This window comes from Gilliamella sp. ESL0254 (assembly GCF_013344985.1).
Taxonomy (GTDB): Bacteria; Pseudomonadota; Gammaproteobacteria; order Enterobacterales; family Orbaceae; genus Gilliamella; species Gilliamella bombicola.
On sequence record NZ_JAAEDU010000001.1, the window covers coordinates 403,701 to 461,371 of the forward strand.

At 35.6% G+C, this 57,671-nt stretch carries 50 protein-coding genes, 1 tRNA gene, 1 CRISPR repeat array and 1 riboswitch (2 of these 53 cut by a window edge); of the genes, 29 read left to right on the forward strand and 22 right to left on the reverse strand.

From position 1 onward, the window contains the following. Together GYX25_RS01770 and GYX25_RS01775 are read left to right on the forward strand one after the other, a co-directional pair. Positions 1–209, forward strand: the end of a protein-coding gene (locus GYX25_RS01770; protein ID WP_174786546.1) for a hypothetical protein. Its footprint begins 1,489 nt before the window's first position; the window shows 209 of its 1,698 coding nt (coding positions 1,490–1,698); the start codon falls outside the window, past its left edge; it ends in the stop codon at positions 207–209. 1,343 nt (positions 210–1,552) lie between these two features. Beyond that, positions 1,553–1,820: a CRISPR direct-repeat array (repeat unit 28 nt; unit sequence CCTTAACGCCGTGTAGGCGGTTTAGAAA). A 709-nt stretch (positions 1,821–2,529) separates the two neighbouring features. After that, positions 2,530–4,242 carry a hypothetical protein gene (locus tag GYX25_RS01775; protein WP_174786547.1) on the forward strand — a complete coding sequence of 571 codons (1,713 nt, stop codon included), beginning with the start codon at positions 2,530–2,532 and terminating at the stop codon, positions 4,240–4,242. A gap of 286 nt (positions 4,243–4,528) precedes the next feature. Here the strand turns inward: GYX25_RS01775 and pssA are convergent, their stop codons facing one another. Both pssA and ydiK read right to left on the reverse strand, forming a co-directional pair. Continuing rightward, entirely contained in the window at positions 4,529–5,884 is a 1,356-nt protein-coding gene (gene pssA / locus GYX25_RS01780; protein WP_091349561.1) for a CDP-diacylglycerol--serine O-phosphatidyltransferase, read from the reverse strand. Positions 5,885–6,068: 184 nt separating this feature from the next. Beyond that, on the reverse strand, positions 6,069–7,121 hold the full coding sequence (gene ydiK / locus GYX25_RS01785; RefSeq protein WP_091349564.1) for an AI-2E family transporter YdiK: 1,053 nt from the start codon (positions 7,119–7,121) through the stop codon (positions 6,069–6,071). 103 nt (positions 7,122–7,224) lie between these two features. Between ydiK and eco the strand changes: the two genes are divergently transcribed. From eco to GYX25_RS01825, 8 genes are all read left to right on the forward strand, one after another. Continuing rightward, entirely contained in the window at positions 7,225–7,719 is a 495-nt protein-coding gene (eco, locus tag GYX25_RS01790) for a serine protease inhibitor ecotin (protein ID WP_174786548.1), read from the forward strand. 340 nt (positions 7,720–8,059) lie between these two features. Beyond that, positions 8,060–9,169 (forward strand): extracellular solute-binding protein, encoded by a 1,110-nt coding sequence (locus tag GYX25_RS01795; protein WP_091349568.1) that lies wholly within the window; start codon positions 8,060–8,062, stop codon positions 9,167–9,169. 105 nt (positions 9,170–9,274) lie between these two features. Next, complete coding sequence (gene potG, locus GYX25_RS01800) at positions 9,275–10,411, forward strand: putrescine ABC transporter ATP-binding subunit PotG (RefSeq protein WP_245176386.1); 1,137 nt, start codon at positions 9,275–9,277, stop codon at positions 10,409–10,411. Between the two features lie 279 nt (positions 10,412–10,690). Further along, positions 10,691–11,602 carry an ABC transporter permease subunit gene (locus tag GYX25_RS01805; protein WP_091349757.1) on the forward strand — a complete coding sequence of 304 codons (912 nt, stop codon included), beginning with the start codon at positions 10,691–10,693 and terminating at the stop codon, positions 11,600–11,602. After that, positions 11,603–12,604, forward strand: coding sequence for an ABC transporter permease subunit (locus GYX25_RS01810; protein WP_202983798.1), 1,002 nt, complete (start codon positions 11,603–11,605; stop codon positions 12,602–12,604). A 110-nt stretch (positions 12,605–12,714) separates the two neighbouring features. After that, positions 12,715–12,891: riboswitch (FMN riboswitch) on the forward strand. A gap of 187 nt (positions 12,892–13,078) precedes the next feature. Beyond that, positions 13,079–13,717 carry a 3,4-dihydroxy-2-butanone-4-phosphate synthase gene (gene ribB, locus GYX25_RS01815; RefSeq protein WP_174786549.1) on the forward strand — a complete coding sequence of 213 codons (639 nt, stop codon included), beginning with the start codon at positions 13,079–13,081 and terminating at the stop codon, positions 13,715–13,717. A 213-nt stretch (positions 13,718–13,930) separates the two neighbouring features. Further along, positions 13,931–14,860, forward strand: a complete 930-nt coding sequence (locus GYX25_RS01820; protein ID WP_160402435.1) for an alpha/beta hydrolase — start codon at positions 13,931–13,933, stop codon at positions 14,858–14,860. An 82-nt stretch (positions 14,861–14,942) separates the two neighbouring features. Continuing rightward, entirely contained in the window at positions 14,943–17,186 is a 2,244-nt protein-coding gene (locus tag GYX25_RS01825) for a TonB-dependent siderophore receptor (protein WP_174786550.1), read from the forward strand. Between the two features lie 187 nt (positions 17,187–17,373). Here the strand turns inward: GYX25_RS01825 and GYX25_RS01830 are convergent, their stop codons facing one another. From GYX25_RS01830 to GYX25_RS01840, 3 genes are read right to left on the reverse strand one after another with little or no spacing between them, the layout of a single operon-like run. Further along, entirely contained in the window at positions 17,374–18,477 is a 1,104-nt protein-coding gene (locus tag GYX25_RS01830) for a M20 peptidase aminoacylase family protein (protein ID WP_174786551.1), read from the reverse strand. Between the two features lie 14 nt (positions 18,478–18,491). Beyond that, a complete protein-coding gene (locus GYX25_RS01835) occupies positions 18,492–18,959 on the reverse strand; it encodes a YjiG family protein (RefSeq protein WP_091349585.1) in 468 nt (155 codons plus the stop codon). Beyond that, positions 18,952–19,608, reverse strand: a complete 657-nt coding sequence (locus tag GYX25_RS01840) for a nucleoside recognition domain-containing protein (RefSeq protein WP_065639206.1) — start codon at positions 19,606–19,608, stop codon at positions 18,952–18,954. The genes GYX25_RS01835 and GYX25_RS01840 overlap by 8 nt, the downstream gene beginning before the upstream one ends. A gap of 574 nt (positions 19,609–20,182) precedes the next feature. On the opposite strand from GYX25_RS01840, the gene GYX25_RS01845 reads away from it, so the two are divergent. Together GYX25_RS01845 and GYX25_RS01850 are read left to right on the forward strand one after the other, a co-directional pair. Further along, positions 20,183–20,497 (forward strand): SMR family transporter, encoded by a 315-nt coding sequence (locus GYX25_RS01845; RefSeq protein ID WP_091349762.1) that lies wholly within the window; start codon positions 20,183–20,185, stop codon positions 20,495–20,497. Positions 20,498–20,523: 26 nt separating this feature from the next. Further along, a complete protein-coding gene (locus tag GYX25_RS01850) occupies positions 20,524–20,838 on the forward strand; it encodes a DMT family transporter (protein ID WP_091349588.1) in 315 nt (104 codons plus the stop codon). 94 nt (positions 20,839–20,932) lie between these two features. Here GYX25_RS01850 and GYX25_RS01855 read toward each other — a convergent pair whose 3' ends face one another. Both GYX25_RS01855 and srmB read right to left on the reverse strand, forming a co-directional pair. Next, complete coding sequence (locus tag GYX25_RS01855) at positions 20,933–21,535, reverse strand: peroxiredoxin C (protein WP_091349591.1); 603 nt, start codon at positions 21,533–21,535, stop codon at positions 20,933–20,935. Between the two features lie 124 nt (positions 21,536–21,659). Then, complete coding sequence (gene srmB / locus GYX25_RS01860; protein WP_091349593.1) at positions 21,660–22,964, reverse strand: ATP-dependent RNA helicase SrmB; 1,305 nt, start codon at positions 22,962–22,964, stop codon at positions 21,660–21,662. Positions 22,965–23,330: 366 nt separating this feature from the next. Here srmB and trmA point away from each other — a divergent pair, with 366 nt between their 5' ends. The 3 genes from trmA (at position 23,331) to GYX25_RS01875 (ending at position 26,875) form a co-directional block, all read left to right on the forward strand. Then, positions 23,331–24,428: a tRNA (uridine(54)-C5)-methyltransferase TrmA gene (gene trmA, locus GYX25_RS01865; RefSeq protein ID WP_091349596.1), complete on the forward strand. Its 1,098-nt coding sequence runs from the start codon at positions 23,331–23,333 to the stop codon at positions 24,426–24,428. A gap of 370 nt (positions 24,429–24,798) precedes the next feature. After that, complete coding sequence (locus GYX25_RS01870; protein ID WP_174786552.1) at positions 24,799–25,485, forward strand: heavy metal response regulator transcription factor; 687 nt, start codon at positions 24,799–24,801, stop codon at positions 25,483–25,485. Next, positions 25,463–26,875 (forward strand): heavy metal sensor histidine kinase, encoded by a 1,413-nt coding sequence (locus GYX25_RS01875; RefSeq protein WP_238785940.1) that lies wholly within the window; start codon positions 25,463–25,465, stop codon positions 26,873–26,875. The genes GYX25_RS01870 and GYX25_RS01875 overlap by 23 nt, the downstream gene beginning before the upstream one ends. On the opposite strand, the gene GYX25_RS01880 is transcribed toward GYX25_RS01875, so the two are convergent. From GYX25_RS01880 to GYX25_RS01900, 5 genes are all read right to left on the reverse strand, one after another. Next, positions 26,868–27,068 carry a YaeP family protein gene (locus GYX25_RS01880; protein ID WP_091349603.1) on the reverse strand — a complete coding sequence of 67 codons (201 nt, stop codon included), beginning with the start codon at positions 27,066–27,068 and terminating at the stop codon, positions 26,868–26,870. The two genes, GYX25_RS01875 and GYX25_RS01880, sit on opposite strands and share 8 nt — an antisense overlap. A gap of 23 nt (positions 27,069–27,091) precedes the next feature. Next, a complete protein-coding gene (gene rfaC / locus GYX25_RS01885; protein ID WP_091349607.1) occupies positions 27,092–28,054 on the reverse strand; it encodes a lipopolysaccharide heptosyltransferase RfaC in 963 nt (320 codons plus the stop codon). Then, a complete protein-coding gene (rfaF, locus tag GYX25_RS01890; RefSeq protein WP_174786554.1) occupies positions 28,054–29,103 on the reverse strand; it encodes an ADP-heptose--LPS heptosyltransferase RfaF in 1,050 nt (349 codons plus the stop codon). The genes rfaC and rfaF overlap by 1 nt, the downstream gene beginning before the upstream one ends. A gap of 15 nt (positions 29,104–29,118) precedes the next feature. After that, positions 29,119–30,045 (reverse strand): ADP-glyceromanno-heptose 6-epimerase, encoded by a 927-nt coding sequence (rfaD, locus tag GYX25_RS01895; RefSeq protein ID WP_091349614.1) that lies wholly within the window; start codon positions 30,043–30,045, stop codon positions 29,119–29,121. A gap of 147 nt (positions 30,046–30,192) precedes the next feature. Beyond that, positions 30,193–31,164: a KpsF/GutQ family sugar-phosphate isomerase gene (locus GYX25_RS01900; RefSeq protein WP_091349617.1), complete on the reverse strand. Its 972-nt coding sequence runs from the start codon at positions 31,162–31,164 to the stop codon at positions 30,193–30,195. Between the two features lie 275 nt (positions 31,165–31,439). Between GYX25_RS01900 and GYX25_RS01905 the strand changes: the two genes are divergently transcribed. The 4 genes from GYX25_RS01905 to GYX25_RS01920 all read left to right on the forward strand — a co-directional run bounded on the left by GYX25_RS01905 (position 31,440) and on the right by GYX25_RS01920 (position 36,208). Next, complete coding sequence (locus GYX25_RS01905) at positions 31,440–32,195, forward strand: DeoR/GlpR family DNA-binding transcription regulator (RefSeq protein ID WP_091349620.1); 756 nt, start codon at positions 31,440–31,442, stop codon at positions 32,193–32,195. A 94-nt stretch (positions 32,196–32,289) separates the two neighbouring features. Continuing rightward, positions 32,290–33,594 carry a four-carbon acid sugar kinase family protein gene (locus GYX25_RS01910; protein WP_091349623.1) on the forward strand — a complete coding sequence of 435 codons (1,305 nt, stop codon included), beginning with the start codon at positions 32,290–32,292 and terminating at the stop codon, positions 33,592–33,594. 69 nt (positions 33,595–33,663) lie between these two features. Next, the gene (gene pdxA / locus GYX25_RS01915; protein WP_160402422.1) at positions 33,664–34,665 is read left to right on the forward strand and encodes a 4-hydroxythreonine-4-phosphate dehydrogenase PdxA; all 1,002 of its coding nucleotides are present in this window, start codon (positions 33,664–33,666) and stop codon (positions 34,663–34,665) included. A 202-nt stretch (positions 34,666–34,867) separates the two neighbouring features. Further along, a complete protein-coding gene (locus tag GYX25_RS01920) occupies positions 34,868–36,208 on the forward strand; it encodes a GntP family permease (RefSeq protein ID WP_370516525.1) in 1,341 nt (446 codons plus the stop codon). Between the two features lie 58 nt (positions 36,209–36,266). On the opposite strand, the gene GYX25_RS01925 is transcribed toward GYX25_RS01920, so the two are convergent. Then, the gene (locus tag GYX25_RS01925; protein WP_091349634.1) at positions 36,267–37,034 is read right to left on the reverse strand and encodes a methyltransferase domain-containing protein; all 768 of its coding nucleotides are present in this window, start codon (positions 37,032–37,034) and stop codon (positions 36,267–36,269) included. A gap of 3 nt (positions 37,035–37,037) precedes the next feature. Beyond that, a complete protein-coding gene (locus GYX25_RS01930) occupies positions 37,038–37,769 on the reverse strand; it encodes a 1-acylglycerol-3-phosphate O-acyltransferase (RefSeq protein ID WP_091349637.1) in 732 nt (243 codons plus the stop codon). Between the two features lie 87 nt (positions 37,770–37,856). Here GYX25_RS01930 and mnmD point away from each other — a divergent pair, with 87 nt between their 5' ends. Further along, positions 37,857–38,564, forward strand: a complete 708-nt coding sequence (gene mnmD, locus GYX25_RS01935) for a tRNA (5-methylaminomethyl-2-thiouridine)(34)-methyltransferase MnmD (protein ID WP_174786555.1) — start codon at positions 37,857–37,859, stop codon at positions 38,562–38,564. 186 nt (positions 38,565–38,750) lie between these two features. Next, the gene (locus tag GYX25_RS01940) at positions 38,751–39,680 is read left to right on the forward strand and encodes a hypothetical protein (RefSeq protein WP_091349644.1); all 930 of its coding nucleotides are present in this window, start codon (positions 38,751–38,753) and stop codon (positions 39,678–39,680) included. A gap of 759 nt (positions 39,681–40,439) precedes the next feature. Here GYX25_RS01940 and tamB read toward each other — a convergent pair. The 5 genes from tamB to dapB form a co-directional block, all read right to left on the reverse strand. Further along, positions 40,440–44,243 carry an autotransporter assembly complex protein TamB gene (tamB, locus tag GYX25_RS01945; protein ID WP_174786556.1) on the reverse strand — a complete coding sequence of 1,268 codons (3,804 nt, stop codon included), beginning with the start codon at positions 44,241–44,243 and terminating at the stop codon, positions 40,440–40,442. A gap of 1 nt (position 44,244) precedes the next feature. After that, on the reverse strand, positions 44,245–45,921 hold the full coding sequence (gene tamA / locus GYX25_RS01950) for an autotransporter assembly complex protein TamA (protein WP_091349650.1): 1,677 nt from the start codon (positions 45,919–45,921) through the stop codon (positions 44,245–44,247). A gap of 56 nt (positions 45,922–45,977) precedes the next feature. Continuing rightward, positions 45,978–46,517, reverse strand: a complete 540-nt coding sequence (gene hpt, locus GYX25_RS01955; RefSeq protein ID WP_085247860.1) for a hypoxanthine phosphoribosyltransferase — start codon at positions 46,515–46,517, stop codon at positions 45,978–45,980. Positions 46,518–46,649: 132 nt separating this feature from the next. Then, positions 46,650–47,147, reverse strand: a complete 498-nt coding sequence (tadA, locus tag GYX25_RS01960) for a tRNA adenosine(34) deaminase TadA (RefSeq protein WP_174786557.1) — start codon at positions 47,145–47,147, stop codon at positions 46,650–46,652. Positions 47,148–47,154: 7 nt separating this feature from the next. Then, on the reverse strand, positions 47,155–47,976 hold the full coding sequence (gene dapB / locus GYX25_RS01965) for a 4-hydroxy-tetrahydrodipicolinate reductase (protein WP_174786558.1): 822 nt from the start codon (positions 47,974–47,976) through the stop codon (positions 47,155–47,157). Positions 47,977–48,110: 134 nt separating this feature from the next. Between dapB and GYX25_RS01970 the strand changes: the two genes are divergently transcribed. Then, a complete protein-coding gene (locus tag GYX25_RS01970; protein ID WP_174786559.1) occupies positions 48,111–49,307 on the forward strand; it encodes an MFS transporter in 1,197 nt (398 codons plus the stop codon). 41 nt (positions 49,308–49,348) lie between these two features. On the opposite strand, the gene GYX25_RS01975 is transcribed toward GYX25_RS01970, so the two are convergent. Continuing rightward, positions 49,349–49,960 (reverse strand): FKBP-type peptidyl-prolyl cis-trans isomerase, encoded by a 612-nt coding sequence (locus GYX25_RS01975; protein WP_091349665.1) that lies wholly within the window; start codon positions 49,958–49,960, stop codon positions 49,349–49,351. A gap of 207 nt (positions 49,961–50,167) precedes the next feature. Here GYX25_RS01975 and bamE point away from each other — a divergent pair, with 207 nt between their 5' ends. The 6 genes from bamE to GYX25_RS02005 all read left to right on the forward strand — a co-directional run bounded on the left by bamE (position 50,168) and on the right by GYX25_RS02005 (position 55,950). Beyond that, positions 50,168–50,590, forward strand: a complete 423-nt coding sequence (bamE, locus tag GYX25_RS01980; RefSeq protein WP_091349668.1) for an outer membrane protein assembly factor BamE — start codon at positions 50,168–50,170, stop codon at positions 50,588–50,590. A 337-nt stretch (positions 50,591–50,927) separates the two neighbouring features. Then, positions 50,928–51,854 carry a tRNA dihydrouridine(20/20a) synthase DusA gene (dusA, locus tag GYX25_RS01985; protein ID WP_174787021.1) on the forward strand — a complete coding sequence of 309 codons (927 nt, stop codon included), beginning with the start codon at positions 50,928–50,930 and terminating at the stop codon, positions 51,852–51,854. 104 nt (positions 51,855–51,958) lie between these two features. Further along, entirely contained in the window at positions 51,959–53,974 is a 2,016-nt protein-coding gene (rep, locus tag GYX25_RS01990) for a DNA helicase Rep (protein ID WP_091349671.1), read from the forward strand. A gap of 37 nt (positions 53,975–54,011) precedes the next feature. Next, a complete protein-coding gene (locus GYX25_RS01995; RefSeq protein ID WP_091349675.1) occupies positions 54,012–54,794 on the forward strand; it encodes a hypothetical protein in 783 nt (260 codons plus the stop codon). Between the two features lie 211 nt (positions 54,795–55,005). Beyond that, a tRNA-Arg gene (locus tag GYX25_RS02000) sits at positions 55,006–55,082 on the forward strand. 436 nt (positions 55,083–55,518) lie between these two features. Beyond that, positions 55,519–55,950 carry a hypothetical protein gene (locus tag GYX25_RS02005; protein WP_091349677.1) on the forward strand — a complete coding sequence of 144 codons (432 nt, stop codon included), beginning with the start codon at positions 55,519–55,521 and terminating at the stop codon, positions 55,948–55,950. 258 nt (positions 55,951–56,208) lie between these two features. Here GYX25_RS02005 and GYX25_RS02010 read toward each other — a convergent pair whose 3' ends face one another. After that, complete coding sequence (locus tag GYX25_RS02010) at positions 56,209–56,775, reverse strand: hypothetical protein (protein WP_091349681.1); 567 nt, start codon at positions 56,773–56,775, stop codon at positions 56,209–56,211. A gap of 17 nt (positions 56,776–56,792) precedes the next feature. Next, the gene (locus GYX25_RS02015; RefSeq protein ID WP_238785943.1) at positions 56,793–56,987 is read right to left on the reverse strand and encodes a hypothetical protein; all 195 of its coding nucleotides are present in this window, start codon (positions 56,985–56,987) and stop codon (positions 56,793–56,795) included. A 246-nt stretch (positions 56,988–57,233) separates the two neighbouring features. Between GYX25_RS02015 and GYX25_RS02020 the strand changes: the two genes are divergently transcribed. Then, positions 57,234–57,671 carry the 5' portion of a hypothetical protein gene (locus tag GYX25_RS02020; RefSeq protein WP_091349688.1) on the forward strand. 12 nt of this gene lie beyond the right edge of the window, so 438 of the gene's 450 nt are visible here — the first part of the coding sequence; the start codon lies at positions 57,234–57,236; its stop codon lies beyond the right edge, outside the window.

Sequence of the window (57,671 nt, forward strand, 5' to 3'; positions counted from 1 at the left end):
CGCCTAACTCATCTATTAATAATTACATGCGTTACATAGGTGCAGGTTTTTTCACGGAGTGGGGCTACATGTCCCACTACGCTGATTTGGACTTTGGCAGCACCTACTACTGGACGAGCGACAATGGCTTCGATGTCTCCCCGCACTTTGGCAGAGTCTTCTTGCGCGGTGCCGGCTACGACCGTCGTGGCCTTTGTTCCACACCTTAGTTTTTATTGCTTATTCTTTAATCCTTGGGCTGCGGGGGCGGTTATGGTTCAGATAGAGGACAATCTAACCAAGAATAACGCCCCCGCGTAAGTTGGGGCATTTTCCTTAGGGTTGCGCTGTTGCGGTTTAAATTTGTGGTCTATTTATAGTACGGCAAGGTTTCGGACGTTTTGACCTTGGGTGAACAAAATAGCTACAGTGACCACGTCCGAGCAAAGGGAATTAAAGCGAATTCCCTTTGCAATCCCACGCTTTGGCTACAGAATGTGGCCGGCACTACTCGTATCATCCTGATACTCGCCTCTGCGAGGCCATCTTCGCTTTGCTCAGATGTTCAAATTTGTTCCAGACAAATTTGTCCGCCGCCGCTCGGTCTTAACGCACCGTTTGTGGACGCGCTCCCGGCGCACCACAAACTCGCCAAACATCCCTGTTTGGCGTGCTAACCTCACTCTGTTGTCGGCACATTCTGACGCCGGAATAAGACAGACAACATAGCCATCGTTTTTGGGATGGGTTATTGTGTTTTTATAAGGCAGTTTTTGTTAAAAAACAGCTAGAAAAAAACTTCAATAAAATCAATGCCTTTCCTGACCGATTTTTAGCGGAAAATCAGGCCTTTTTGGGGTGGTGGATAGAATAAATTAAGTGCGCAGGTTTCGGACGTTTTGACCTTGGGTGAACAAAATAGCCACAGTGACCACGTCCGAGCAAAGGGAATTAAAGCGAATTCCCTTTGCAATCCCGCGCTTTGGCTACAGAATGTGGCCTACGGCACTACTCGTATCATCCTGATACTCGCCTCTACGAGGCCACCTTCGCTGTGCTCAGATGTTCAAATTTGTTCCAGACAAATTTGTCCGCCGTCGCTCGGTCTTAACGCACCGTTTGTGATGCGTTCCAGACGCAGCACAAACTCGCCAAACATCCTTGTTTGGCGTGCTAACCTCGCTCTGTTGTCGGCACATTCTGACGCCGGAACAAGACAGACAGCATAATCTTAGGTGTTTTTTTTGTGAGTTGTTTTTGTGTTAAAAATCAATGAAGTTACATCCAAAAAGTGGTCAGGAAAGGTATTGATTTTATTGAAGTTTTTATTTTGCCGTTTTCAAGCTAAATCAAACACTTACACAACCTAAGCAAAGCGCCGACATACAACAAATCAACAAAACCACGAATAGCGCCCTAATAACAGCAAATTAACCGCTCCAAACCCTTTTTTTAACGACAATTTAAAATTAAATAAAATCAATAAATTATAAAACACCTCATAAAAAGGGTTTTCAAAGACGAAATTGTTGTTTATCTTTATACAGCAAGATTTATCAAATCTTGAGCTCTACCTTAACGCCGTGTAGGCGGTTTAGAAATACCTCATCCAAGATAGCAAGGATTGGCGATACCTTAACGCCGTGTAGGCGGTTTAGAAACTTTGGGTGGTATTTTAGAAATGGCGACAACTCCTTAACGCCGTGTAGGCGGTTTAGAAAGATGGCATCAGTTGTTTTTAGTGGTTTTTTCACCTTAACGCCGTGTAGGCGGTTTAGAAATTCACCGATATTGTTATACTCAACGATGATATCCTTAACGCCGTGTAGGCGTTTAATTCAAATAAAATCAAACGTATAATTATAAAACATAATATCTTCCCAAAAAATGGTTATGCTATTTGTCCTATTCCGGCGTCAGAATGTGCCGACAACAGAGCGAGGTTAGCACGCCAAACAGGGATGTTTGGCGAGTTTGTGCTGCGTCTGGAACGCATCACAAACGGTGCGTCAAGACCGAGCGACGGCGGACAAATTTGTCTGGAACAAATTTGAACATCTGAGCACAGCGAAGATGGCCTCGTAGAGGCGAGTATCAGGATGATACTAGTAGTGCCGCAGGCCACATTCTGCAGCCAAAGCGCGGGATTGCTAAGGGAATTCGCTTTAATTCCCTTAGCTCGGACGTGGTCACTGTAGCTATTTTATTCACCTAAGCTCAAAACGTCCGAAACCACCGCACCTAATTCATTCTATCCACCAACCCAAAAAAAGACCTGATTTTCCGCCAAAAATCGGTCAGAAAAGGTATTGATTTTATTAAAGTTTTTATTTAGTGGTTTTTCGCCAAAAACCATTCCCCAAAACAGACCAACGTAAGCTGACTCAAGCCTTAACAAAACTTTATAAAATTTTAACAAAAAAACTAGCGCATTATTATTCAAGCGACTATAATTCAACCGCTTATTAAAGCAAAATAATGCTAGTCAGTTGAGCAGTTAATCATAAAAAATCCAAATAAAACAAAAAATTACTTGACAGGATAATCGAAATGCGCTATCATTCTTGGCATATGGCATATGGCATATGGCATATGGCCTGCCAAACCTATGCCCTAAATTTTTTTCATTTTCACCGTAGCCCAAAACCGGCTCTATTCACTTTTTTATTACCTAGTCTAGCAAAATTGTCCGATTTATCGGCAATATTCTCGTCGAGAACGAGGCACTTATCCAAGTTGCTGTTAGCTTTTGCGCCATTGCTTTTACTGCCGTACTCGGGGAGTTTGCAGGCGTTGTCAGTCCAGTCCCAGCAGGTCATTCAAGGCTCCGCACCATATTTAAGCATTGATGGTGTAACTAAAGTTGCTAGTATGGAGGACTTATTGGGAATAAGACTGCCAAATATCAGCTATATTCCTCAGGGAGCAAATAGTGCACTTTATCCTAATGCAACAATAGATCAATCGAACGTAAATACACCGATCGAGATGTCAAATATAACGGATACATTTGCCGATATACAAACAATAGTGCCATTGGTAAATTACCCTGAAATTCAATTAAATGACTTAGTTGTTTCACCTTATAATTATGGTCATGACGATGATGGCGATGATAATATAAATGCAACAGGACAGTTAACCATAAAATGGCAAGATAAAAATGGTATAGATATTACAGGAGAGGTTAAAGCCAATCCGAATAAACGGTTTAATCTTTGTGATGGGCCTTATAAACTTACCTTAACAGCAACTGCAGGCACTTTATCGACGCAATATGGTGTTCCTAATAGTAGCACTTTTGCGGGTAATGCCCACAGTTACTATATTAGTGGCAATATGAATAGGCCAGTTGCTTGCTATGCGCAACCAAATTTAGCTTACGATGACCATGCTTTTGGTACTACCATTTGGGATATGGATGGTCCAAATTGGGTTTCGTTAAAAGGGTTTGCAGTCACAAATAATAGTAATATAGCAGAGAACTTTCCGACGACGGGATCAGATAGGTTATATTTCTATTTATTATTGGGAGGGATCTCCCCTGAACAAGTTATAGCTGCAAATGGTACAACGGTGAGTGCGGTTAGCGGTAGTGGTGTATCATTATCGTTAAGCAAAGAGAATACACAACACTGGGCTATTGACATGGAGAGGATATGTAGAACTTGTATTAGAGGTGGTAATCTTTATCCTGGTGGCGATGAAGCATTGAAGATTGTATTAAAAGGTCCTTCGATAAATTCAAGTAATAAGGCTTTTTCTCCTTCGTTATTTAAGCTTTATTCTGATGTAAATCATACAAAATTACTGTATAGCTTTAAGATAGAGCGTTGGTATATCTCTCAACCAGGATCGACAGTAAAATATGGGTATGCGGATGCTCAAAACTTTTGCCGTAGTTTAGGAAATGGTTATCGAATTCCCGATATAAATGACTATACCAATGGAAATGGAGCAGGCTGGACTGAAGGTTTACCAGGAAGAAGTATTAATAACTGTCAACGAAAAGTCAGTTATAAAGATATTAGCGGTAAATGGGTTGGGGGATTATTTAACGAGTGGGGGTTTACTGCCAATACTATGAATAATTTTTATGAAGGTAGTGATTGGAATCTTAGTATTGGTAACAATTGGGCTAATGATACAGGATATTGGGCTAATTCATATAATGGCAGTCTATATAGTGTTTATTCAGCCGATGGGGGTATTGAGCTGCAGAGTACTACTTATAGTCGCTTTATGGCTTGTGTTACCCCTTAAGTCTATACGTGCGTTTCTTGTCAAAAGCGATATTGTCTTACAGCGATGATGAGAATGCACCTATTTGTAGGCCTTAATCTTAAACCTAGACCGAATTTGCGCTTTTGTTGTTAAACAGCAGAAGCGCTTTTTTCTCAAAGTAAGTTAAATTTCTAAGCAGAATTTTGGTGAAGAATGATTGTTTTTAGTTCATGGCAAAAAACATCCAGTTCCTTCAGTATTGATTTAAGGTTGTTGTTTTTATTCTGTTTTTTCAATAAATCTTCTCTTTCAAAACATCCTGCCTTTACAACAACCGCTTAATAATTCTATCCACTTTAATGCGGCTTAGCCGCTTTATTAATTTATGGACTTGGGTAGGATAAAATTGGCTCGCTTGGATTTGTTGAAAGTGTGTAACCAACGTTGTTTTTTGACGAATCGTGTTAAGTTCTTGATTGAACTTATCTCTTAATTCTTGTTTTGGATCGTGCACTAGTATACCGTTTTCAAGGTCAAGGCGCCACGCTCGTGGGTTTAGGTTGTTGCCGGTTATGAGTGCCCAATTGTCATCTGCCCAGATGCCTTTTAGGTGATAGGTTTGAGATTCGTCTTTCCATAATCTTATTGTGAGTTGCTCTTTATCAATAAAATTTTGTAGGCGTTCAATAAAGTGTCTTAAGTTGATTTCGTATAAATAAGGCAGTCCGCCCGATATGTTAAAGGGTTGGTCGGGTGGGATATAGAAGTCGTTGGCTTCTTTGTCGCCAATGATTAATTCAACTTGACGTCCTTTGCGTAGTAAGCGAATGATGTCGCGTACTAAAATATTAGGCAAATTAAAGTAAGGCGTGCAAAAAATGATTTTTTGTTCGGTTATATTTATTAGGTGATGGATAATTTTATTGAGTGAGTTGTTACGCCCAAGCCCCATTATTGGCGCAACCGATAATGTTTCGTTGTCGGCATTGCCGTTGTATTGGTAGCTAGCATCCATTAGGTGTTGGCGCAGGGTTTTTATTTCGGATTTGATTTGTTTGCGTGTTTTGTGTACGCCTGTATTGAGTAGTTGTAAAGCCTCATACGGCATAAAGTGGTCGTTGATGAACTGCACCATGCTATCAGCTAATAATGGATTGGTAATTAAGTGGTAGCGGTCATAACGGTATTTTTCAAGTTTATGTAAATAGACGTTGTTGATGCTTGCACCGCTGTATATGACGGTATTATCAATAATAAAACCTTTTAGGTGCAGTACGCCAAGCACTTCTCGGCGGTTTACGGGTACACCATAAATAGGGATGTCGATGTCAGGGTGTTGTTGTTTGAGCTGGTAGTAATAGTTGGCGTTGGTGTGGGCTTTGTCTTCACCAATTCGCCCCCGCTGTGCGCGGTGCCAGTCAACAAATATTTTGATATCTAAATTTGGACGCTGTTGTTTGATTTGATACAGTTCGTTAAGAATTTCTTTGCCAGCTTCATCTTGTTCTAGATAGAGCGCAACAATATAAATGCGATTTTGTGCTTGTTTTATGCTTTCAATTAAAGCAAGTCGATATGCTTTAGGATCATATAAAATTTGGTATTGGTCAGCATTTTGTTGAATTTTGGCTAATTCATCAAGATGCTTGTGATGATTGTATTTTATAAATGGTATTCGCATAATCTATTTATCGTTATAACTGACCAGTTACGTTAGGATTTTATCTAAGGTAATTTAAATAAGGCCAGTAAGAATAACACTCCTTTTTATTTGTGTGCATTTTTGCTAAGTTGCTTTAGGTTAGTTTACTACGTTATACCTTTAGCAACCTGTTTATGCTTTATTGTTGGTGATAATAAATGGTTTAAGATTGTTCATCAACCCATGTTTGAATTATTTTATAAGTTAATGCTAGTACCACTGGACCAATAAATAACCCCATTATACCAAAGCCAAGTAATCCGCCAATGACGCCAAATAATATGAGTAAAAACGGTAAGTCAGCCCCTTTTTTTATTAAGTAGGCTCGCATTACGCTATCTAATGTTGTTAATATGATCGCAACAACAATTAAGACGATACCTGCAATGGTATTGCCAGCCCAAAATTGCCAAAAAATGCACCCTAGCATCACAATCACAGGGCCAATTTGTGCCACACAGCAAATAAATAAGATCAGCGTTAGTACACCAGGCAATGGCATTTCGGTTAATAGAAAACTTAATCCGCCAATTAGGGCTAAGGTGATAGCAGTAACCACAACCCCAAGTGCTACTGCGCGAATAGATTGTCCTGCAAGAGTGACGGTGGTTGTGCCGTATTGTTTTGATAGTCGATTAGCAAGTAAGTAGACGTATTTTGTGATACTTTCGCCTTTTAAAAAAAGAAGTAAGCTAAATATAATCATGACGCCAGCATGAAAGATGAATATGCCAATGTTGGTGACTTGTTCAAGTAGCCAACCTATCATGGTGCCAATATAAGGTTGTATGCTTGAGACTAAGTCAGAACCATCAGTTTGAATCAGGTTTAACCATTTTTGGTGTAGTTCAGGACCAAAAGCGGGAATGTTATTTAGCCAGTCTAACTTTGGCAACTCTTGATGTGAAAGTGATTTTGCCCATTCAATAAGGTGGTGACCATTTTGGGCTACCGAGCTAATAATTAATATAAACGGTATAATGCAAACAAGTGCTAATATGAGTGCCATTATTAGTAACGATAACCAGCGTTTGTTAAATAGCTTTTGTTGAATTTTTATCATTAGTGGCCAAGTGGCAATGACTACCATTACCGCCCAGAAGAATCCAAATAAGAATGCTTCAATAACACGATAGGTAATAATGATTAGCAACCCGATGATTAACAGGTTTAAAATCAACTTGAGTAAATCAGTAGTGTTTTTTTCTGCTGGCATTTTTTTACCATATTTATTAATCTTGATGGCGTCATTATACGCATTATCACTTCAAATTAATACGATGGTGTTTATAATTAATTATTTTAATGGAGATTTTAAAATGAAAAAATTACTGTTATTAACATTATTAGGTGTTGCGTTAACCGCGTGTGCAAATTCCCCAAAAGTGAAGCCTGTTGCGCAAAATGCCAATGATACAGCGCCATTTCCTGCAGCTCAAGTTGGCTTTACGCGTTATGCTATCCATTTGCCTGCTATTGCTAATGAGAACAATACAAAAGTTGAAGTGATCATTGGTAAAGAGATGAATGTTGATTGTAATTTCCATAATTTAGGTGGCGTAGTTAAGCAAGAAGAGCTTAAAGGTTGGGGATACTCTTATTATGTGGTTGAAAAGACCGTTGGTAACCTGTCAACCTTAATGGCTTGCCCAGAAGGTTCTAATAAAAATCAATTTGTGACAATTAACCATAATTTAGGTTTATTGAATTATAACAGTAGTTTACCGTTAGTTTTTTATGTGCCAAACGATTTGCAAGTTAAATACCGCGTTTGGCAACCTAATACCAAAATCATGCAAGCTACTGTCGAATAATAGCGGTTAATTAATTGCTAAATGGTGGTCAATTACCCCTTGAGTGGTTAAAACATAGCCACTCAGTTGCGAAAGTTTTAATATTTGATTTTTTAAGTAGACATCTTGAAAAAAAAAGGTATTTTATCCCTCGTAATGCAAGGTTAGCTCTACTCGTTCATTTATTTTATTAATGACTTGTGATTGCCTGATTACCTCGGTTTCGCTCGGCGATTGTGATATTGGTTATTTATATCATTGTTAACATCGTCGATAGCAAAATTTGGGGGTCCGTTGTGTCTTTGCAATGGGCTTGTGTCTAACATGTAATATCCCTACAACTAGAGGAGAAGTGGTGAGCATGTTTACTCAACGTAAAACAATTCTTTCAATCGTGGCTGGTGTTTCACTAGCGTTATCTCAATCTGCTATTGCTAAAGATCGCGTTGTGCATTTTTACAATTGGGCAGGTCAAATTGGTTCTAATACTATTTCGGATTTTGAAAAGGCGACTGGCATCAAGCTTGTGTATGATGTGTACGATTCAAACGAAATCCTTGAAGGTAAATTGATGGCGGGCCATTCTGGTTTTGATGTGGTTTCTCCTTCTGATAGCTTTTTAGCTAAACAAATTAAATCAGGTGTTTATTTACCGTTAGATAAAAGTAAGTTACCAAATTGGAAAAATCTTGATCCAAATTTAATGAGATTAATGGCAACGCATGATCCCGACAATAAATATGCTATCCCTTATGTTTGGATGACAACAGGTATCGGCTATAACATTGATAAAGTGAAAGAACGCTTGGGCGAAAACGCACCAGTTGATAGCTGGGATTTAGTCTTTAAACCAGAAAATATGGAAAAACTAAAAGATTGCGGTGTGGCATTTTTAGATGCACCAACCGAGATCTTTGCAAGTGCACTTCAATATTTAGGTAAAAATCCTAACAGTACTGACGTTAAAGATTACACTGGTGCGGCTTATGAGTTGTTAGAAAAGGTAAGACCAAATATTCGTTACTTCCATTCTTCACAATATATTACCGATTTAGCAAATGGCGATATTTGTGTGATTTTAGGTTGGTCAGGTGATATTTTACAATCACGTGATAGAGCAAACGAAGCGAAAAATGGTGTGCATATTGGTTATCAAATACCAAAAGAAGGCGCATTAGTCTTTTTTGATACCTTTGCGATTCCAAAAGATTCAGACAACCCTGACGAAGCTCATGAGTTTTTAAATTTTGTTATGAAACCTGAAATTGCCGCACAAGTCACTAATGATGTGAACTTTGCTAGCGCTAATAAAGAAGCAAATGACAAATTTGTAAAACCAGCAGTGAAAAACGATCCAGCGGTTTATCCAAAACCAGAAGTGATGGAAAAACTATTCACTTTGCAAGTTAAAGATCCTAAACTTGAGCGCGTAATTACTCGTACGTGGACTAAACTCAAAACTGGTAAGTAAATAGTTGATATTTTGTATATCGCGTTAAAATGATAATTCTAGACGGATGGGCTATTGAGTCTTTCCGTCTCGTTTTTTTTGGCTTGTTGTTATGAGGAAAATAGAGTGAACAATAAAACAACAAATCAGGTACAGCCTAAAAAAAAGATGATAACTCCACTATTGGAGATCAAAAATTTAACCAAAGTTTTTAATGATGATTATTATGCCGTTGATGATGTTAATTTGACTATCTATACTGGCGAAATTTTTGCTTTATTAGGTGCGTCAGGCAGTGGTAAATCTACGTTATTACGAATGCTTGCCGGTTTTGAACAGCCTACGTCGGGGCAGATTATTCTTGATGGTAAAGATTTATCGCAAGTTCCACCTTATGATCGTCCAATTAATATGATGTTTCAATCGTATGCTCTGTTTCCTCACATGACGGTTGAGCAGAATATTGCCTTTGGTTTAAAACAAGACAAATTAAATAAAGCCGAAATCAAACAACGCGTTGACGAAATGTTAGCCCTTGTGCATATGGAGCAATTTGGTAAGCGTAAACCGCATCAATTATCTGGCGGTCAAAGACAACGTGTGGCTTTAGCCAGAAGTTTAGCCAAACGTCCAAAATTATTGTTGCTTGATGAGCCAATGGGTGCGTTAGATAAACAACTTCGCGATCGTATGCAACTTGAAGTAGTGAGCATTTTAGAACAGGTGGGCGCAACGTGTGTGATGGTAACTCATGACCAAGAAGAGGCCATGACCATGGCAGGGCGCATTGCGATTATGAATAAAGGCCAATTTGTACAAATCGGCGAGCCTGAAGAGATTTATGAACACCCAAATTGCCGTTATAGTGCTGAGTTTATTGGTTCGGTAAATGTTTTTGACGGTATTTTGCAAGAAACACAAGAAGATGGTTTGATCATTAGCTGCCCTATGATTAAGCATCCATTAAAAGTCGATTATGATTCGCCTGCAGTTGAAGGTGTGCCAACACAAGTCGCACTACGTCCAGAAAAAATTAAACTATGCGACGAAATCCCAGAAGATGGCTACAATGTGGCAACTGGTGAAGTCGTTGAAATCGCTTACCTTGGGGATCTGTCGATTTATCACGTTAAATTACCAAGTGGACAAATTATCATTGCACAGCTACAAAATGAGCATCGCTATCGCAAAGGCATGCCAACTTGGGGTGACATAGTTAACTTAAGTTGGGAAGTAGATAGTTGTGTTGTGCTTACTGAATAAACATAAGAGGATATCATAATGCGATCCATTGTATTAGGATTGTTGTTAAATGCATTTGTGTTGCTCAATGTTTATTTGCGTTTTGCAACAACAGGGGCGTTTGATAACTTATTTTTAGATGCGCTATTTACCGCAATGACATTGAGCTTTTTATTGTCATGCTTGGGGTTATATTTAGTAAATTATAAACCATCTAGGTTTGCTTATAGGCTGATTATTGCTGGCAGTATATTATTTGTTCCTGCGGGGCTTGTGGCAATCTATTTTGCTTATAAAAAAATGCAACAACAACGCTCAGAAGCCGATCTAATGACTCTTTATGGACGGTTAATTGTTATTGCCATTCCTTATTTATGGATGCTTTTGCTCTTTTTATTGCCATTTTTAATTGTATTTAGGATTAGTTTTTCTGAAAAAATCTTTACGATTCCGCCTTATACTGATTTGTTTAGTTTCGATGACGGATTGCTAAATATTGCTTTGAACTTTGGTTATTATATTAACTTAGTTACTGATAATATTTATATTGAGTCTTATTTAGAATCATTAAAAATTGCGGCTATTTCAACCATATTATGTATTTTAATTGGTTACCCATTAGCATGGGCAATTTCAAAATGTAAACAATCTACACGTAATATTCTATTATTGTTGATTATTTTGCCGTCTTGGACGTCATTTTTAATTCGAGTTTATGCGTGGATCGGTATTTTAAATCAAGAAGGCTTGTTAAATCACTTTTTAATGTGGTTAGGGGTTATTGATCAACCGCTGGTGATTATAAAGACTTATTTGGCAGTTTATATTGGTATTGTGTATTCTTATTTACCGTTTGTTGTGTTACCTATTTATACTTCATTAAGCAAAGTGGATTCGACGTTAATTGAAGCTGCATTAGATTTAGGTTGTAAGCCAATAAGGACCTTTTTCAAGATTATTGTGCCACTTACCAAAAATGGTATTATTGCAGGCGGTATGCTGGTGTTTATTCCGGCCGTTGGTGAATATGTGATACCTGAATTATTAGGACCATCTCAAAGTATCATGATTGGTACGCAAATTTGGACTATATTCTCTCGGGATACTGATTGGCCGGCAGCATCTGCTGTTGCGACAGTTATGTTGTTGATTTTAATAGTGCCAATTTACTATTTCAATAAGTTTCAAAGCCGACAAATGGAGGGTAAATAGATGAATGATTTACCTGTTATTTTGCGATCTTCTGTGATTGTATTTATTTCATTGCTATTGGGTTCGTTAGTACTATCGATATTGATTAGTTCGGCTGGGTTAAATCTGCTTATCGATATGAGCTTATATGTTAACTGTTTGATCTTTAGTTTTATTGTGACAGTGATTGTGACATTATCGCTCATTTTTCGATGCCTTAAAGGACTTATTTTATTGGTGGTATTTTCTTTTTTATATATCCCAATGATTATTTTAATTGTTTATTCATTTAATAGTTCTCGCTTAGTTACGGTGTGGGCTGAATTTTCAACTAAATGGTACTTTGAGCTAATGCATAATGAAGAGCTATTTAAAGCTGTTGGCCTGAGTTTAGCAATTGCCGCATGTGCAGCGACTTTTGCAACAATTTTAGGTACGCTTGCTTCTTATGCTGTTGTTCGCTTTAAACGATTTAAAGGGGCAAATCTGTTTTCATTTATGACAACAGCACCGCTTGTTATGCCTGATATTATTACAGGATTGGCATTATTGCTTTTATTTGTCGGTATGGGACAAATTCTTGGGTGGCCAAAAGACCGTGGCGCAATTACTATTTGGATGGCGCATACGACCTTCTGTATGGCTTATGTGACAGTGGTGATTAGTGCAAGGCTCCGTGAACTTGATAAATCAATTGAAGAAGCCGCTTTAGATTTAGGTGCTAATCCATTGAAAGTGTTCTTTATTATTACATTGCCAATGATTGCACCGGCATTAGTTTCTGGTTGGTTATTAGCCTTTACTTTGTCTCTTGATGATGTGGTGATTGCTAATTTCGTAACGGGGCCAGGAGCAATGACCTTACCGAAGTTGATCTTTGCAAAAGTGAAATTAGGCGTCGATCCGCAAGTTAATGCGCTTGCAACTATTATTTTATTGATAGTTGGTATTATCGGGTTTATTTCATGGTTATGGATGCGTCAAGCTGAACGACGTCGAATAAATGAATCTCGTATGCATTAATACACACCGTACTTTCTATGATTGCCGCGCTTTGCGGCAATATTTCGTTTTAAAATCTCCGTGTTTTTTTTATCATTTTGTATTATAGTGTGACTTGTCAATCTTTTTGGCAAAATTCTCAGGGCGGGGTGTAAGTCCCCACCGGTGGTATAGCCCACGAGCGCTTAATTTGTCTTGTTAACTGTGGTGATTTTTTTATTGTTCAGTTAATTTTGACGGGTTAAGGTCAAGCAGATTTGGTGAAATTCCAAAGCCGACAGTTAAAGTCTGGATAAAAGAGAGTTGCTTATCTTTCCAATATTTGCTGAAAGGCAAAACCATGCTAGTCGAGCACTGCCCTGATTCTGGTATTTTATTTATTTGTACTTAATTAATTTAATGGCTAAATAGATCATTGTTAAATGGTTAAACGGTTATTTAAAGTTGATTAAGTAAATAATGAAATGAGCAAGTGAAAATATATAGGTATTTACCATGAATCAGTTTAATTTAAATGAGTTTGGCACACCCATCGAACGTGTCAAAAAAGCGATCGCATCAATTCAAGCCGGTCAAGGTGTGTTGGTTTTAGACGATGAAGACCGTGAAAACGAAGGCGATATTATTTGGGCTGCCGAGTCCATTACTAGCCAGCAAATGGCACTGACTATTCGTTACGGCAGTGGTATTGTTTGTTTATGTTTGCCACAAAAACGTTGTGAAGAGTTGCATTTGCCAATGATGGTGGAAAATAACACTAGCAAAAACAATACAGCATTTACTATTTCGATTGAAGCCGCTAATGGAGTTACAACTGGTGTATCAGCTGCTGATCGCGTTACAACTATTAAGGCGGCGGTGAATGACAATGCTAAGCCGAGCGATCTGAATCATCCAGGGCATGTGTTTCCTTTAGTTGCTAAAGAGGGCGGTGTTCTAGTTCGCCGAGGCCATACTGAAGCGTCGATTGATTTAGTGACATTAGCAGGTTTAAAACCTGCCGCAGTTCTGTGTGAGTTAACCAACGATGATGGTACTATGGCAAGAGCACCTGAAGTGGTTATGTTTGCTAAACAATATCATATGCCCGTTGTGACCATTGAAGATATTGTTGAGTATCGTAAATCAATGTAATACAACTGTACAATAGCAAATAGTACAGCGGTATAAATAGCTTAATAATATTATTGAACATCGCCATATTCTGCTGAATTGTAGGGGGAATATGGCTAGTTATTTAAGATTAAAAAAACGCTAGTTAATATAATAACTGTCATATAAAACTACGATTAATTGCATTGTTAATGTACAATTGTTAATAATTCTCATTATTAATTTAGGATGATGATGCAACGTTTGTTTCTTATCAATTTGTTTGCTTTTTTATTGCTTACTGCTTGTCAAGCAAACTCATCAAAATTTAATCCTCTTGTTATACAAAATGTAAGCGTGGAGAGATTTCATTCCAAATATATTGGTGATTATAAAATTACTATCTATTCACCAAATAAACCTATACCTAAAGATGGATGGCCTATTATTTATCTGTTAGATGGCGATAGTTACTTTTTAACGGCGAATAATATATTAACAACTCAAACGTGTGAACGCTGTATTATTCAAGATGGCATTATTGTTGCTATTGATTATTTTGGTGAAAGTAGACGAGCGCTTGATGATTTACCCAAACCAGAAGTATATACTTTAGAAGTGCTCCCAAATAAAGAAATCAACTTTCCTAAGCAGTATGGCGGTGCTGATGCTTTTTTTAGTTTTATTTCGCAAGAGCTCAAACCTGCTATGGAAAAAAGATTTGCTATTAATCCCCATAAACAATCTATTTTTGGACATTCATACGGTGGGTTATTTGCATTGTATTGTTTTTTTACCAAACCACCTGTTTTCAACACTTATGTCGTATCAAGTCCTTCGTTGTGGTTTAGTGGAGGATATCTTTTTGATACGCTTGATCAATTCATTAAGAATCCAAATAGCCATGTTTTAAAACAACCTACTAATCTATTAATCTCTGTAGGTGGTAGTGAACAATCTCTGAGTGAAGTTGAAAAAAGCCTATCCAAAATAAAACAAGAAGAATTATTAAAGCATCGACAAAACCGTAAAATGGTTGATTCTATAACAAAGTTATTTGAAAAACTAAAACAGGCTAATATTTCAAATTTACGTCTCAGTTATGTCGTTTATCCAAATCAAACACATAAAACTTCAGCGATGATTGCTTTACAAGATGGTATCCAAATTGGATTTCAACGTTAATTAGGTTTCAATCCTTTACAAAATTGATAATGATAATTATTATTAATTAAAGATGTGTTGAATCTTATTATAGGGAAATGTAATGTTAAAATATAAACAGACTTGTCTTTTATCCTTTTTAATTAGCTTAGTGTGTCATTGCGCTTATGCTGATGAACAAAAATCTTCAACGGATAAAATGGTTGATTCTGATGATGTTATGGTTATTACTGCCGCAGAACAAACAAGACAAGCGCTTGGTACTTCAATTATTACTCAGCAAGATATCAAAAAAGTGCCGCCAAAGAATGATCTTTCAGAAATTATCCGTACTATGCCCGGAGTTAATTTAACGGGTAATTCAACGAGTGGTCAACGAGGTAATAATCGTCAGATTGATATTCGTGGTATGGGCCCAGAAAATACACTTATTTTAATTGATGGTAAACCGGTAAAAAGCCGTATGTCTGTTCGATATGGATGGAGAGGTGAACGAGATACCCGAGGTGATAGTAACTGGGTTCCTGCTGATATTATCGAGCGTATTGATGTGATTCGAGGTCCTGCTGCTGCTCGTTATGGTGATGGAGCTGCGGGTGGGGTGATTAATATTATTACTAAACAACCTACAAATATATGGCATGGTTCATTAAATAGTTATATTAGTTTGCCTGTTCACAGTGAAGAAGGGAATTCTAAGAGAACTGATTTTTTATTAACTGGTGGATTGACTGATAATTTGAGTATGCGTTTATATGGTAATATTAATAAAACAGATGCAGATGATTGGGATATAAATCAAAAATATCAAATTAATCCAACATCAGTAAGTGCAGGTCGAGAAGGAGTTCGTAATAAAGATCTTAACGGGCTACTTCGCTGGGATATTACCGATAAACAATCTTTAGAGTTTGAAGCTGGTATTAGTCGGCAAGGTAATATTTATGCTGGTGATACGCAAAATAATAATCCAGATCAGTTAGTCAGTCGTCTATACAATCATGAAACCAATAGAATGTATCGTCAAAACTATGCTCTTACCCATCGAGGATATTGGGATAGTGGTATCAGTATGTTGTCTTATATTCAAAGCGAAAAAACGCGAAATAGTCGTTTAAACGAAGGATTAGCGGGTGGAACAGAAGGGCGATTTAGTGATAATGAATTTTCAACAATTAAATATAATAATGTCACCTTACATCATGAAACCAATTTGCCGTTAACTATTGTTGTACCTCAAACGGTGACTGTTGGTGCTGAATATAATCATCAACGTATGAAAGATCCAAGCTCAAACACGCAAGAAGTTAAAGAAGGTGGTCGTATTCCTTGGATTAAAGAAGTTGAACGTAGTGAATATTCTTCTGCAAATTTGTGGGGAGTATTTATTGAAAATAATATTGAGCTAACATCATCTACCATCTTAACTCCTGCATTAAGATTTAATTATCACAGTCAATCAGGTCGTAACTGGAGTCCTGCTTTAAATTTGGTGCAAGAATTAAATGATTATTTGTCGTTAAAGTTAGGGATTGCTAGAGCTTATAAGGCACCTAATTTGTATCAATCTAATCCTAATTATTTACTCTATAGCCGTGGACAAGGTTGTTATGGCGCTGGTGGTAGCTGTTATTTAATTGGTAATGACCATTTAAAAGCCGAAACAAGTGTTAATAAAGAAATTGGTTTAGAATTTCATGATAATAAGGGGATAATTGCCGGTGTGACTTACTTCCGTAATGATTATCGGAATAAAATCGAATCAGGAATAACCCCTATTGGACATGCAATAGGTGGTGATAAAAAATTTAGAGAATCAAATATATTTCAATGGCAAAATGTTCCTAAATCTGTTGTTGACGGGGTTGAAGGAAGTTTAACTGTACCTGTTACGAATAAAATTAATTGGCGTAATAATTTAACTTGGATGTTGCAGTCAAAAAACAAACAAACAGGTGATTATTTATCGATTATTCCCAAATATACTTTAAATTCATCATTTGATTGGCAAGTGACAGATAAACTATCATTTTTAACATCTGTCACGTGGTACGGTAAACAAAGACCTAAGAAATATGATTATTTTGGTGAAAAGGCGACTAATAGCTCAACGCATCAACTTAGCCCATATTCCATTTTAAATTTTAGTAGTCAATATCAATTTAATCAAAATGCTTCGTTGACATTAGGTGTCGATAATTTATTGAATAAACGTTTATTCCGTGAAGGAAATGCTTCATCGCTCAAACATCCAAAAACAGGGAAAATTACGGTATCTGGTGCCGGTGCTGCAACTTATAATGAACCGGGTCGCACATTTTTTGTTAGTACCAGTATTTCATTTTAAGTTTATTTGAATCAAAAAATAAGCCGCCATGTAAAATAATTACTTGGCGGATATTTTAGAAGTTCCTTTTAAATCTATCTACAAAATAATTTCAATATATACAAAACGAAATATTGAGTACCTGTATAATTTGTATAGATGTTAGCTTTAGTTAACAAACTCCATCAGTTATTTGGTAAAGTAAAGATTATTTACCCAAAACTTTTAATGCACAGGCTTTTGTTATTTTGACGCCGTTTTCTAATGCTGAAGTGTCGAATTTCATTTCTGGATGATGTAATCCTGGGGTTAAATCAGCACCTAATCCCCAAAAACCAGCTTTGACATTGCGTTGACATGGATAGTTGAAAAAATCTTCTCCACCTGGAGTAAAGATTGGATCTTTTAAACCTTCTTTTCCAAGTACATCAACAATTGCTTCGGCAATAATTTTGGTGACATCGTTATCAATTTCAGCAGCTGGGATCTCTTTAGTGACATTGATATCCACTTTGGCACCGATAGATTCAACACTGAGTTTTATTGCATTTAGAGTTTTGGCTTTGAGCTCATTCATAGCTGGGTTTGTTGAGGTTCTTAGATCCCAACATACATACGCTTCAGATGGAATGGCATTAGTTACTCCTGCATCACAAATGCAACGTGTTGCTTTGACACTATAAGTTAAACTTGGTGCAAGGTGAATGGTGTTAACCGCTTGAATGGCAAGTGTTGCTGCATCAAGTGCATTAATGCCTAAATGTGGGCGAGCACCATGCGCAGGTATTCCATGAATATTTGCTTCAACAGTAGTGGATGCCGAATAGTACATGGCTGCTGAGGCAAAGCCTTTAGGACATTCATCTTTAGGGCGTAAATGTAAGCCGATAATCATGTCAACATCGTCAATAACGCCACCTTCAATCATGGCTAAAGCGCCTGAACCAAGCTCTTCAGCTGGTTGGAAGATCAGTTTTAATCGTCCTTTTTTGATGTTGTTTTCTTTTATTAGTTCTTGTGCCGCAGTTAATAATATTGATGAGTGGCCATCATGACCACATGTGTGCCTTGCACAATGCTTACCATCAATGATATGACCCAATGCATCCATATCAGCTCGTAAAGCCAGAACAGGACCCGGTTTTCCGCTATCATATTGGGCAACTATGCCAGTTGTGTTATTAACATTGCGAGTTACTGTATAGCCGGCTTGTTCAAGCTGCTGTGCAATATATGCCGATGTTTTGTGTTCTTCAAATCCCAATTCCGGAATTTGATGTAAATATTGATAATGTTCTAATACATTAGACATTGAGATCTCCTTTATCAAACAATAAATCGCATAATAACCATTGCAATTAGTGCATTAAAAATACTGTTTAACATGAGTAAAGGCCAGTATTTTTTAGGTACATCTGCAACGCCTAATAATCGTCCCATATATTGCAATTGTGAGCCCATTAAGAAAATAGCAGGAGCAAGAATGGTTATTGCTGTCGCATTGAGTGTGCCACTAGTAAATAAGTTAACGGCAACACCAGTTCCCGCTGATGCTGATAACCATGCGGTCAATAGTACGGTAATGGCTTCGCCTGGTAGGCCAAAAATTTCCATGACTGGTGCGCAATAAGTTCCAATAAATTGCATTATACCTAAACGTTTTAGAATTTCGGTGATAACAAATGCCATTAAGATGTTTGGCATTAAATTATTAATGGCGATATTGAATCCTTTGCGTGCACCAATAACAAAAATATCTAAAGGGTTATTTGTTTGTTTTTGTGAATTACTCATTGATAAAATCCTTTTTATAAATTGAATTTAATACCAAGCGAACAAGTATGGCACCAACAAATTTAAGCACTAACATAATGACAAGAGGAATAAAAATAGCCACGGTCATTGAGGCAAATAATGCTGAACCAATCGAAAAGTAGTTATTGATTAAACCTGCACCAGAATATTGCCAAGCACTAATGATGATTAGATCCTTTTTGGTAATTTGCTTTTCATCATATAATTCTTTGGTTAATACTGCACCTGCATCAGTACTTTGTAGATCGGTAATTAATGCAAGTCCAGTTTTGCCCGGAACACCTAAGATTGGTTTTAATAATGGTGTTAACAATTTGTGTGCTGCACGGATTGTGCCGTAATGGGTAAAGATTTCTAACACGCCTAAAGCTAACATAACCGTTGGTATAAGAGATAAAGCAAAAATAAAGCCAGCTCTAGCACTGTTACCCCCTTCACCTACAAAGGTGTTCTTTTCAGGATGAAGCATGGTGCCAAATTTACCGCTTAAGCTAGTAAAATCAAATGCACCTAGCCATTCTTTTCCCTCTACATTAAAAAACAACCCCGAAAAAAACAAAATTGCCACTACCAGTGACACATAGGCTTTTATACCTACTTTGAACTCATTGTCCGATTTTTTTGACATGCTATCTTCCTTTTCATTTGATTTAAACTACTGATATATCCTATAAATGGTGATATTTTAGAAGTGTAAAAAAACGTCTACTTCATGTTTTACTTATAAAATAGCCCAAAAGTGCTATTTTATTATTCTATAACGATTCTAAATTAAATTGAAAAAGATATAACTATTTTTATTTTTTTCTAACAATTCATCTGTTTCGTTTATATCTTGCAAAAAAATCGGCCTATAAAGGTGGCAGAGGAGAGTTTGTATAAATGGTAAAATGTTGAATTATACAATTTTGTCCTTGCCATTTGTAATTCTTCATTATAGAATTATTTACTTATTTGAAAAATAAGAATAAAAATTGTTAAGATGTTTCATAAACGTTAAGCGATTTTGGTTTAATCGTTAGGAGTATATAACAATTGACATCTTTTGGTGGCAGATCCTTTTATTTGCGAACCATCTTTTGTTTTGTCATTGCTTATCAGCAATAGAGCATAATCAAGCATTATACTTAAAATAGATTGCAGTAAAAAAATAGATTGCTACGGCAAAAATAAAATAACGAAGCGAGGTAGCTATGTTTAGCGTGAATAGAGAGTGGGCATTTGTGATGCTGACCTGCTTTTTTGAATTATGTTGGATTCTAGGATTTAGTATCGCAACCGAGCTTTGGCAATGGGGTATTATTGTGTTTCTCATTGTTGTGGATTTTACGTTTTTGACTAATGCTTGTAAGACAATCCCTACAGGTACGGTTTATGCCATATTTTCGGGAGTTGGTGCAATTGGAGCAACTGCAATTGATATGTTGCTTTTTGGAAAAGAGATTAAATTAATTCAACTTTTTTTTGTAGCACTAATTATTATTGGTGTTATACAACTCAAACGAGCCGATAGTTAATATTATAATAAAGGACAATTTTAATCATGGGATGGCTGTTGATATTGATCGCTTCAGTTTTTGAAGTTGCTGGTGCGATTGGCCTTAAGTTATATGCTGAGCAAAAAAATTTGTTTAGACTTGCGTTATATTGGGGGGGATTTTTTGTTTCTTTTGTCCTTTTTTATTTTTCGCTTCATTATCTTGATTTAAGTATTGTATATCCTGTTTGGGTGGGACTTGGTACATCGGGTGCTGTGTTAGCTAATATGTTGTTGTTTAATGAGCCTAGAAACTTTCCTCGTTTGTGTGGGCTTTCTATTATTATTATTGGTGTTGTAGGTTTACATGTTACTTTATGATTATTTTCTATTAATTTTTTGAGGATAAAAAAACCGGAGATAAACTCCGGCAATGTAAAATGTAAATGAAGATCATTGGATGAATAAACAGAAATTAGATTTCGTTAGCATGCTCTTTTAAGAAACTAGCAACGCCGTTTGGATTCGCTTTCATGCCTTTTTTACCTTTTGTCCATTGCGCAGGACATACTTCGCCGTGCTCTTCATGGAATTGAAGTGCATCAACAATACGAATCATTTCGTCAATGTTGCGACCAATAGGTAAATCGTTAATAGTTTCATGACGTACAATACCTTCTTTATCAATAAAGAATGAAGCACGTAATGCAACACCGGCTTCAGGATGTTCAATACCATAAGCTTGCATAATTGAGTGTTTAACATCGGCAACAATTGGGAATTTGACTTCGCCAATACCGCCTTTGTCTTGTGGGGTATTGCGCCATGCATTGTGCACGTATTCTGAGTCCATTGAAACACCAATTACTTCAACTCCTCGTTTTTTAAATTCTTCTAGGCGGTGATCAAATGCAATGATTTCTGATGGACAAACAAAAGTGAAGTCCATTGGCCAAAAGAATACAACAGCATATTTACCTTGAATATGTTGTGATAAATTGAAGTTGTTAACTATTTCACCAGAACCTAAAACAGCTGCTGATGTGAAATCTGGTGCTTTACGAGTGACTAATGTCATGCGTTTTTTCTCCTATGTATTAGTGCAAATTTGTTGCTACGTATTATAGCGATTTAAACTTATTGTCCAAGTTGTTATAAACAATTGATACCATAACTTTAAACTATTAATGTGTGAGTTATTGTTAGGCATTAATTATTGATTTTTTGGGTTTGCCTTTATTTTTGGTATCTCGATGGCGTTGCTTTACTTTTTTCTTTTTGACATCTTCTTTTTTGTTGGCGTTTTTTAATTTTGCCTTTTGTGAAGGCTTTTTCTTAGTTGCTGGTTTTGGCGCTTTTGTTTTAGGACGCAATTCGTCAATTGTTCTTAATTTGATCGGTTCTTGAATGTAACGCTCAATTTTTTGTAGTAATTCGTTATCATGTGCTTCGACTAGTGTTATTGCAGTACCTTTTTTCCCAGCGCGAGCTGTGCGACCAATGCGGTGCAAGTAAATATCGGCGGTTTTCGGGGCATCAAAATTAATAACGTGGGTTATATCGTCAATATCAATCCCACGCGCTGCAACATCAGTTGCAACCAGTACATTAACGGTATTATTACTAATTCTTTTGATTGCTTCGTTGCGTTTTGCTTGTACCATTTCGCCTTCTAAGTAGCAACTATGTATACCTGCTTGATGCAGCATGCTAACTAATTCGTGCACACGTTCACGTTTACGAACAAATACAATTGTTTTTTTAAATTCTTCTTGTTTTAACAAATGAGTAAGCAGTGCTACTTTGTGAGTGAGATCGTCAGCACGATAATAAAATTGTAAGATCTTTTTGCGTTCTTTACGCGACGGGTCAGCGTTGATTTCGATTGGTGCATTCAAAATTCGACTAGCAAAATTATGTAGTCCTTCGCCTTCAAGTGTCGCTGAGAATAATAAGGTTTGCTTACGCCAGCGAGTTTCGGCTGATATGGTTTCAACATCTTGCGAAAAGCCCATGTCTAGCATGCGATCCGCTTCATCTAAAATCAACATTTCAACAGCTCGACAATCAAAATTTTCTTCTTTTATATACTGTAATAAACGACCGGTTGTAGCAATAACAATATCTTGATTTTTGCTAAATACTTCGGCGTGATTCATATACGCAACACCGCCGGTAATAGTTGCAATGCTTAAATGTGTCGATTCTGTTAATAATTTGGCTTGTTCAGCAATTTGCATAGCAAGCTCTCGTGTTGGTGTTAATATCAAAATTCGTGGTGGACCAGGTTTACGGCGTGGAAAGTCCAATAAATGTTGTACAGCAGGAATTAAAAAAGCCAGTGTTTTACCGGTACCAGTGGGAGCGGAACCTAAAATATCCTTGCCATCTAAAGCAACGGGAATGGTTTGCGCTTGTATAACTGTTGGAGTATTTATATTTTGTGCTTGAAGATTGTGAATTAATATATCATCTAATTCTAAATCAGAAAAAGTGTGTGCTGTCATAGTGTTCTTGTTATCTAAAATTATAGGGCACATTATAACGGCAATTGTTATAACTACAATCAATAAAAGTGTGATGGATTATTATTCGTTCTTTGTGAGGTGTTTAATTGCTGGTAATTTTTTGTGATTTAACAGTCTGTCTGTATGTCTGATAATTATGCGCTTTATTTCAGCAAAACTTATCATCATTGGTTATTTATGGTAAGATTAAGGCGTGGTTATGCCATACGAAATGATTATTTGTTTACACTGTAGACATTAAATTAATTTAAATAGTTTGGTGTTTAACCATTTTATAAGCTAACGCAAATTAATTTGGAATTTCATATTAAATAGTACTCCTATAATCACTACTAGATAATGACTATGACTGAATGTTTTTCGAATGATAACTATAATCAACAATTAGAAAAAAAAGTAGATAATTTAAAGGCATTGTTATCAGACTTTTCACTTCCCAAATTAGCAGTCTATTCATCGCCTATTAGCCATTATCGTATGCGTGCTGAGTTTAGAATCTGGCATGATGGCGAAGATCTTTATCATGTTATGTATGATAAAAAAACAAAAAAAAGGATTAGGGTCGATGAATTTCCTATCGCAACTAAACTCATTAATCGAGCCATGCAAGCTATTTTGCCTTTGTTGCAACATAATCAGTTACTTCGCCATTTATTATTTCAAATTGATTATTTTTCGACGTTAAGTGGTCAGCTATTAATTACGCTTTTGTATCATAAAAAGTTAAATGATGCATGGATTATTGAAGCAAAAAAATTAAAAATGCAATTAGCTGAGCAGGGGATAGATGTTCATATCGTTGGGCGAGCAAGTAATCAAAAAATTACCATAGATGTCGATTATGTTGATGAAGTTTTGCCTGTAATGGATAAAGTGTTCGTTTATCGTCAAGTCGAAAATAGTTTTACTCAGCCTAACGCTGCGGTAAATATTAAAATGCTACAGTGGGCTATATCAGTCACTAAAAACTCGTTAGGTGATTTACTTGAGTTTTATTGCGGTAATGGTAACTTTTCAATAGCACTGGCACAAAATTTTCGCAAAGTATTGGCTACCGAAATAGCTAAAGCATCGGTTTATTCAGCTCAGTATAATATTGCAGTTAATCATATTGATAACCTAATTATTGTACGATTGTCGGCCGAAGAATTTACTTGCGCAATTAAAAAAGAACGCGAGTTTAATCGTTTAAAAGGGATTAATTTAGATGATTATCAGTGTGATACGGTACTTGTTGATCCTCCCCGCAGTGGATTGGATTTAAATACCATTGATATATTGAAATCCTATAAAACTATTATTTATATTTCGTGTAATCCTTATACACTGCGCGACAATTTGCAGCTACTGACTAAGACTCATTCAATCCAACATTTTGCTATGTTTGATCAGTTTCCTTATACCGATCATATTGAAACAGGTATTGTGTTGTGTAAAAAGTAAAAGAAAGTAAAAGAATGTAGAATATAGAGTATTATTTGCTAAAATACTCCGACATCTATACCTAATTGCTTGCTGTTTCCAGTTTATATGCAAACTTTTACATCAATTTAGAATAAAAAAAACCCTAGATAAACTAGGGTGCATTAAATTGCAAGGAATGGATGAAAGGAAATAAAACAATGAAACAGTAATGTCTAGCTTCATGAATCATTGTGTGGCTACTATAACAAAGAAAAACCAACTAGTTGATGACATTATTATTACAAAATAGTCATAAATTTATCATGGTTGGTTTAGCGTCTGTCATTTATTCTATAGCATTGTTATGCAATTTCGGCAATCAGATAAATAACAAAGGAAGTATTCAAATATGAAATTGTTAGTAGTTGAAGATGAGCAAAAAACAGGTGAATATCTTCGCCAAGGTTTAGTTGAATCTGGATTTGTTGTTGATCTAACAAATAATGGCCTTGATGGCTATCATCGAGCCATGACTGAAGACTATGATTTAATCATTTTAGATGTCATGTTGCCAGATATTGTTGGTTGGAAAATTGTTCAGTCATTGCGTGAAGCAGGTAAAGATGTCCAAATTATGTTGCTCACAGCTATGGGTAGTGTGGATGATAAAGTAAAAGGTCTTAACTTAGGTGCAGATGATTATTTAGTAAAACCTTTTTCGTTTGCCGAATTATTAGCACGAGTTAAATCTCTGCTTCGTCGTAATGTTCCTCAGGTCAATAATTCTCAATTGAGTATTGCTGATTTGGTCATGGATCTTCATAAACGAACAGTAACTCGTGGAGATAAACGTATTGATTTAACTAATAAAGAATTTTTATTGTTAGAGTATTTTTTACGGTATCCAGGAGAGGTGTTACCTCGTTCCTTAATTGCGTCTCAAGTTTGGGATATGAATTTTGATAGCGACACTAATGTGATTGATGTCGCGATTCGACGATTACGTAATAAAATCGATGCTGATTTTGAACCAAAGTTAATTCATACAGTTCGTGGAATGGGGTATAAGTTAGATGTCTTGGATGAAACCGAGTAAGTTAATCTCATTTCGTTTGCCGCTTGCTGTTTGTTTGTTAACAAGTGGTCTGCTTTATTGTTTCAGTTTTTTAATTGAACACTCTTTTGAAAAAATATCAATTCAACACAATGTCTCCGAACTTAATTCGGTTATTGATTCTATTGAACGCGAGCTTGTTTACTATTCTCCAGATGAGAATCGTGATGAGTTTATTCAGAATTTATTACTAATTTTAACTGGTCATCATCGTTTGTTTGTTTATGTTATTGATGATACAGGTAAAATTGTTTATCGAACCCGTGGTCCAAATTTAGCCTTTGCTAAAACTCAAATTGATTTTGATGTTATTATTAAAAATCACAGCACAGCTATTTGGAATCAAGATAAAGCATCGTATCGGGTTGCTGCGTCAAGCGTTGTTATTGAAAATGGTAAAAAATATACTACTATAGCTGCTGTTGGTCGTGACTTATATATTGAATTTATTCATCGATTACACGATGGTTTAGGATTACTTATTGGTATTGCTTGTATTTTGGCATTAATTGGTTCTTTTATTAGTATCTATTTTACTCAAAAACCCATAAATCGATTGATTAAAAAGATCGAGAAAATTAATCTTAAAAGCTTGAATTACCGTATTCCCACATCTTTGGTTCCCATTAAATACGTTAGCTTAGTAAAAGCATTTAATCATATGCTTAATCGTATGGAGGATGTGTTTCAGCGTCAACGAAATTTTACGGCAGATATTGCCCATGAAATGCGAACACCTATTACCAATCTAACAACACAAACACAAATTGTGCTTAGTAATGCTCGATCGACTAACGAATACCGTGAGATTTTATATTCTAATTTAGAAGAATACGAAAAAATGTCGCAGATGATTTCTGATATGCTATTTTTAGCACAAGCAGATAATCGTCAATTGGTACCCAATTTAATTGATATTGATTTACATGATATGATCACAATGATGTGTGAGTATTTTGAACCACTGACTGATGAGAAAAATATCATCTTTAACCTTGAAGGTAACTGTTCCCATATTCAAGGAGACAAGATGATGTTAGGGCGAGCAATTAGTAATATTTTATCCAATGCAATTCGTTATACACCAGAAAATCAAATTATCACAATAACTTTAAGTCAAGTCAGTGAAAAACGCATTAGGATCATTATTGCTAATCCGGGTAAAAAAATTGATAGTAAACATTTACCACATCTTTTTGATCGGTTTTATCGGGTTGATGAGTCACGCCATCGTAATGGTAATGATAGTTCGGGTACAGGCATAGGGCTTGCGATCGTAAAATCCATTGTTGAAACGCATAAAGGCTCGATTTATGCTGAATCCGATGAGCAATCTACGAGATTTATTATTAGTTTACCAGCGACTATTTAACATCAAAGTCGCTGATCAATAAATTAGCTGCTGCATAAGCAGCTTTATCTTTTAGTTCTTGCGGTACGTGATCGTTACGAACAATGTCGTCCAAAACTTGCATAACAGCCCCTAAGGCATCTTCAATGTAACCTAGATCATTACTGCCAATTTGTGCGTATTTTTCGCAAATAAGTTCGCTATATTTATTCATTGCATACTTTCCTTTTGGTTAACTTATAAAAAATTAGCTAATTGTTGATAAACTTGTTCGGCTTGAATGGTTTGCATGCTTTTTTCGTTTGAGATAATGCTGAATTGATTTTTTCCATATCCTCCGATTAGTTTAGGATCTGTTTTGCCAAATAAAGTAATATTGGGACGATCTAATGCAGCAGTTAGGTGACTTAGTCCTGTATCAACCGAAACAACCGCTTTTGCTCCAGCAATAATGGTTGCTATGTCAGAAAGTGGACATTTTGGAAGTACTTCGACATGTTGAAATCCCTGAGCTAGGCGAATTGCGCGTGCTTGTTCATGTGGTGCCCCCCAAGGTAGCTTTATTCTTAATCCTGTCGGTTCAACTAATTTAATTAATTTTCGCCAAGCGTCTTCACTCCAATGTTTTTCATCGCGGGTTGTTGCGTGTAAAAAAATTAGATACTGTTGATTATCGCTAGGTAGTGAAGATAAAAAGTGGCGTGCAATGGCATAATCACCCATTGAATTAGGTAGTTGGTACTGTAGACTTTGCGCAAACAGCAATCTAATGCGCTCAATGGCATGCATCTGTTTGGGTACATTGTGTTTTACATCATAAAACCAACTGGCAATGGGCTCTTTGATGCTTTTTCGATCCAAACCGTGCTTAATGCCTTGAGCTTTACGAGTAATAAGAAATGCACTTTTAATAAGTCCTTGCGCATCAATAATCACATCATATTGTTGTTGCCTTAAGGTCTGAATAAAGTCATGACGTTCTTGGCGAGTTGTTTTGGCAAACCAGCTTTTTCGCCAGCGTCTTATTGCAACAGGGATCACTTTATTTACTGCATAGTGCCAACTGGGTATTTGGGCAAAATTTTCTTCTACTACCCAATCAAAAGTTATATTTGCTAAGTTGTTGGACGCATCAGTTAATGCTGGTAAAGTATGAAGTACATCCCCCATGGATGATGTTTTAACAACTAGTACACGCATTATCCATTACTCTTTTCACAACGCATAATGAGTTTCATTAATGTTTCAAATACGTTATCAGGTTTAATATCAATTAAGCTTTGATGATAGCCCTGTTCAGCATCCCCCTGGCGCACACGTTGGTAGCCAGTAATTAGACGAATAACTTCGGCTTTATTTGATAATGGTGGTGTGAAATCAGGGCTACTTGGTCCATAAAGTGCCACCAGTGGTCTATCTAATGCAGCAGCAACATGCATTAATCCCGAATCATTAGTAACAATCGCTTTACAAGCGGCAATTAAACTCACTGCTTGTTCTAATTGGGTTTGTCCAGCTAAGTTAATACATTGATCGCCATGTGTCATTTTTGCAATAATCTGTTCACCAACGTTGCGATCTTTTACGGAACCCAAAATAATAATTTTAGCATGTTGTTGAACTAGCATATCGGCAAGAGCTGCGTAATGATAATCTGGCCAACGTTTTGCTGGGCCAAATTCAGCACCTGGGCAAAAACCAATTAATGGTTTATCTTGTGCAATTGTAAAAGTTGAAAGTGCTTGCGTTATTTCATCTTGTTCAACATTGAGTTTAGGCCATAACAGAGGCTGTGGTAAGTCCGATGCCGAGTGAATTTGATCTTTAGGATAAGCAAGTGCAACATAGCGTTCAATCATTAGCGGAAAAGCCTGCTTATCAAGTTTTCGTATATCATTTAATAATCCATAACGCATTTCGCCTTTCCAACCTGTACGTTTAGATACTTTTGCAAAAAATGGGATTAATGCGGATTTAAATGAGTTAGGTAACACAATTGCTTGATCATAATGGCTATCACGTAGTGATTTTCCTATTTCGTGACGTTTTGCTAAGGCAAACTCACCATGCCCTAATGGCATTGCAATTGCTTGATTCACTTCTGGCATTTTATTTAACAGCGCTCGACACCAAGCAGGTGCTAAAACATCAATTTGGTTATTATAATCAAGTTGTTTTAATGTACGATACAGACTTTGCGACATCATCATATCGCCAACCCATGAAGGACCAATAATGAGTGTTTTCATTTAATTAATTCCGTTTTATTGTTCATTTAGCCATTTCATATATTCAGCAGTGCCTTCTGCAACGGTTTTAAATTCGATTGAACATGTTGTTTGTCTAAATTTAGTCAGATCAGCTTGGGTATAGCTTTGATAGCGTCCTTTTAGATGATCAGGGAAAGGAATATAATCAATTTCGCCTTTTTTATGGTAGTTAAGTACTGCATCAGCAACGGCTTGAAAGGATTCTGCTCGACCTGTTCCACAGTTATAAATGCCCGAGATTTTGTTTTTCCAGAACCACAAATTGACCGCAACGACATCACCAACATAAATAAAGTCACGCTTAAAATTCTCACTGCCAGCAAACAGTTTTGGTTTTTCACCTTTGTTAATCTGTTCATTTAAGTGAAATGCAACACTCGCCATGCTGCCTTTGTGCGATTCGCGAGGTCCATAGACATTAAAATAACGGAATCCACAAACTGGTGAATTAGCTTGGGGTAATACTTGTCTTACGTATTGGTCAAATAAGAATTTAGAATAACCATAAACATTTAAAGGTTTTTCGTAAGTACGATCTTCAATAAAGTTATCACTGCGTCCGCCATACGTCGCAGCTGATGATGCATATAAAAATGGAATGTTGAAGTCTAAACAATAATGCAATAAGTCCTTTGAATAGTCATAATTGTTTTCCATCATAAATTTACCATCCCATTCAGTGGTTGATGAACAAGCACCTTGGTGAAAAACAACATCAATATCAAGATCTTCATGACTAATAATAGCTGCAATAAACTCGTCTTTATCCATATAATCGGCAATATCTAGATCAGCCAAATTGGCAAATTTAGTGCCGTCGGTTAAATCATCAACAACCAAAATGTCTTTATGTCCTAGATCATTCAGACCTTTAACAATATTACTACCAATAAATCCTGCACCGCCCGTTACAACAATCATGATTATTTTCCTTAACCAATAAAACTAATCTGCTTATGATAACGATTTATGATAAATTTTTCGAGTGCTCATTTTAGTTTATATAGTTATTTTAATAAGGTTCCACTAGCATAATTTGCAAGACATTATTTTTGATAAAAATAAATTTTAATGATGAATGTCTGTAATATGCATCATCCCAAGAAAATGATTTTTATCATCAATTACAGGTAAAACAGTGATAGGTCTAGGTTTATGGTGTTCCATAACTAAAATTGCTTCACTAACATATTGATTTTCATTTATTGTTGTAGGATTGGTTATCATTATTTCTTTTACATTTTTATTTAGTAAATCGGGATAAACTTTGAGCTGTCTTCTTATGTCACCATCGGTGATGATGCCTAGTAAAATATTGTTTTTATCTATCACACCAACTGCGCCAATGCCTGAATCAGTCATTACAAAAATAGCGTTATATATATTTTTTTCTGATGTTATAAATGCTTTTCTATTCTGCATTTTAACCAAATTTTTAACCGTCTTTAATCGTATTTTCCCTAAGTTACCACCAGGATGATAAAACGCAAAGTCTTTATCGGTAAATCCTTTTGCTTGCATTATCGTTATAGCTAGTGCATCGCCTAGTGCTAATTGTACTGTGGTGCTGGTTGTTGGCGCTAAATTATGTGGACAAGCTTCTTGTTGAACTTGTGCGTTTAAATGGCAGCTAGCAAATTGAGCCAGTGTTGATGATGCATTACCACATATTGAAATTAACGGTGCACCGATTAATTTAATAGTTGGTAAAATATTAACAATTTCAGAAGTTTCACCACTATTTGATATAGCAATGATGATATCATCTTTGGTAATACTCCCTAAATCACCATGAATGGCTTCAGCTGGATGCAAATAAAATGAAGGTGTTCCAGTACTCATTAATGTTGCTGATAACTTGTGTGCAATATAACCGGGTTTGCCTATACCAGTAACAATAACTCTCCCTTTAGTTGTTAGAATTAATTCGACAGCTTTAACAAAATTTTCGTTGATCGTGCTGATAATTGATTTAATACCTTTTGCCTCTGTGTGTAAAACCTGTTTTGCTGTTTGAATGATTTCATTTTTATTTAGCATATGATTATTCCATTTCTTTATTTAAAGTATATTTTTTTTGAATTATTTATATAAATGTACTGTTTACTTAGGTTTGTTTCTATAGCAGTTTCTATGAATAATTTTATGTGTAATGGTGAAAATAATCTCAATGATTAACAAAAATCTATCCATCAAAACATTAAAGTTTGACTGTGATCACAATTGTTAAATTGTGGTGTGAAAGTGTTAAATGATTAACATATTTTGCATTATTAACTATTTACAATTAATCCAACTTAACAGAGAGATATCTTATGAACCAAGAATTACCAAGATATAAACGAATTCTCGAATATTTAGATGAGTATGATGTTGCTACTATTAATTTGTTATCGAATCTATTTTCGGTTTCACATATGAGTATACGTCGTGATTTAAAAATTTTGCAAGAAAAGGGGCTAGTTAGAGTTTCTTATGGTGGTGAAATAAAGCGAAGTTTTTTAAATGGTACTCCGCTTTACAATGTCAAACAAAGCCGTTTTTCAGAAAGTAAAAAAAAGGTGGGTAAAATTGCAGCCGGCTTATTACAACCTGGTATGGTTATTTTTATTGATGCGGGAACCACTATGCGAGAATTTGCTCTTAACATCAATGTTCCTATCACTGCTATTACACCTGATTTACATATTGCGATTGAATTAACTCGTCGTCCAGAGATCAATACTATTATTTGCCCAGGGGAAGTACAAAACTCCATTGTTGCAACTTATAACACTCAGACAATGAAATATTTATCTGAACAGGTTATTGATTTGGCATTTATTGGTGCTGATGGTTTTAATTTTGAAGATGGTGCACTTACTACAACACAAATTAAAGCTGATTGTAAATGGATGGCTGTATCAAGATCGATTCAATCAGCATTATTAGTTGATAGTAGCAAATTAGGATTACGTTGTCGATTTAAGATCTGTGATTTGAATCGATTTAATTATTTAATCACAGAAAAAAAATTTCCTGAAAGTTTCGAAAAAAAATTAGTGAATCAAGATATTAAGTTTATTTATTAAGGAGGATATTAACCATATTTGAAAATACCGTTTTGTGAAGATGTATAAAAATGAGTTCATTTAATGAACTTAAGTATCGATAGGGAGTAAATATATGAAAGTAGCCGTTGTAGCCGATGATTTAACAGGCGCCAATGCCACGAGTGCATTGTTAAGCAAAAAAGGGTTCAATGCAATTACATGTTTAGAAAGTTTTAATGAAGATTTAACTAGATTTGATGTGATTTCGTTTGCAACAGACTCTCGCTCAATTCCATATAAGGAAGCTTATTCTCGTGTTGTTAATTGTATCAGTCAGTTTAAACAATATCGTCCCCTTATTAGTAAACGTATTGATTCAACATTACGTGGTAACTTAGGAGCTGAAGTCGATGCCGTCATTGATAATGATCCTGACTTAATGGCATTGGTTGTACCAGTTTATCCTTCAAGTGATAGAATTTGTGTTGGTGGTTCTCTATTAGTCAATGGCATTCCTTTACAAAATACTGCCATGCGTAATGATCCTAAAAATCCTATGACTGAATCATCTATTCTTGAATTATTTCGATGCCAGTCTCGTTATCCTATTTCACATATAGCCCTAAAAGATGTTTTAGAAGGTAAAGAAAGAATAGAGCAAAGGCTAAAGCAAGTTTATCAGCAAGGTGGACGTATTGTGATCTTTGATGCAACAACCGATACCGATATAAGTGTTATTGCGCAAGCTGCAAATAATGCCGATTTACCTGTTTTTTGTGTTGATCCTGGTCCTTTTACTGCACAATTTGCGCATTTGCGCTATTCAAGTGAGCGAAAGATGGCAAATAAAGTTTTTATTGCAATTGGTAGTGTGTCTGAATTAACCCAACGACAAATTAAAAAGTTGAAATACGATCGAAAAGTGTGGTTAGAAACAGTGTTGGTAAGTGAATTAATTGAGATATCTAAAGATACCAAAAAAGCCGAACCGATTGTAACTAGATTATTAACCAAAATAGAGCAGTTTGATGTAATTGGCATTGATACGGTCGAAACACCTGAGCAGGTCTCTAATCTGACTAGCCTTGCGGAAGGCTACAATATGAGCATAGTTGAAATAAGTAATGCATTAAATAAAGGAATTGCAGAAATTACTGCTCAAGTTTTGTTTCATCCTGAATCAATCATTCGCGGTATTTACACGAGTGGTGGAGATGTAACAGTGAATGTTGTTAATCGTTTGGGGAGTAGTGGTTTTTTGTTAAAAGATGAAATTGAACCTTTAACAGTTTATGGGCATTTGGTGGGAGGAAAATGTGATGGTTATTCAATTGTAACAAAAGGCGGATTTGTGGGTAATGACAATACTCTAGTTCACTGCATTGATTATTTAAGTACTAAGATTTCATCTCATGAAAGTCAAAAGTCTAATCCATAATTATGTAACTGATTTATTTAAAAATTATTCATTCTATTTTTTTTATTACTATTTCTAAGGAGTCGAAAAATGAGTCGTCGTTGTATGATCGGGGTACCAATGGGTGATCCTGCTGGAATAGGACCAGAAATTGTTGTTAAAAGTATCGCCGAACCAGAAACATATCAATATGGTTGTGTGGTAGTCACTGGGGATAAAAAAATCTTAGCCGATGCGTGTAACTTTTCCAAAGTTAACCTACACATCAATGTTATTAACGATTTATCGCAAGTGCGGGATGAACCAAATATTTTAAACCTTATTCAGTGTGGTGAGTTAAATTATAGTACATTCAAAAATGGAAAAATTGAAGGTCAATGTGGGAAAGCAGCATTTGATTATATCAAAAAAATTACTGAGCTAGCTATGCAAGGTAAGCTTGATGCTATAGCTACAACGCCAATTAATAAGGAATCATTAAAAGCAGGTCAAGTTAACTATATTGGTCATACTGAAATTTTAGCTGACTTAACCAATAGTCAAGATCCTTTGACTATGTTTCAGGTCAAAGATCTACGAGTGTTTTTTTTAACTCGCCATGTGTCTTTAGTTAATGCCATTCAATCTTTAACTCCTGAAAGAGTTTGTGATTATGCTGTTCGTTGTAATGATGCTTTGATCAAATTAGGTATTAAAAATCCTAAAATGACGGTAGCTGGTATTAATCCTCATTGCGGTGAACATGGTCTATTTGGTCATGAAGATGACGATATTTTGTTACCTGGTATTGAGATGGCACAGCAGAAAGGAATTAATATCAGTGGTCCTAAACCAGCTGACAGTGTTTTTTATTTTGCTATGGGGGGAGCTTATGATGCTGTTTTATCTCCTTATCATGATCAAGGTCATATTGCGACTAAAATGGTTGATTTCCATCGTACTATTTCAATTACTAATGGTATGCCAATTCTTCGGACTTCTGTTGATCACGGTACAGCAAATGATATCGCAGGAAAGGGGATTGCCAATGCAGTTAGTTTAATTGAGGCAATTCGTTTAGCTGCATTGTATGCACCAAAATTCAAATGCTAATCAATGTGGTTTCTGCTTTAGATAATTTCATATTCGATAGCATTTGTTCTCTATCGAAAGGAGAATTTATATGTCAAAAAAAAATAATCCAAAAAAGACACTTTATCCTTACGTCATGCTTAATGGTATTATTTTGCTTGTAGTGGGACTGATTGTCTTTTATCTAGGTAGTTTAGAAACTATAGAGAAAAATAGTTGGAGAATGATTGCAGGGTTATTAGTTGCCATCACGTTATTACTTTTTATGATTTTGAAAACAAGAATTCAAGCTTTCCCTGCGTTGATTATTTCAGCCTTTATTACAGGGTCACTTGGTGGTATGCCAGGTCAATTTATGATAGCTACCATTAGTAAAGGATTTGGCAATACACTAGGTAATATTGGTATTGTAATTGGTTTTGGTGTCATGATGGGGGCCATTTTACAAATGAGTGGCGCAGCACAAAAGATGGCTCAAGTCTTCATTAATTTACTAGGAAAAGGCAGAGAAGAATTAGCGCTAGTAATTATTGGCTTGTTAGTAAGTTTAGCTGTATTTTGTGATTCAGCCTTTATTGTTTTATTACCTTTAGTTAAAGCAATTTCACGGAGTACTGGTAAATCGGTTGTTGGTTTAGGATCAACATTAGCAATGGGGTTAGTTATAAGCCATAGCATGATTCCACCAGCTGTTGGCCCATTTGGTGTTGTTTCTCAATTTGGCATTGGACTTGGTGAGTACATGCTTTGGGCAATGGTACTTGCTATTCCTATTACGATTGCAGGATTTATTTACACGCGTTATGTGGGGCGTAGTATTTATCAAATTCCAACAGAAGATGGTGAAAATTTTACTCGTGAACGATTGACTATCAAACCTAATGATATCGAAGATGATCAACACTTACCCAGTGCTTTAGCATCGTTTTCTCCAATTATTACTCCTATTATTTTGATTCTAAGTGCTACATTAGTCGGTGAAATGAAATGGGATAATACCATTGCGGTTATGATAAAAACAATGGGGCATCCTATTGTCGCAGTTGGTATTGGCTTATTGATTGCAATAATGTCCTTGACAAATTCATTTCCACGTAAGGATGTTGTTCATCAAATGGAAAATTCTATACGTTCAGCAGGCATTATTCTATTAGTTATTGGTGGCGGTGGTGCTTTGGGCATGGTACTACGTGATTCTGGAACAGGCCAAATTATTGCTCAATATATTGTTCAAATTGGTGTGCCAGGTATTTTATTACCATTAACTATTTCAACTTTAATTCGCTTAATTCAAGGGTCGGGTGTTGTTGCAATGATTACCGCTGCAAGTATTACTGCACCAATGATTGGTACGTTAGGAGTTAATCCTATTATGGCGGGATTAGGTTGTTCGATAGGTTCATTTATGTTTTCACATTTTAATGATGCCTATTTTTGGGTAGTTAATCGTTCATTAGGTGTGACTGAAGTTAAAGAGCAAATTAAGGTATGGAGTATTACCTCAACAGTCCTTTGGGCTTCAGGAACGGTATCTTTGTTAATAGTGAATGCGGTATTCTTCTAAATCAATGGGATATAGCGGTTAAGGCTATATCCCATTGATTAAATCTCTAAATACAAATTTAGTTTTTTGCAGTAACTAATATATATCTTGCTAAATTAAGATAAGGTTCAGTTTGGCAATATGTTTGTTCAAGTTCTAATAGCTGTTCAAAGTGAGTTTCCGCTTTGGATTTATTGGTAAGATAATCATGAAAAATGCGAATCCCTGTTTTTTGTAAGATAGTAAAATCCAGTTGTGTAAGCCAGTGATATACGTCGGTTGGAACTCTTGGAAAATCGGGAGAAAGTGTTTTCTTTTTGCGTTTAGCTAACCCCGATTGGGTGTAACCAAAATTGCCTAATGTGACAGTTTTAAATAAAAGCGCATGATAATTATAAAACATTAACGATAAATAGCCTTCGGGTTTGAGATGTTTTTTTAATGATGCTATTAATTCAATTGGCTCTGCTACCCATTCTAATACCGCATGGCAAATGACTAAATCAAACTTTTGGTTAATTAAGTTATCAAGCTGTTGGATAGGGCAGCAAAGGCAATTTATAGTTACCTTTTCTGCTTGGGCCTTTTGTTTTGCTAGTTCTAGCATCTGTTCTGAGATATCACAAAGTGTTACCTGATGTCCAAGCTTGGCAAGCCTGCCGGCGATTTGACCTTGCCCACCACCAGCATCAAGTATGGTTAGTGGCTTATTGGTTGGATAAGTAGCTAAAATTTTTTCTAATTCTTGCCATACTATCGCTTCGCGAATTTTTCCTTTGGTTGTGCCATAAATGTTTTGTGCAAACTTATTGCTGATGTCATCAAAATTACGATCTTGTTTATTCATGAGTTATTTTTGATTATTTAACTGTTTTGCTTCATCATTTATTTGCGCTATTTTAGCAGCCATTTGGTTATAGCATTGTTCCATTAAGGTTCTAGCATCCTCTTTGCTTAGATCTTTTGTTTCTATAGGCTCTAGCATTTCAACAATAAAATGCCCATTATTTAGACGATTTAATTTGATATCATTAGTTTGCGATACACAAATTGGCACAATGGGTACTCCAGCTGCAATTGCGGCTTTAAATGCCCCAGTTTTAAACGGTAACAATCCACGTCCGCGGCTACGAGTACCTTCAGGAAACATCCAAATAGATATGCCACGTTTTTTGATTTCATTAACAACTTGTTCGATTGTATCTCGAGCTTTTGATTTATTATTACGATCAATAAGAATGTTGCCAGTAAGGTAATAAAGTTGCCCAAAAAATGGAATCCAAGCTAAACTTTTTTTACCGACGGTGACTGTTTTAGGTTGTACGACATCTGATGCTACGATGATGTCATAGTTATTTTGATGATTAGCAATATATACACAACTACCTATTTTATTAATATTAGGATGAATGCGAGTATCAACTTTTACGCCAAATATAGGTTTAAAGAAAAAACCAAATAAATGGGCAAATCTTGCCACGTTTTTGGGATTTCTTGGATTAAATAAGCAAAAAATAGTGCCTAACACACAAATAACAAGACCAATGATAACCACACTAATTAAGCGGAAAAGAAATACCATAATTTACCTCATAATTTAACTTAGCGTATTATATACATAATTAACATTAATATACAGTTGTTAAATATAGCTGTTTAAAGGAAATTTATGCATAAATCGACGATTATTTGGAATGAAAATCAGACGCCTATTTCTGTTCATTTTGATGATGTGTATTTTAATACGGAAGGCGCCATTGAGGAAACAAGGTATGTATTTATTGACGGTAATGATTTACCTCAGCGTTTTTTACAGCATAAGCAAGATACATTTATTGTTGGTGAAACAGGTTTTGGTTCAGGTTTAAGTTTTTTAATTTTATGGCAAACGTTTTTAAATTTTAGAAGTGAGCATCCAAATCATATACTGAAACATCTTGCCTTTTTCAGTGTCGAAAAGTATCCATTATCTTTAGATGAACTAATAAAGATACATGATAATGTGGTTTCTAAAAATGAAACGTTATTTTCGTTAGCAAAACAACTTCAGGCTAGTTTGATTGATTCTACCTGCCAATTTGATAACGTTAGTTTGACAATATGCTATGATGATATTAGTCATTTTTCAGATTTTTTAGTTAAGAAAAATGTATTGATTGATGCTTGGTTTTTTGATGGTTTTTCACCGGCTAAAAATCCTGATATGTGGTCAGAATGTTTATTTAACAATTGTTTTAGCCTAACAGCCCCAGGCGGTAGTTTTGCGACTTTTACGGCTGCTAGTTTTGTTCGTCGTCATTTAATGAGTGCCGGATTTACCGTTGAAAAACGAAAAGGGTTTGGCGCAAAACGTGAAATGTTAGTAGGGTATAAGTGAGTTTGCTTTTTACCTGTATCCACTACCGTCATTTCTCAAATTACGGAAAACAAAACAAGTCACTCCCAAAATTAAGCAATTTTCTAGAAGTGATAAGCTAATTCATGTAACATATTAATCAATAATGACAATTTATTATTGATTAATATAGTTATAAAAATAAAAGTAAATTAAATAGGAGAACAAATGAAAGCCTTAAAAAACGTTTTAATTATATTAACCACCGCTATGATTTTAACGGGTTGTGAAGAAAAAAACGAAGAATATTATTTAAACAATATAGACTCAGCAAATAAAAAAGTAGAGCAATGTAATCAGGATTTAGAAAAGGCATTTATAGCAAATGATAAAGGCGGTATCGAAAAGGTAGAAAAAAATCCTGAATGTCGTGCTGCAATGTCTGCAATTGAAAAAGACAGAAAGATAAAATATGAATTAGAAAAAAAACGGAAAGAAGACGAAAAAAAACAAGCGGTAGAATCTGAAATGAGCGCCATCAGACAACAAGTTTCTGGTATGTCATGGGGCGAATCAGTTGATGAATATTTAAAGGTAGATGAGTGTAAGAGTAGTTTTTCGTTTAATAAAAGCCCGAAATGTGAAGCTTGGGAAACGGTTTATAAAGAAAAAGTAGATGAAGGCAAAAAAGAGTTAAAACAGCTATCTTTTAATGAAATTAAAGAAAAAATGCAGTCTTTATGTAAATTAGATAAAAGAACTGGCTCTAAGTGTAGTGTTGCCCAAAAAGCACTAGAAGAAAAGGCGGCTGATGAATTAGCCAATGTTGATATTCAAACCATTGAATCAAAAAAATCACTATACTGTGCAGAGGATCTGGTTTTTCAATCAGCTTGTAACGTTAGTTGGGAAAAAGCATGGAAAAAAGAAAGTGATAAGTACGTCAAATTCTATACAGAAAATAATGCGGAATTTGTTGCTACATATAACTCATGCATAGATAAATTAGAAGCCGTTAAAGCTCAGAAGTTAAACTGGAATGAAGAAAATAAATTACAAAAAGCAATAAAAGAAGGATACCCTTGTAGTCAAGTGAAAGATGCTTACACGAAAAGAGGAATGGGATATTCTTGGTTTTATCAAAAAATTGAAGAATAATCCAATTAGTCGTGTTCTATTAGAATGGAATCAATTGTTGACAAAGAACTCGCTTTTAGCGAGTTCTTTGCGCTAATAGATTTGTAAACTTAGTAAATAAAAATTTTAATAAAATAAATGATTTTTCTTCTTTAAATCAGGTGCTGTTTTGGGGAGGGTCGATTTGGTTTTGTGTGATGGTTTCGGATGTTTTGGCTTTAAGTGATTAAAATGGCGACAGTGACCACGTCCGAGCTAAGGGAATTTGAAGCGAATTCCCTTAGCGAACTCACACTTTGTCTGCATAATGTGATCTTTCAGACTGCTCTCCGCAATTACTTGTATCATTCTGACACTTGCCTTTACCAGGACATCTTCGCTTTGCTCAGACGTTCAAATAGTACAGCACAAACTAGCCAAACGTTCCTGTTTGGCGTGCTAGTCTCGCTCTGTCGTGGCACATTCTGACGTCAAATAAGACAAACAACATAACCTTGGGTTAGATTTTGTGGAGGTGTTTTTGGTTAAAGAGATCTAATTACTAGCCCAAAAACAGTCAGGAAAGGTATTGATTTTATTGAAGTTTTTTTAGTGTTATGGGGTTATGTACCATTGGACAAAAATAAATGCTGATAGCACTATTTTATCACTGAAATGGCATAATCTGATATACAGCCTAACTAAAGCATCAGTTAGCACGCTTTAGCTAGGCTGGTGTTAGCATTTTACTCCATTGGGGTTCTGCATAAGGTAATGGGCATAGAGTCCTTTGGGGTAATGTTAGAAATCAAACTGATAAATCAGATCCAATGTTTGCGCTAAGCTTGATGCTGCATCTAAATAAAGATTCGGCATAAGCCTATAACGTAAAGTAAACGTTGCCAATGAATCAAAAATGCCGACACCATATTTTAGTTGTAAGTTAGGTAATATATACCCGCTAACCACAACTTTAGAATTGTTACCCGCACCTTGCGTATCAAGCGTTAGATTTTTGATACCAAATGCATTACCTATATCACCAATATATTTACCGGTTTTTGCTGTGCCAATACCAACGAGTAATGCGGTCATCATGTCACTATCACTTTGTTCCGCACTATCAAGTCCTTGACCTCGAATTAAGTAGGAAAGGGCTTCTTGCTGTGACATGGCAGGATCTGAAAACACTTCAATCTTAGGTGATTCCGACGATCCTGTAACACGAATTCCTGCCATGATGTTATTATTTTCCATTGATTCTGGATTGCGGATTGCTTCAATGTCGAGCATAGCTTGATCGGTTGCACCTGAAAATGTGATGATACCTTTGTGAATAATCAAGTCTTGCCCATAGGCATGGAATCGACCTGTTGGAATTGAAATCTCTCCATGTAGATCGAGTCCTTTATTGGTTTGTGTTGCAATTAAATTACCTTTAAGCGATGCATTTAATCCAAAGGCATCGACAGTCACTTTATCCTCAATATTAATTTCAATATGTCCATTGATTTTCATGCCAAATTCTTGGGCCTTAATTTCTTTTCGATTTGCACCAAGCATGACCTCATCTGGCGAAACATCAACGCTTGATGAGGGTAGCGATTCAACCGTTATTTTACCTTTTGGAATACTTACTTTTCCTAATAACGTTAATTCGTCTGGTGTTGCATTGATTTTAATATCAGGAATAATGGTCATAACAATCATTGGAGGCACCGAAACTTCCATGGCTGCACCATTAACTGTTAGCGAAGCTTGCCATTTATCTAAGGTATTCCAGCTGGCATTACCATTAATATTAACGTTACCTGCTTGAGTGGTTAAAACACCTTTTAATGTGGATGATTTTCCATTGAAATTGATATCAAACTTAGCTGATTTAACGTCAATGGGTAATTGGCTTGATTGTATTTCGCTATGTTTCAAGCTAATAGTACCAGTTAGCAATGGGTCATTTAGTGATCCAGAAAATTTAACCGTACCATTAATGGCACCTTTAGCATAATCTTTACTGTCTAATAATGGATTAATAATTGCTAACGCTAAATGATCGATATTTAATTGGCCACTTAATGTTTTTTGATTGGTTGGATCTGTTATCACTATATTTCCGCTAATTTTTCCTAGTTTATTTAGGCCAAAAATCCAATCTAATTTAGCTTGTTGTTCATTAAATTCTGCATCAATCTTAAAAAGATCGAAAGGCAGTGGCAACGACTGTGAGGTAACAATTTGTTGAATATAAACATCACGACTGGTTATATTCGCTTTTATTGATGGTATTTTATTGTCATTTTTAAATTGTATGATTATTTTGCCATTTACATTACCAGTAAGTTTGGTTTCACCATCGTTAGGTATTGGTAGTTTAGATAGATTAATTTCTTTTAACGTAATACTTGTATCGGTGTTTTTAGTTAGCGAAAATTGTTTATCAAGGCAAATAGTTGACTTTTCATTTATCCAGCAATGGGCATTAATGGCTGGTATTTGATTCTTTATGTCATAAGATAAGTCCAACGATTTAGTAAGTTGCCAATTATTGTTTTTGCCTAAATTAAGTAGAGCATGCGCAATGGTCCCGCTCCATTTTGTGCGATCTTTATCAAGTTGCCCTGTTAACGAAGTCGTCAATGATGCTGGATCACCATCAATATTTGCCGTTAAAGTATGGTGATTTTCACTGCCTGATAACTCAATATTTGCTTTTTTGATGATTTGGCTTGGTAGCTCTATTGTTTGACCAGTGAGCTTGATATTGCCACTTAATTGGTTTTTATACCGAACTTTGCCAACAAGATTAGCTTTAGCCACTTTGATTGTGTCAAAAGAAAATGAGTTAACCGATAAATTGGTATCAATAGCGGCATTGTTAGCAGTACCGTTGAGTTTAATATTACCTGCAACAGATCCTTGCATGCCATCAATCAATAACGATAGTGATTCGAAATTTAAGTTCGCAAGTAAATTGCCACTTTCACTTGAGCCATTTAAATTTAGCTGATTTTTCCCCCATTTAATCGCAAAATCATCTGCAGTGGCTTTATTTTCAGAGTTAACAGATAGATTGCCTGATGCAAAAAAATCGGCGTGATTGATATTACCTTTTAATTGTAAACCGGACAAATTAAACGCCCATTTATCACTTTCTAGCGAGCCTGTTGTTTTCAATTGACCGTTTAATCGAACTGGATAATTTGGCAATTCTTTGGTGATATCAACGTTATTGAGTTTTATGTTGGTATCCCATTGCAGGGCTTGTTGCCAATTTGCAGTTCCTGCTATGTTAATTTCACCTTGGGGTAATTTAATTATTCCATGGTCGATCATTGCACCTTGATTGGTGCCTGTACCGGCAATATCAAACATCGTGTTGTCTAATTCATCTCCTTTTATATGGCCTTTAGCTGACATTTGATACTGCTGCACGTTACCCTCTATTGATGCAGAAAAATCATTTAATTCATATTGCGCTTGTCCTTCAATTGGCCATTGAATATGCTTACCTTCAAGTTGAGTCATGATAGGCAAGTATTTTTCTATAAAATTGATGCGCCCATTTATTTTTATTTGATTCAAGCCATCAAGAGTTGCGTTAGTTAATAGCTCTCCAAGCAATTTACCTGAAAATTGTGCATCGAATTGGTTTTGTTCGGTATTTGCTTTCACTAATGCTAATACTGGCCAGTCGTCATGTAATGTAATTTCGCCCGAAACCGAAGCATGTCCGCTTGCGTAAGGGGTGGTAGCATCTGTATCGACTTGTTTTACAATGATACGACTATTGACGATATTAGTCTGAATTATAACATTATTGAATCGATAATCTTGCCCTCCCATATGTAATAACCAGTTATTACCGGTTAAACTTGTTACATTAATATTTAATGGAATATTAACTTGAGGTAACGAATCAATCAGTGGTTGATTAAAAAGTTGGCTGATTTTTTCATTAAGAGCGATATCTTCGTTTGTTGCTTCAACAGGTAAATTGGTTGTTTTATTATCCGCAAAAATAGCGCTTAAATCTGTTGCTACAGCTGGATAAACATAAATTTGATTATTAATCCACGTTGCTTTACCAGTAAAGTCGGACATACCAAATTGCATATCATCAACGGTGACTTTTATATCTGTTAAGTGGGTATTTTTAAGATCTATAGGTAACGGTGTTGTGAGTTCAAAACGTTTTTCTGTGCTGGGCTCTTCGCTAGGCGAACTATCTATTTGTCCAGTATTAATTGAAACTTTTACACCATCGGCATTAAATTGACTTACACAGACTTGGGCTTTTAATAAACAATGTCCAGCTAATGAAAATGAAGCATCATTAACTTGAACATTAACATTCGGTAATTCAAGCGAAAGTCCTTGTATATGCAGATTATGTAATGTGCCTTCAATTTGAGCTATCTTTAGCTCAGGTAGAAATTTATTTAAAACATAGGTAGTTAGTTTTACACCAAGACTGGTATATATAAACAAGATAACAAAAACAATTAGAAAGCCGATAACAGATAAAATGGCTATGCTTCGCTTTTTCCATTTACGTATCTGTTTTAATTTTTTTACTTTTTTTATTCTAACTAAATTTTTAGCCATATTATAACTCGCTTCCTAGACCAATATATAGGTGAATAGAACCGGTGTTTTTGTTTAATGGTGTTGCTAAATCGATTTTTATTGGCCCAACAGGCGAAGCCCAACGAATGCCAAATCCTGTTCCTGTGTAAAATTTGGTTGTATCAACTTTGTCTATGGCTTCGCCAGTATCAACAAAGGCAGCTCCCCACCATGGACCTGATAAATTATACTGGTATTCAATTGAACCAGTGATGAGTTTAGAGGCACCTTTTAATTTGCCTTTTTTATCTTTAGGTGAAATAGACTGATAGCTATAACCACGAATACTGCGCTCACCACCCGCAAAAAATCTAAAAGATGGTGGAACTCGATCAAAATTGCTCGCTTGTATAATACCGAAATTACCACGAGCAATAAATCGATGCGACTTATGTAGTGAACGAATCCAAGCTTGTTGAGCTTGAAAGCGAACTAAATTAATATCTGACCCTAATGATTCTCCAGCGGCTTCGACAGAATAACGTTGGGAATCCCCCCACATTGCTAATAAATCACCATCAGAGCGGATTCTTGATAAGCTAAGTGATGGATAATACAAAAATGTTTTGAAACTTGCATCACCTTGAGTAAAATCATCACGTAACAGATTAAAACCTAATGCCGTTTGCCATCCATAAAAGTTATCCCAGTTGCGCAATGCTCCAAACGTATAAGAACGTGAGTAGGTGTCGTTATTATCTATTTTTTTATAACCACTTTGAATGGTATAATACTGCTCAAGAGGCGATTTTTTTAATGGAATTTTGTAACTCATAGTGACCAGTTGTTCTGGTGAAGATAGCGATAAGTTACTTTGAAAACTTTGTCCTCGGCTATTAATCCAAGGTTTGTTCCAACCAATTTTCCCATGTACACCGTTATCTGTTGAAAAGCCTAAACCTAAGTCCATATTATTTTTTTTGCGAGGCGAGGTTTCAACATCAATAGGTAAAACTTTGTCTTTTGTTAAATGTGGAAAGTCAGGTACAACAACCACTGAATTAAACCAGTTTGTTGAGGTAAGGCGTCTATTTAATAATGACAATTGTTCGGCTGTATATTCCTCACCATCTTTAAATGGCACAATATTTGCTAAATAATCGTCGCGGATTTGGGCGTTATGAAAAGTGACTTTACCTAATCGATAACGTTTACCTGTAGTGTAATCAATATTCCAAAAGGCTTTATTTTCATCTGTCGAAACAGCTAATTGATGTTTAGGCATATCGGCATCAAAGTAACCTTTTCTTAGTGATAAATTTTGCAGGCTTTTCTTAAATGACTCATAAATGCCATGATTTAACACATCGCCAATTTTGGGTAAATTATTTTTTAGCAAATATTCAAAATCGGGATCTTTTTGTCCATCCCCTGTAATATTGACATTGAGCTGCTCAACTAATACGGGATCCCCTGGTGATATGTTAACGACAAGGACTTTGGGATCTTGTGCATTATATTCAAAAGTTGGCGAATAGTAACCTAATGCGCGTAGTGCTTTTTGTACCTCACTTTCAAAATACCGCTTAAAAGCGGGCGTATCAACCACTTTATTGGGGGAAATTAATGAAACACGTGTATTGACATTGTCAGCTAATTCTCCTGATAATCCTTTAATGGATAATTTCATGTCAGCGTAACTTGATGTTACTGTCATCACTAACAGTAGACCTAATGAACAGGAAAATCGCGACACATACACCTCGTATAATATTAAGATTCAAGTAAAGTGACATGACCAATATAAGGTAAGTGACGGTAGTGTTGAGCATAGTCAATACCATAACCCACGACAAATTCGTCAGGAATCGAAAATCCGATATATTTCACTGGAACGTTCACTTCGCGCCGTGAAGGCTTATCTAGTAGTGTACAAATTTCAATACTACGAGGATGGCGTAATTTTAAAATAGCCATAACTTTGCTAAGTGTATTACCCGTGTCTATAATATCTTCGATAATTAATACATCTTTATCACGGATATCTTCGTCTAAATCTTTTAATATTTTAACATCACGGTTACTAATAACAGCATTACCATAGCTTGACGCTGTCATAAAATCAACCTCGTGACCAACGGTAATTGCTCTGCTCAAATCGGCCATAAAAATGAAAGAGCCACGTAAAAGACCAACTAAAATAAGTTCATTTTGGCTATGTTGATAATCTTGACTAATTTGTTGACCTAGTTCAATCACGCGCTTTTGGATATCATCAGTAGATATCATCATTTCTAATGTGTGTTTTTTCATTAATAATGCTCAAATTAAATTTTTAAAAAATTAAATGAGATTCTAGCAATTTTCCTTGATAAAAAGAATAAGCGAACCCATTTTTTATTAAACTAACATGGGAATAGATTTTCGTATTTTATACTAAAACACCTAGTTATCTGAAACTTTTTGACAACAATTTTTAGTCACTTTTTTTTGTAAACGCCGTTTTTTAAAAAAATCACTCAAAATAGCACTACATTCGTTAGCTAGTACTCCGCCTGTCACTTCTGCATAATGGTTGATGCCTTGCTGAGCAAGAATATCGATAAAAGAACCTGCTGCGCCAGTTTTGTAATCACGTGCACCATATACTACACGTTTAATACGGCTATGAATAATAGCGCCAGCACACATAATACAAGGTTCAAGAGTGACATATAAGGTTGTATTAATTATGCGATAGTTATTTAAAAATTTACCCGCTTGTTCAATAGCTAGTATTTCGGCGTGAGCAGTGGGATTATGCTTACTAATGGGTTGATTAAAGCCTTCACCAATAATTTGATTATTTTCATCAACAATCACCGCACCGACCGGGATCTCTCCTATCGATTCGGCACGATTAGCAAGCATTAATGCACGGCGCATCCAAATTTCATCTGACATTTTCAAATTACAAATTATTGAGATTTAGGACATCACGCATGTCGTATAAACCAACAGGTTGTTTGGCAAGCCAGAGTGAAGCTCGTACAGCGCCATTAGCGAATGTCATACGGCTGGATGCTTTATGACTAATTTCAACACGTTCACCAATATCGGCAAAAATAGCGGTATGTTCTCCTACTATATCCCCAGCTCGGATAGTTGCAAAGCCGATAGCGCCTTGTGGTCTTTCCCCTGTGTGACCTTCGCGACAGTAAACTGCACGCTCTTTTAAGTTGCAATCAAGTGCATCTGCTATTGCTTCACCCATGGCTAATGCTGTACCAGACGGCGCATCAACCTTGTGACGGTGATGCGCTTCAATAATTTCGATATCAGTATAACCGCCCATAATTTTGGTGGCTTTTTCCAATAATTTCAGCACTAAGTTAACACCGACACTGAAGTTTGCGGCAAATACAATGGCAATGTTTTTAGCTGCATCAGCAATAGCTTGTTTACCTGCATCATCAAAACCAGTTGTGCCAATGATTATCATTTTTTTATTTTCAACACAAAAAGCTAAGTGTGCAAGGGTGCCTTCAGGTCGGGTAAAATCAATCAGTACGTCAAATTGGTCTTTAGCTTGTGCTAGATTATCGGTGACTTTAATGCCACACATACCGATCCCAGCAAGTTCACCAGCATCGCTACCAATTAGTGATGAACCTGCTCGTTCAAATGCTGCACCTAAGGTAACCCCTTCGATTTGCGAAACAGCTTGGATAAGTTGCCGTCCCATTTTGCCACCAGCACCAGTTATCGCAATACGAATCATGTTTGTTGACATATAACTTTCCTTAACTTTTTGTGAATGTAGATAAATAAATATTATAGCGGAAAATAAATAACTTATACACATCAGCTAAACTTAAATGCTACAATTTTTGATCCGTTTTCTATAAAAAATAAACAGGAGTTATTATGCGATCTCCATGGTATTTTGGTTGGAATATCGTTATTGCAGCATCTTTTCTCACTTTGCTTTCTAGTGGGTTGAGAATGAGTATGGGTGTTTTTTTCCTACCTATTGCAAATGATCTTGGGTTTAGTCGTAGCGTCCTATCTGGCATTATTGCTATAGGCATGCTTTTTTCAGGTATCGCAATGCCAATAGCGGGATATTTAGTGGGTAAGTATAGTACTCGTTTTGTCTTAATATTAGGTGCGATCATTATTATTCTCTCGACAGTTTGGTCAGCTAACTCAACCGATTATTGGAGCTTTTTACTATCTTTCGGTATTGCATTATCTTTTGGTACCTCCTTTGTGGGGTCAGTTAGCTTTACGCCTATTGTAGCGCGTTGGTTTATTAAACGCAGAGGATTGGCCTTATTTATTTTATCAACAGGAAGTATGGCAGGTATTGCGGTGATGTTACCTGTTTTTGCATTCTTCATTCCTATTTATGGATGGCAAACAACGCTAATTTCGTTTTCAGTGATTTTTATGATTATCGCCTTGCCTATTGCTTTGTTTATTATGAAAGATAATCAATCTGAAATCGAAAATTCTAGTATAGAGCCTGTTATCAATCAAAAAATAGAGCCTAGTATCAAACTTATAGATGTGTTAAAAACACGTCCATTTTGGCAACTGAGTTTTGGGCTTTTTACCTGTGGCTTTAGTATGAATTTATTAGGAACACACGGTGTCCCAATGCTTATCGATCATGGATTTGATCCTATCACCAGTTCTAATGGTATTGGTTTGATTGGTTTAGTCGCTATTTTTAGTACCTTAGTTTTGGGTTATCTATCTGATATAGTACAACGAAAAAACATTTTGATGATGGTTTATTTAATACGAGGCTTAGGTTTTATTGCTCTTGTTTTAGCATCAACTAAATGGCAGCTTTTTACTATTGCAGCAGTGGGTGGTTTGGTTTGGGCTGGCGCTCTGTCAATGTCTGGGGCCATTACAGCAGATATTTATGGTGTAAAAATCGTAGGATTACTTTCTGGATTAACCTATTTTGGGCATCAAATTGGTGCGATGATTGGTTCATGGTTAGGAGGATGGGCTTACGATCATTTACACACTCATTTAGTTGCGTTTGGTACGGCAAGTATTTTATTGTTACTGGCGGCATTTAGCTCCTATCTTCTTCCTAAACAATAATAGTTTAAAACAAATGGACGCCAAGTAGCGTCCATTATTACTTATAAAACCTTTATTAATTCAACATCAAATATTAATGCACTGTATGGTGGAATTGATGCACCAGCACCTTGAGCACCATAGGCTAACTCTTGAGGAATATATAAACGCCATTTTGAACCTGCAGGCATCAGTTGGAGCGCTTCAACCCAGCCTTGAATTACGCCATTGACAGGAAACTCAGCCGGTTGTCCACGCTCTACTGAGCTATCAAATACTGTGCCATCAATTAATTGACCCGTATAATGGACTTGAACGCGATCTGTTGCTTTAGGTAAAGCGCCATCACCTTGTTTGATGATTTCATACTGTAAACCAGATTCAGTCGATTTAATGCCATCTTTATCAAGGTTTTTGGCAAGAAAATCTTTACCTGCTTGAGCAATTTTTTCTGCTTGTTTGGCTTTTTCTTTTGTTGCTTGTTCGTGTACATGACGTAGTGCATCATGTAATTCTTGCAAGGGTAGTGCAGGCGGATTACCGGCTAAAACATCTTCCATTGCTTGTTTTAATGCATTGAGTTCTAAATTATTTAAGCCTGATTCTTTCAATTGTTGCCCAATTTGTAATCCAATGGCATAACTTGCTTTTTGATCTATTGTTTCTAGTTTCATTTTGTACCTTAATTGTTTAAAAAAAGCGTCTATCATGACTGTATTAAGTTGGTGGATACAAGGATAAAAGTCAAGTGATAATTCGTATCATTACTTGATGGTAATTTGATTATTAGCTAATTGCTAAAGAATTTATCAATTTGGCTAGCACTCAGGCAAAATATCAGCGATAATATAGCCTATTATTTTTTTAATGGATAAAGTTAGATGCTGTTTCGTAAATTTACCGCCTTTGCAATTGTAACGAGTGTTTTACTAACTGGTTGTTCGGTTGTTGAGCATTGGATATATAGACCGGATATCAACCAAGGTAATTATGTGACACAAGATGCTCTTGATCTATTAAAAGTAGGTCAAAGTAAAGAACAAGTTGTGTTTATTATGGGGTCACCAATGTTAACTTCTGTTTTTGGTGATAATGTTTGGTATTATGTTTTTCGCCAACAACCTCAGCATGGTGACGTTAGCCAAAGAAGTTATGCTGTTTATTTTGATGAAATGGGCCTAGTAAAAGATATTAAAGCATCAGAACTAGACGGTTCCAAATCATTAGAAGAAATGAATAAACAAGGTATATCAGACCCGATTGATAAAAAATCTGATGATGATAATCCTGACTCAGACTCTTAATCAAAAACCTCGTTATTTAACGAGGTTTTTGATTTTTGTTTACCTATTTTAATTTTATACATATAAAAGGTAATAAGTTGTAACGATTATTAGTAATAACTACCGTATAAAGTAATAATAATTGGCATGGTATTATAAAAAGTAGTATTGAAGCGACAGATGTAATTAAAAATATTTAAAATAGCCGTATATTGAGATACTTGTTTGGTTTGTATCCATTCTTATTGTTTATATTGTGGTTTTATTTGAAAACGTCGAGTAAAATAACAAATTTTTAATTGATGTCGAGGTTTTTTTGCATAATAGTTCAAGTCTAAATCGTTTTTCCATTGCCCCTATGCTTGATTGGACCGATAAGCATTGCCGCTATTTTCATAGAATTTTAACTAAACAAACATTACTCTATACCGAAATGGTGACCACTGGCGCGATTTTATTTGGAAAAGGGGATTATTTAGCTTTCAATAATGAAGAGCATCCAGTCAGCTTACAACTAGGTGGTAGCGATCCTAAAGCATTAGCACAATGTTCAAAATTAGCACAAGAACGTGGTTATGACGAAATAAATTTAAATGTAGGTTGCCCATCCGATCGTGTACAAAATGGCATGTTTGGTGCTTGTTTAATGGGAAAAGCCGATTTAGTTGCAGACTGTGTTGCACAAATGCAAGATCAGGTTGATATTCCCGTCACAGTAAAAACCCGAATTGGCATTGATAATTTCGATAGCTATGCATTTTTATGTCAATTTATTGAAAAAGTCATGCCCTATACTAATACATTCATTGTGCATGCACGTAAAGCATGGTTATCAGGGTTAAGCCCAAAGGAAAACCGAGAAGTCCCTCCGCTCGATTATGAGCGTGTTTACCAACTTAAACAAGATTATCCCGACTTAACTATCGCGATTAACGGTGGTATTAAAACCATTGACGAAATAAAGTACCATCTACAGTATGTTGATGGTGTAATGGTTGGGCGAGAAGCTTATCAAAACCCACTATTACTGACTCAAATAGATGCACAAATTTTTGGATTAAACTCTCCAGCAATCGAACCTAAATCAGCAATTCGGGCACTTTATCCTTATATTGAACAGCAATTGACACAAGGTGCACAGCTAAATCATATCATGCGCCACACCTTAGGGTTATTTAATGGACGCAAAGGCGCAAGGCAATGGAGACGTTATTTGAGCGAAAATTCCCACAAAAAAGGTGCGGGTGTTGACGTTGTTGAACAGGCTTTAACATTCATCAAGTAGATGACAAAAACTAGCGGTTATGATCGATAAATATTGATGATAATTGGACGCAACTAGTATATCGTTATATACTAATCCACATTTTTCATAATGGTTTTTATTCAGTGCGTTTAAATTCAAGTCAACAAAAAGCTGTCGAATATGTTTCAGGCCCTTGTCTTGTATTAGCTGGCGCAGGTTCAGGAAAGACTCGGGTTATCATCAACAAAATTGCTTACCTAATTCGTGTTAAAGAGTATTTACCACGCCACATTATTGCCGTCACTTTTACCAACAAAGCCGCACGTGAAATGAAGGAACGTATTGCTCAATCGCTCAGCAAACAAGAAGCTAGAGGGCTAAAAATATCGACATTCCATACTTTAGGGTTAGATATTATCCGCAAAGAATATAAACACCTTGGTATTAAGTCGAACTTTTCATTATTTGACGATCATGACCAAACTGCACTATTAAAAGAGCTCACACAACAATGGTTAGATAATGACAAAGACCTTATCAACCAACTACGTGCCACTATATCAAATTGGAAAAACGACATTATCGACTCAACCACTGCCATGGCAAGGGCGCAAACTAACAAAGAAAAGCTCTTTGCACACTGCTATCAACTTTACGAAAAACAACTAAAATCGTGTAGTATTTTAGATTTTGATGATCTGATCTTACTACCTACGCTATTATTAAAAAACAACGAACAAGTCCGCGAAAAGTGGCAAAACAAAGTTCGTTACTTGCTAGTTGACGAATATCAAGACACTAACACTAGCCAATACGAATTTATCAAATTACTTGTTGGCAACCGGGCTAAATTCACTGTGGTGGGCGATGATGATCAATCAATCTACTCTTGGCGAGGTGCTCGTCCACAAAACTTAGTTTTTCTTAAACAGGACTTCCCAAATTTAGAAGTAATCAAACTCGAACAAAATTACCGATCATCGGGTCGTATTTTAAAAGTTGCCAACATCTTAATCGAAAATAATCCACATATATTTGAAAAAAAACTCTTTTCAGAGCTTGGCTATGGTGAAGTTATTAGAATCATCTCAGCCGATAGTGAAGAACACGAGGCCGAAAAAGTTATTAATGATCTTATTGGTCATCGTTTTACGAATAATAGCCAATACGGAAAATATGCCATATTGTATCGTGGTAATCATCAAGCGCGTCTTATTGAAAAAATGCTAATGCAATACCGAATACCGTATCGAATATCGGGCGGAACCTCGTTTTTTGCACGTGTTGAAATCAAAGACTTAATGGCTTATTTACGGTTATTAACTAACCCTGATGATGATAATGCGTTTATTCGCATTATTAACACACCAAAACGAGAAATTGGCCCAGCAACCATTCAAAAATTAGGGGAGTGGGCAAATCACCGAGGTATTAGCCTATATCAGGCAAGTCATGATATGGGGTTAACTCAACTACTATCTGGCAAACGCATGGAATCGCTACAGGTATTTATCCATTGGTTTGATACGCTTATTCAAAAATCACATCATGAACCGATGGACGCGATTTATGAACTACTGCATGGTATCAATTATGAAAGCTGGATTTATGAAACATCCACATCCCCAGCATCAGGCCAAATGCGTATGCGCAATGTTGAACAGCTAGTTAGCTGGTTAAATGATATGTTAAAAGGCGATGATATTGACGAAGCTATGACACTTGAACAAGCTGTTGCCAGATTCACCTTACGAGACATGCTAGAACGCAATGAAACCGAAGAAGAGCTCGATCAAGTTCAGCTTATGACACTGCATGCTTCGAAAGGGCTAGAGTTTCCTTATGTGTATTTGGTGGGCATGTCCGAAGGCTTATTACCCCACCAAAACAGTATTGATGAAGACAACATTGAAGAAGAGCGTCGCCTAGCCTATGTAGGCATTACTCGAGCTCAACAAGAGCTCACATTTTCATTTAGCCGACAACGTAAACAATTTGGAGAGACAATACAAGTCGAACCAAGTCGATTCTTATTAGAACTGCCACAAGATGACTTGGCATGGCAAGAACAACGCAACGAACTATCTCCTGAAAAAAAAATGCAACAAGGACAAAGTCGCCTAGCCATGCTAAAAGCGCAAATTGCCAAGGCTAAATAAGCAAATATTAATCATGACAATGTAAGGAATACAAAATATGAAGTTAATGATAAGTGCCATATTAATATTAATCAGTTGCTTTGCGCATGCGATAGACTTTAATTATCACTCTGACAACACGCAGTTTTATCTATTAATTAAACAAATTGAATCTCAAAAAACATTACCTAGATTAGATACAGCAAAAGGTAAAGCAATCCTTAGCAAATTCACCGATCCCAAACTTATTGGAAATTTTTCAAACGATAAATTAGACGAACAATTGCAAATCACCAACTATATTAATTATATAGTAGAAATGTATTTAATCTTTTCGCCAAATAAATCAAACCAATTAACGAGCCAAGACCTAACCAATAACCTAAAAAAATTCCAAGCTGAAATCATTCTATTAAGTAATTTTAATATAAAATATTTTGCGGCAATATCACAGCAGGTTAACCAGTTTTATAAAGAACTTCCAGAAGCGGAGAAGGGTGGAGTTATAAAATATAGTACAAAAATGATACAAGCAGAAATGTTAAAATACTATTATGGTGGATTTAAGTGGATGGAACTACCGGACTGTCTAACTGAACAATCCAAACTTAATATTATCACCACTCTAGAACAATCGGCTGAAAATTATGCAAATGTGATAACTGAACAACAAAAGCTACAGATTATCGAAAAGGCTGAAACGCTAATAACCCAACAACCGGCATTTGAAGCACAGTTATCACACATTATTGAAGTGATGAAAAAAAGCAAATGCGAAGAACTATGCCAAATAGCCAACAAAAAAATAAAGCAACCTGAAAAAATAGAGGAAAATAACTAAAATCAAAAACGATTAACAAATAAAGCGCTATATATCAAATAGTCATCAAATCAAATTGCTTATAGGTCGTCTATATTCATGACCAAAACAAAAAATAAACACCTAGATTGGTGATATTTTGACAATCCAACGCAATAAACCATTAAAAATCATTGACGGATAGAAATAGCTTTATATAATACACAGCGTCTAACCAACAAATCCAATCCCAGTCTCCTTAGCTCAGCTGGATAGAGCAACGGCCTTCTAAGCCGTAGGTCACAGGTTCGAATCCTGTAGGGGACGCCATTAAAATCAATAAGTTAAACCAATTTCTAATGTTTTATAAAATTTAACTGCTTAAGTTGGATTTTACAGATTAACTGTGCTTTAATTTTTATTCTGAATAGAATTCAAATTCATTATTATGAAAAGATATCAGATACATTTAAAAGTAGCCGTGTATTTTGCCAAAAATTAAAGATAATTGATAAACAGAATATTAGAGGATAGGAGACATGGCTGCAAATTGAGTTTTCTTATTACTTAACTGAATTAGAAGACAATATTGGGAATGGTTAATGACCATCTAAATACAATAAAAATATCAATGTTCGACGACAGCATCTGATATAAAGAGTATTTGCTAAATGTTATTGAGAAGTATACTAAAAACAAATAATAAATGAGCTATCTAGAATGATTTGTTATAATTTAACTTTATAATAATAAAAAAGGAATAATAATGTTAAAAAGGATAGTTGCATTTTTACTAATGGCATTTGCTTTGTCTGGATGTTCGCCTGAAGTTACAGAAGATATGCTAATTGGGAAATGGATATGTCATAACCAAGGGGTATACAATATAGGAAAAAATGCCAATGACGAAAGAAATTATGAGATAAATGACATCCCCGTAAGATATGAAAAACATGAAGACAACTCAATGACGAAACAATCTTATAATTTAGTACCGGAAAAATTTTCATTTAAACGCTATAGAAAAGAGCATCATAATCTAGATAAAAACATTGAGTATGAATATATATGGGAATATCAATATGTTTCAGATGATGAATTTAAATATGTACACACTTATAGTTCTAGATATATTCAAACAAAAAAACCTAGCGAGCTAGATGTTTGGACAACAACATGTTTTAGGCAAAAAAATTAGCGATCAAAATGGTAGCAATTGTTGAGATACCTATGCTTGTAAATAGCTAATTTATGCTTATATGATGAGAATTGATATAAGGTTCCATCAGTATGTGATAAGAACCTTGAATAAGGTAATTCAGTAAATAATGGATTTTGAGCTACGAGTATCAGACGAAAAGATTAGTTAAAAGAATGAAAAAATAGGGCATTATTAGATCGCATTGATTTAGATGCAGAACCTGAAATCAAGTAGCCAGAAAAACCACCGTAATAATCAATTATTCTGGATAATTGTATTTGTTTTTTGCGTATAAACAGTGCAGTTATCTGGAATATCTTTATTTACAAATGACATTGCACCAATCACGACATTATTTCCTATTTTTATTTTTCCACCTAATATACAGACATTAGCGCCAATAGTAACATTATCCCCCAAAATAAAGCACGCCCCCTCATCTTTACTGCCTATAGTTGTATTTTGTCGTATGCTTAGGTTTTTACCTGCTCTTATGTTGTCATAAAAAACTATTGATGAATAATGCGTAATAGAGAATCCTACATCAATAAAAGTATTTTCTAATCCTATTTCTACAGCGTATCGCACTATTAAATATTTATTTATTTTGTACGCTAGCTTTCTTTGCTTTTTATTTCCATATTTTGCCATTTCACTAGCTAATCGCCACCACGCAATATATGTGTTTTCTTTTTCTATTAATTTTTTTAATAAATGTTTCCAGCTAAATTTTGATTTTTTTAAAAATTCAACGCGCCAACACTCTTTAAGAAAAGTCAAATCATGAGTCATTAAAAATTTAATTATATGTATATATTTCATAGCGCCACTCGATTCAATTAGATGATTGGAATATTAACAAACACACTATCAATCTTCAACTTACAATATTCAACAGCATCATGTAGCATCACAAAATCAGCGATATCGTATAGTGTTTTCTGCGTTTGATAGAATACATAATTGTGCTCGTCGTCGCTGTTGATAATGTAGCACTCGCCTGATAGCTCAATTTCAAAATCTTCGGGCATCATACACATATAAAACGAAAGTAAATTTATTTTGCATTATTTTATGTTGATTGCTTTTTGATGTGAAATTTTGGAGGGTGGGTCGTAAGATGTATAGCAATTATTAGAAAAGATAAAGCCGCTATTATGTTTAATTTATTTCGTTGAATGATTTTAAAAAAATATCTGTATGATTACTTGATGAGGATTTTTCATTGCTATTAATTGATAAGTTTCATACTATTATCTAGATTTAATTAAGGAGATGGTATGAAAAAAATATTTTTAGTTGCTTTTTTGGGAATAATTTTATCTGGTTGTGGTGAAAAACGAGTATCGGATGAAATGTTTGTAGGCGAATGGAGTTGTAAAGTGACATTCTATAACTCTGATTGGAATGGCAATGGTTTTGAGGAATTTAAAAAAAAATATAATGATGAATATGTGTTAATGTCATTTAAATATGAGAATAATTCTTTATATTCTAAAAATCTAAAAACAGGACATTGGGACAAAGAAAGCCTTGTAGAAACTTATGATAATAAAACAAAACAAGAAGAAACGGATTACTTTTTTAGCAAAAAGACACGATCATTACAAAAAGAAAGCAATGATAAATTTATTTTGACTTATGAGCGAGAAACAATAACTAAAGATATCGAATATAGTTCATCGAATAATAAAATTAAAGAAGAGGCAAATTGCACC

Excerpts from the sequence above, each read along its gene's own strand:
- GYX25_RS01795 (WP_091349568.1), top strand. The coding sequence starts at position 8,060 with ATGTTTACTCAACGTAAAACAATTCTTTCAATCGTGGCTGGTGTTTCA.
- ydiK (WP_091349564.1), bottom strand. The coding sequence starts at position 7,121 with ATGCCAGCAGAAAAAAACACTACTGATTTACTCAAGTTGATTTTAAAC.
- tamB (WP_174786556.1), bottom strand. The coding sequence starts at position 44,243 with ATGGCTAAAAATTTAGTTAGAATAAAAAAAGTAAAAAAATTAAAACAG.
- pssA (WP_091349561.1), bottom strand. The coding sequence starts at position 5,884 with ATGCGAATACCATTTATAAAATACAATCATCACAAGCATCTTGATGAA.
- GYX25_RS01975 (WP_091349665.1), bottom strand. The coding sequence starts at position 49,960 with ATGAAACTAGAAACAATAGATCAAAAAGCAAGTTATGCCATTGGATTA.
- GYX25_RS01905 (WP_091349620.1), top strand. The coding sequence starts at position 31,440 with ATGAACCAAGAATTACCAAGATATAAACGAATTCTCGAATATTTAGAT.
- GYX25_RS01880 (WP_091349603.1), bottom strand. The coding sequence starts at position 27,068 with ATGAATAAATATAGCGAACTTATTTGCGAAAAATACGCACAAATTGGC.
- GYX25_RS01775 (WP_174786547.1), top strand. The coding sequence starts at position 2,530 with ATGCGCTATCATTCTTGGCATATGGCATATGGCATATGGCATATGGCC.
- GYX25_RS01805 (WP_091349757.1), top strand. The coding sequence starts at position 10,691 with ATGCAACAACAACGCTCAGAAGCCGATCTAATGACTCTTTATGGACGG.
- GYX25_RS01855 (WP_091349591.1), bottom strand. The coding sequence starts at position 21,535 with ATGACATTAGTCACTCGTAAAGCACCAGATTTCACATCAGCAGCTGTT.
- GYX25_RS01825 (WP_174786550.1), top strand. The coding sequence starts at position 14,943 with ATGTTAAAATATAAACAGACTTGTCTTTTATCCTTTTTAATTAGCTTA.
- eco (WP_174786548.1), top strand. The coding sequence starts at position 7,225 with ATGAAAAAATTACTGTTATTAACATTATTAGGTGTTGCGTTAACCGCG.
- GYX25_RS01940 (WP_091349644.1), top strand. The coding sequence starts at position 38,751 with ATGAAAGCCTTAAAAAACGTTTTAATTATATTAACCACCGCTATGATT.
- rfaF (WP_174786554.1), bottom strand. The coding sequence starts at position 29,103 with ATGAAAACACTCATTATTGGTCCTTCATGGGTTGGCGATATGATGATG.
- ribB (WP_174786549.1), top strand. The coding sequence starts at position 13,079 with ATGAATCAGTTTAATTTAAATGAGTTTGGCACACCCATCGAACGTGTC.
- mnmD (WP_174786555.1), top strand. The coding sequence starts at position 37,857 with ATGCATAAATCGACGATTATTTGGAATGAAAATCAGACGCCTATTTCT.
- GYX25_RS01840 (WP_065639206.1), bottom strand. The coding sequence starts at position 19,608 with ATGTCAAAAAAATCGGACAATGAGTTCAAAGTAGGTATAAAAGCCTAT.
- pdxA (WP_160402422.1), top strand. The coding sequence starts at position 33,664 with ATGAGTCGTCGTTGTATGATCGGGGTACCAATGGGTGATCCTGCTGGA.
- GYX25_RS01995 (WP_091349675.1), top strand. The coding sequence starts at position 54,012 with ATGAAGTTAATGATAAGTGCCATATTAATATTAATCAGTTGCTTTGCG.
- tadA (WP_174786557.1), bottom strand. The coding sequence starts at position 47,147 with ATGTCAGATGAAATTTGGATGCGCCGTGCATTAATGCTTGCTAATCGT.
- srmB (WP_091349593.1), bottom strand. The coding sequence starts at position 22,964 with ATGACAGCACACACTTTTTCTGATTTAGAATTAGATGATATATTAATT.
- GYX25_RS01875 (WP_238785940.1), top strand. The coding sequence starts at position 25,463 with ATGTCTTGGATGAAACCGAGTAAGTTAATCTCATTTCGTTTGCCGCTT.
- dusA (WP_174787021.1), top strand. The coding sequence starts at position 50,928 with ATGCTTGATTGGACCGATAAGCATTGCCGCTATTTTCATAGAATTTTA.
- GYX25_RS01970 (WP_174786559.1), top strand. The coding sequence starts at position 48,111 with ATGCGATCTCCATGGTATTTTGGTTGGAATATCGTTATTGCAGCATCT.
- GYX25_RS02005 (WP_091349677.1), top strand. The coding sequence starts at position 55,519 with ATGTTAAAAAGGATAGTTGCATTTTTACTAATGGCATTTGCTTTGTCT.
- GYX25_RS01910 (WP_091349623.1), top strand. The coding sequence starts at position 32,290 with ATGAAAGTAGCCGTTGTAGCCGATGATTTAACAGGCGCCAATGCCACG.
- bamE (WP_091349668.1), top strand. The coding sequence starts at position 50,168 with ATGCTGTTTCGTAAATTTACCGCCTTTGCAATTGTAACGAGTGTTTTA.
- GYX25_RS01920 (WP_370516525.1), top strand. The coding sequence starts at position 34,868 with ATGATTGCAGGGTTATTAGTTGCCATCACGTTATTACTTTTTATGATT.
- GYX25_RS01925 (WP_091349634.1), bottom strand. The coding sequence starts at position 37,034 with ATGAATAAACAAGATCGTAATTTTGATGACATCAGCAATAAGTTTGCA.
- tamA (WP_091349650.1), bottom strand. The coding sequence starts at position 45,921 with ATGACAGTAACATCAAGTTACGCTGACATGAAATTATCCATTAAAGGA.
- GYX25_RS01820 (WP_160402435.1), top strand. The coding sequence starts at position 13,931 with ATGCAACGTTTGTTTCTTATCAATTTGTTTGCTTTTTTATTGCTTACT.
- GYX25_RS02010 (WP_091349681.1), bottom strand. The coding sequence starts at position 56,775 with ATGAAATATATACATATAATTAAATTTTTAATGACTCATGATTTGACT.
- GYX25_RS01810 (WP_202983798.1), top strand. The coding sequence starts at position 11,603 with ATGAATGATTTACCTGTTATTTTGCGATCTTCTGTGATTGTATTTATT.
- GYX25_RS01830 (WP_174786551.1), bottom strand. The coding sequence starts at position 18,477 with ATGTCTAATGTATTAGAACATTATCAATATTTACATCAAATTCCGGAA.
- rfaD (WP_091349614.1), bottom strand. The coding sequence starts at position 30,045 with ATGATTGTTGTAACGGGCGGTGCAGGATTTATTGGTAGTAATATTGTT.
- GYX25_RS01900 (WP_091349617.1), bottom strand. The coding sequence starts at position 31,164 with ATGCTAAATAAAAATGAAATCATTCAAACAGCAAAACAGGTTTTACAC.
- GYX25_RS01850 (WP_091349588.1), top strand. The coding sequence starts at position 20,524 with ATGGGATGGCTGTTGATATTGATCGCTTCAGTTTTTGAAGTTGCTGGT.
- GYX25_RS01930 (WP_091349637.1), bottom strand. The coding sequence starts at position 37,769 with ATGGTATTTCTTTTCCGCTTAATTAGTGTGGTTATCATTGGTCTTGTT.
- GYX25_RS01835 (WP_091349585.1), bottom strand. The coding sequence starts at position 18,959 with ATGAGTAATTCACAAAAACAAACAAATAACCCTTTAGATATTTTTGTT.
- hpt (WP_085247860.1), bottom strand. The coding sequence starts at position 46,517 with ATGAAAAAACACACATTAGAAATGATGATATCTACTGATGATATCCAA.
- rfaC (WP_091349607.1), bottom strand. The coding sequence starts at position 28,054 with ATGCGTGTACTAGTTGTTAAAACATCATCCATGGGGGATGTACTTCAT.
- GYX25_RS01870 (WP_174786552.1), top strand. The coding sequence starts at position 24,799 with ATGAAATTGTTAGTAGTTGAAGATGAGCAAAAAACAGGTGAATATCTT.
- GYX25_RS02015 (WP_238785943.1), bottom strand. The coding sequence starts at position 56,987 with ATGATGCCCGAAGATTTTGAAATTGAGCTATCAGGCGAGTGCTACATT.
- trmA (WP_091349596.1), top strand. The coding sequence starts at position 23,331 with ATGACTGAATGTTTTTCGAATGATAACTATAATCAACAATTAGAAAAA.
- dapB (WP_174786558.1), bottom strand. The coding sequence starts at position 47,976 with ATGTCAACAAACATGATTCGTATTGCGATAACTGGTGCTGGTGGCAAA.